At 35.6% G+C, this 57,671-nt stretch carries 49 protein-coding genes (1 of these 49 only partly in view); 29 read left to right on the top strand and 20 right to left on the bottom strand.

Annotation, left to right across the window (positions count from 1 at the left end; genetic code table 11):
* The first annotated feature begins 50 nt into the window (after positions 1-50).
* Both fadD and rnd read left to right on the top strand, forming a co-directional pair.
* Positions 51-1,739, top strand: coding sequence for a long-chain-fatty-acid--CoA ligase FadD (gene fadD / locus GWJ05_RS14345; protein ID WP_036936674.1), 1,689 nt, complete (start codon positions 51-53; stop codon positions 1,737-1,739).
* 98 nt (positions 1,740-1,837) lie between these two features.
* Positions 1,838-2,956, top strand: a complete 1,119-nt coding sequence (gene rnd, locus GWJ05_RS14340; protein ID WP_036936677.1) for a ribonuclease D — start codon at positions 1,838-1,840, stop codon at positions 2,954-2,956.
* Positions 2,957-3,344: 388 nt separating this feature from the next.
* Here the strand turns inward: rnd and minE are convergent, their stop codons facing one another.
* Genes minE through minC form a run of 3 tightly spaced genes read right to left on the bottom strand, consistent with a single transcriptional unit; the run spans position 3,345 to position 5,154 of the window.
* A complete protein-coding gene (gene minE, locus GWJ05_RS14335) occupies positions 3,345-3,614 on the bottom strand; it encodes a cell division topological specificity factor MinE (RefSeq protein ID WP_023582089.1) in 270 nt (89 codons plus the stop codon).
* A gap of 3 nt (positions 3,615-3,617) precedes the next feature.
* A complete protein-coding gene (minD, locus tag GWJ05_RS14330; protein WP_036936680.1) occupies positions 3,618-4,430 on the bottom strand; it encodes a septum site-determining protein MinD in 813 nt (270 codons plus the stop codon).
* A 22-nt stretch (positions 4,431-4,452) separates the two neighbouring features.
* Positions 4,453-5,154, bottom strand: coding sequence for a septum site-determining protein MinC (gene minC / locus GWJ05_RS14325; protein WP_036936683.1), 702 nt, complete (start codon positions 5,152-5,154; stop codon positions 4,453-4,455).
* A 133-nt stretch (positions 5,155-5,287) separates the two neighbouring features.
* Between minC and GWJ05_RS14320 the strand changes: the two genes are divergently transcribed.
* Genes GWJ05_RS14320 through GWJ05_RS14305 form a run of 4 tightly spaced genes read left to right on the top strand, consistent with a single transcriptional unit; the run spans position 5,288 to position 7,915 of the window.
* Positions 5,288-5,575 carry a YcgL domain-containing protein gene (locus GWJ05_RS14320; RefSeq protein WP_036938993.1) on the top strand — a complete coding sequence of 96 codons (288 nt, stop codon included), beginning with the start codon at positions 5,288-5,290 and terminating at the stop codon, positions 5,573-5,575.
* Between the two features lie 24 nt (positions 5,576-5,599).
* Positions 5,600-6,727, top strand: a complete 1,128-nt coding sequence (locus GWJ05_RS14315) for a lytic murein transglycosylase (protein ID WP_036936686.1) — start codon at positions 5,600-5,602, stop codon at positions 6,725-6,727.
* Positions 6,728-6,778: 51 nt separating this feature from the next.
* Positions 6,779-7,435, top strand: a complete 657-nt coding sequence (locus GWJ05_RS14310) for a fumarylacetoacetate hydrolase family protein (RefSeq protein ID WP_036936689.1) — start codon at positions 6,779-6,781, stop codon at positions 7,433-7,435.
* 36 nt (positions 7,436-7,471) lie between these two features.
* Entirely contained in the window at positions 7,472-7,915 is a 444-nt protein-coding gene (locus GWJ05_RS14305; protein WP_036936692.1) for a YcgN family cysteine cluster protein, read from the top strand.
* A 61-nt stretch (positions 7,916-7,976) separates the two neighbouring features.
* Here GWJ05_RS14305 and GWJ05_RS14300 read toward each other — a convergent pair whose 3' ends face one another.
* Complete coding sequence (locus tag GWJ05_RS14300; protein ID WP_103004709.1) at positions 7,977-8,864, bottom strand: PhzF family phenazine biosynthesis protein; 888 nt, start codon at positions 8,862-8,864, stop codon at positions 7,977-7,979.
* Positions 8,865-9,552: 688 nt separating this feature from the next.
* Here GWJ05_RS14300 and GWJ05_RS14295 point away from each other — a divergent pair.
* On the top strand, positions 9,553-10,377 hold the full coding sequence (locus tag GWJ05_RS14295) for a DNA/RNA non-specific endonuclease (RefSeq protein WP_181880541.1): 825 nt from the start codon (positions 9,553-9,555) through the stop codon (positions 10,375-10,377).
* A gap of 76 nt (positions 10,378-10,453) precedes the next feature.
* On the opposite strand, the gene fetB is transcribed toward GWJ05_RS14295, so the two are convergent.
* From fetB to GWJ05_RS18685, 4 genes are all read right to left on the bottom strand, one after another.
* Complete coding sequence (gene fetB, locus GWJ05_RS14290; RefSeq protein WP_036936698.1) at positions 10,454-11,227, bottom strand: iron efflux ABC transporter permease subunit FetB; 774 nt, start codon at positions 11,225-11,227, stop codon at positions 10,454-10,456.
* 51 nt (positions 11,228-11,278) lie between these two features.
* The gene (fetA, locus tag GWJ05_RS14285; protein WP_036936700.1) at positions 11,279-11,929 is read right to left on the bottom strand and encodes an iron efflux ABC transporter ATP-binding subunit FetA; all 651 of its coding nucleotides are present in this window, start codon (positions 11,927-11,929) and stop codon (positions 11,279-11,281) included.
* Between the two features lie 387 nt (positions 11,930-12,316).
* On the bottom strand, positions 12,317-12,556 hold the full coding sequence (locus tag GWJ05_RS18615) for an acyl-CoA thioester hydrolase/BAAT C-terminal domain-containing protein (RefSeq protein ID WP_103004710.1): 240 nt from the start codon (positions 12,554-12,556) through the stop codon (positions 12,317-12,319).
* 290 nt (positions 12,557-12,846) lie between these two features.
* On the bottom strand, positions 12,847-13,761 hold the full coding sequence (locus GWJ05_RS18685) for a helix-turn-helix domain-containing protein (protein WP_052038496.1): 915 nt from the start codon (positions 13,759-13,761) through the stop codon (positions 12,847-12,849).
* A gap of 90 nt (positions 13,762-13,851) precedes the next feature.
* Between GWJ05_RS18685 and GWJ05_RS14270 the strand changes: the two genes are divergently transcribed.
* From GWJ05_RS14270 to GWJ05_RS14260, 3 genes are all read left to right on the top strand, one after another.
* Positions 13,852-14,472 carry a TetR family transcriptional regulator gene (locus tag GWJ05_RS14270; protein ID WP_036936703.1) on the top strand — a complete coding sequence of 207 codons (621 nt, stop codon included), beginning with the start codon at positions 13,852-13,854 and terminating at the stop codon, positions 14,470-14,472.
* A 66-nt stretch (positions 14,473-14,538) separates the two neighbouring features.
* The gene (locus tag GWJ05_RS14265) at positions 14,539-15,015 is read left to right on the top strand and encodes an NUDIX hydrolase (protein WP_161681463.1); all 477 of its coding nucleotides are present in this window, start codon (positions 14,539-14,541) and stop codon (positions 15,013-15,015) included.
* A 517-nt stretch (positions 15,016-15,532) separates the two neighbouring features.
* Complete coding sequence (locus GWJ05_RS14260; RefSeq protein ID WP_161681462.1) at positions 15,533-17,131, top strand: methyl-accepting chemotaxis protein; 1,599 nt, start codon at positions 15,533-15,535, stop codon at positions 17,129-17,131.
* Positions 17,132-17,211: 80 nt separating this feature from the next.
* Here the strand turns inward: GWJ05_RS14260 and GWJ05_RS14255 are convergent, their stop codons facing one another.
* Complete coding sequence (locus tag GWJ05_RS14255) at positions 17,212-18,216, bottom strand: 2-hydroxyacid dehydrogenase (RefSeq protein WP_161681461.1); 1,005 nt, start codon at positions 18,214-18,216, stop codon at positions 17,212-17,214.
* Positions 18,217-18,364: 148 nt separating this feature from the next.
* Between GWJ05_RS14255 and GWJ05_RS14250 the strand changes: the two genes are divergently transcribed.
* Genes GWJ05_RS14250 through GWJ05_RS14240 form a run of 3 tightly spaced genes read left to right on the top strand, consistent with a single transcriptional unit; the run spans position 18,365 to position 21,547 of the window.
* The gene (locus GWJ05_RS14250) at positions 18,365-21,001 is read left to right on the top strand and encodes a YdbH family protein (RefSeq protein ID WP_123822147.1); all 2,637 of its coding nucleotides are present in this window, start codon (positions 18,365-18,367) and stop codon (positions 20,999-21,001) included.
* Positions 20,998-21,204, top strand: coding sequence for a YnbE family lipoprotein (locus tag GWJ05_RS14245; RefSeq protein ID WP_036936715.1), 207 nt, complete (start codon positions 20,998-21,000; stop codon positions 21,202-21,204). Before GWJ05_RS14250 ends, GWJ05_RS14245 begins: the two co-directional genes overlap by 4 nt.
* Positions 21,205-21,214: 10 nt before the next feature.
* A complete protein-coding gene (locus GWJ05_RS14240) occupies positions 21,215-21,547 on the top strand; it encodes a YdbL family protein (protein WP_036936717.1) in 333 nt (110 codons plus the stop codon).
* Between the two features lie 90 nt (positions 21,548-21,637).
* On the opposite strand, the gene GWJ05_RS14235 is transcribed toward GWJ05_RS14240, so the two are convergent.
* The 5 genes from GWJ05_RS14235 to GWJ05_RS14215 form a co-directional block, all read right to left on the bottom strand.
* The gene (locus GWJ05_RS14235) at positions 21,638-22,192 is read right to left on the bottom strand and encodes a fimbrial protein (protein WP_123822146.1); all 555 of its coding nucleotides are present in this window, start codon (positions 22,190-22,192) and stop codon (positions 21,638-21,640) included.
* A gap of 25 nt (positions 22,193-22,217) precedes the next feature.
* Positions 22,218-24,587 (bottom strand): fimbria/pilus outer membrane usher protein, encoded by a 2,370-nt coding sequence (locus GWJ05_RS14230; protein WP_036936724.1) that lies wholly within the window; start codon positions 24,585-24,587, stop codon positions 22,218-22,220.
* Positions 24,577-25,278: a fimbrial biogenesis chaperone gene (locus GWJ05_RS14225; RefSeq protein ID WP_087802365.1), complete on the bottom strand. Its 702-nt coding sequence runs from the start codon at positions 25,276-25,278 to the stop codon at positions 24,577-24,579. The genes GWJ05_RS14230 and GWJ05_RS14225 overlap by 11 nt, the downstream gene beginning before the upstream one ends.
* Positions 25,279-25,370: 92 nt before the next feature.
* A complete protein-coding gene (locus tag GWJ05_RS14220) occupies positions 25,371-25,931 on the bottom strand; it encodes a fimbrial protein (RefSeq protein WP_161681460.1) in 561 nt (186 codons plus the stop codon).
* A 357-nt stretch (positions 25,932-26,288) separates the two neighbouring features.
* The gene (locus GWJ05_RS14215) at positions 26,289-26,912 is read right to left on the bottom strand and encodes an FMN-dependent NADH-azoreductase (RefSeq protein ID WP_161681459.1); all 624 of its coding nucleotides are present in this window, start codon (positions 26,910-26,912) and stop codon (positions 26,289-26,291) included.
* A 251-nt stretch (positions 26,913-27,163) separates the two neighbouring features.
* On the opposite strand from GWJ05_RS14215, the gene hrpA reads away from it, so the two are divergent.
* Positions 27,164-31,042 carry an ATP-dependent RNA helicase HrpA gene (hrpA, locus tag GWJ05_RS14210; protein WP_087802603.1) on the top strand — a complete coding sequence of 1,293 codons (3,879 nt, stop codon included), beginning with the start codon at positions 27,164-27,166 and terminating at the stop codon, positions 31,040-31,042.
* A gap of 267 nt (positions 31,043-31,309) precedes the next feature.
* Here hrpA and GWJ05_RS14205 read toward each other — a convergent pair whose 3' ends face one another.
* Both GWJ05_RS14205 and ydgH read right to left on the bottom strand, forming a co-directional pair.
* Positions 31,310-32,704, bottom strand: coding sequence for a basic amino acid/polyamine antiporter (locus GWJ05_RS14205; RefSeq protein ID WP_036936731.1), 1,395 nt, complete (start codon positions 32,702-32,704; stop codon positions 31,310-31,312).
* A 263-nt stretch (positions 32,705-32,967) separates the two neighbouring features.
* Complete coding sequence (gene ydgH, locus GWJ05_RS14200; RefSeq protein ID WP_036936733.1) at positions 32,968-33,921, bottom strand: DUF1471 family protein YdgH; 954 nt, start codon at positions 33,919-33,921, stop codon at positions 32,968-32,970.
* A gap of 387 nt (positions 33,922-34,308) precedes the next feature.
* On the opposite strand from ydgH, the gene pntA reads away from it, so the two are divergent.
* A complete protein-coding gene (gene pntA / locus GWJ05_RS14195; protein ID WP_036936736.1) occupies positions 34,309-35,838 on the top strand; it encodes a Re/Si-specific NAD(P)(+) transhydrogenase subunit alpha in 1,530 nt (509 codons plus the stop codon).
* 11 nt (positions 35,839-35,849) lie between these two features.
* The gene (pntB, locus tag GWJ05_RS14190) at positions 35,850-37,238 is read left to right on the top strand and encodes a Re/Si-specific NAD(P)(+) transhydrogenase subunit beta (protein ID WP_161681458.1); all 1,389 of its coding nucleotides are present in this window, start codon (positions 35,850-35,852) and stop codon (positions 37,236-37,238) included.
* A 76-nt stretch (positions 37,239-37,314) separates the two neighbouring features.
* Here pntB and uspE read toward each other — a convergent pair whose 3' ends face one another.
* Positions 37,315-38,265: a universal stress protein UspE gene (gene uspE, locus GWJ05_RS14185; protein WP_036936740.1), complete on the bottom strand. Its 951-nt coding sequence runs from the start codon at positions 38,263-38,265 to the stop codon at positions 37,315-37,317.
* A 141-nt stretch (positions 38,266-38,406) separates the two neighbouring features.
* Positions 38,407-39,165: an FNR family transcription factor gene (locus GWJ05_RS14180; RefSeq protein ID WP_036936742.1), complete on the bottom strand. Its 759-nt coding sequence runs from the start codon at positions 39,163-39,165 to the stop codon at positions 38,407-38,409.
* Between the two features lie 572 nt (positions 39,166-39,737).
* Here GWJ05_RS14180 and GWJ05_RS14175 point away from each other — a divergent pair.
* The 12 genes from GWJ05_RS14175 (at position 39,738) to ahpF (ending at position 55,122) form a co-directional block, all read left to right on the top strand.
* A complete protein-coding gene (locus GWJ05_RS14175; RefSeq protein ID WP_087802369.1) occupies positions 39,738-42,128 on the top strand; it encodes a DMSO/selenate family reductase complex A subunit in 2,391 nt (796 codons plus the stop codon).
* A complete protein-coding gene (locus GWJ05_RS14170; protein WP_036936745.1) occupies positions 42,125-42,754 on the top strand; it encodes a DMSO/selenate family reductase complex B subunit in 630 nt (209 codons plus the stop codon). The genes GWJ05_RS14175 and GWJ05_RS14170 overlap by 4 nt, the downstream gene beginning before the upstream one ends.
* Positions 42,751-43,623, top strand: a complete 873-nt coding sequence (locus tag GWJ05_RS14165) for a dimethyl sulfoxide reductase anchor subunit family protein (protein ID WP_036936746.1) — start codon at positions 42,751-42,753, stop codon at positions 43,621-43,623. The genes GWJ05_RS14170 and GWJ05_RS14165 overlap by 4 nt, the downstream gene beginning before the upstream one ends.
* A gap of 14 nt (positions 43,624-43,637) precedes the next feature.
* Entirely contained in the window at positions 43,638-44,522 is an 885-nt protein-coding gene (locus tag GWJ05_RS14160) for a 4Fe-4S binding protein (protein WP_036936748.1), read from the top strand.
* Between the two features lie 135 nt (positions 44,523-44,657).
* Entirely contained in the window at positions 44,658-45,677 is a 1,020-nt protein-coding gene (locus GWJ05_RS14155) for an NAD(P)H-quinone oxidoreductase (protein WP_036936751.1), read from the top strand.
* A 517-nt stretch (positions 45,678-46,194) separates the two neighbouring features.
* Positions 46,195-48,030 (top strand): pyridoxal-dependent decarboxylase, encoded by a 1,836-nt coding sequence (locus GWJ05_RS14150; RefSeq protein WP_036936753.1) that lies wholly within the window; start codon positions 46,195-46,197, stop codon positions 48,028-48,030.
* A gap of 433 nt (positions 48,031-48,463) precedes the next feature.
* Positions 48,464-49,363, top strand: coding sequence for a PadR family transcriptional regulator (locus GWJ05_RS14145; protein ID WP_123822143.1), 900 nt, complete (start codon positions 48,464-48,466; stop codon positions 49,361-49,363).
* Positions 49,356-49,511 (top strand): hypothetical protein, encoded by a 156-nt coding sequence (locus GWJ05_RS18450; protein WP_173807727.1) that lies wholly within the window; start codon positions 49,356-49,358, stop codon positions 49,509-49,511. Before GWJ05_RS14145 ends, GWJ05_RS18450 begins: the two co-directional genes overlap by 8 nt.
* 629 nt (positions 49,512-50,140) lie before the next feature.
* Positions 50,141-51,658 carry a carbohydrate porin gene (locus GWJ05_RS14140; RefSeq protein ID WP_103004719.1) on the top strand — a complete coding sequence of 506 codons (1,518 nt, stop codon included), beginning with the start codon at positions 50,141-50,143 and terminating at the stop codon, positions 51,656-51,658.
* 329 nt (positions 51,659-51,987) lie between these two features.
* Positions 51,988-52,638 carry a hypothetical protein gene (locus GWJ05_RS14135; RefSeq protein ID WP_052038499.1) on the top strand — a complete coding sequence of 217 codons (651 nt, stop codon included), beginning with the start codon at positions 51,988-51,990 and terminating at the stop codon, positions 52,636-52,638.
* Positions 52,639-52,923: 285 nt separating this feature from the next.
* Entirely contained in the window at positions 52,924-53,487 is a 564-nt protein-coding gene (gene ahpC / locus GWJ05_RS14130) for an alkyl hydroperoxide reductase subunit C (RefSeq protein WP_006536680.1), read from the top strand.
* A gap of 69 nt (positions 53,488-53,556) precedes the next feature.
* Complete coding sequence (ahpF, locus tag GWJ05_RS14125; protein ID WP_036936760.1) at positions 53,557-55,122, top strand: alkyl hydroperoxide reductase subunit F; 1,566 nt, start codon at positions 53,557-53,559, stop codon at positions 55,120-55,122.
* Positions 55,123-55,520: 398 nt separating this feature from the next.
* Here the strand turns inward: ahpF and catA are convergent, their stop codons facing one another.
* Positions 55,521-56,162, bottom strand: a complete 642-nt coding sequence (gene catA, locus GWJ05_RS14120) for a type A chloramphenicol O-acetyltransferase (protein ID WP_036936762.1) — start codon at positions 56,160-56,162, stop codon at positions 55,521-55,523.
* 247 nt (positions 56,163-56,409) lie between these two features.
* Here catA and GWJ05_RS14115 point away from each other — a divergent pair, with 247 nt between their 5' ends.
* Positions 56,410-56,895: a hypothetical protein gene (locus GWJ05_RS14115; RefSeq protein ID WP_224215475.1), complete on the top strand. Its 486-nt coding sequence runs from the start codon at positions 56,410-56,412 to the stop codon at positions 56,893-56,895.
* 88 nt (positions 56,896-56,983) lie between these two features.
* On the opposite strand, the gene GWJ05_RS14110 is transcribed toward GWJ05_RS14115, so the two are convergent.
* Positions 56,984-57,671: the 3' end of a PEP/pyruvate-binding domain-containing protein gene (locus GWJ05_RS14110; RefSeq protein ID WP_036936767.1), read on the bottom strand. The gene runs 1,826 nt beyond the window's last position; 688 of the gene's 2,514 nt are visible here — the last part of the coding sequence; its start codon lies beyond the right edge, outside the window — the gene reads right to left on this strand; the stop codon is at positions 56,984-56,986.

Raw genomic sequence — 57,671 nt, 5'->3', positions numbered from 1 at the left:
AAATAAAACATAATATTAACCAAGAAGTGCGATTAATCAGGAGTACTACTTTGGAAAAAGTCTGGCTTAAACGTTATCCGGCAGATGTCCCGGCTGAAATTGACCCGGACCGTTTCGCATCCCTTGCTGAGATGCTTGAAAACGCTGTCGCAAATTACGCAGATCAACCCGCCTTTATCAATATGGGCGAGGTCATGACTTATCGCAAACTTGAAGAGCGTAGCCGTGCTTTTGCAGCATACCTGCAAAATGGCTTAGGATTGAAAAAAGGTGATCGTGTTGCCTTAATGATGCCTAATTTATTGCAATATCCTATCGCGCTTTTCGGTATTCTTCGTGCAGGCATGGTTGTTGTAAATGTAAACCCACTTTACACACCAAGAGAACTTGAACATCAGTTAAATGACAGTGGTGCTAGTGCCATTGTTATAGTCTCTAACTTTGCGCATACGTTAGAAAAAATCGTATTTAATACCAGTATTAAACACGTTATTTTAACGAGAATGGGCGATCAGCTATCACGCCCTAAAGCGACCCTTGTTGATTTTGTTGTTAAGTATATCAAACGATTAGTCCCTAAATATAATTTGCCTGATGCCATTTCATTTCGTAGAGCAATGCATTTTGGCTATCGAATGCAATATATCAAACCTGAAATTACAGGTGGCGATTTAGCTTTCTTACAATATACAGGTGGAACAACCGGTATTGCCAAAGGCGCCATGTTAACGCATCGCAATATGCTGGCAAATCTTGAACAAGCCAAAGCGGCTTATGTACCTGCATTACATGTAGGTAAAGAGCTGGTGGTAACGGCATTACCGCTGTATCACGTCTTTGCTTTAACCGTTAACTGTCTGCTATTTATTGAGGTTGGAGGGAAAAACTTACTGATCACCAATCCTCGAGACGTTAAAGGAACAATTAAAGAGTTAGGGCGTTACCCTGTCACGGCTATTACAGGGGTAAACACACTCTTCAATGCTTGGTTGCAAAATCCAGAGTTTCGACAACTCGATTTTTCTAAACTCAACCTCTCTGTTGGCGGAGGTATGCCAGTACAAAGCAGTGTCGCCAAAGAGTGGGAAGAATTAACAGGTAAACATTTATTAGAGGGATATGGCCTAACGGAATGTTCCCCTTTAGTAACGGGTAATCCTTATAACCTGAAAAAATACAGTGGTAGTATTGGATTGCCTGTACCTTCGACTGACGTTAAGTTTATGGATGATGAAGGAAACGAAGTTGATCGTACTGTAGGCGGCGAGATGTGGGTTCGTGGGCCTCAGGTCATGAAAGGATATTGGAACCGTCCTGATGCCACTGATGAAGTTTTACATGATGGTTGGGTTGCCACGGGTGATATCGCGACAATGGATGACCAAGGTTTTATTCGCATTATTGATCGCAAGAAAGATATGATCTTAGTTTCAGGGTTTAACGTTTATCCCAACGAAGTCGAAGAAGTGGTTAGTGCTCACCCTAAAGTATTGGAATCGGCAGCAATTGGTGTACCAAGTAAGAGCTCGGGTGAGACTGTGAAGATTTTTATCGTCAAAAAAGACCTTACATTGACGGAAGATGAGGTAAAAACACACTGTCGTCGCTACTTGACAGGTTATAAGGTGCCTAAAATTATTGAGTTTCGCGATGAGCTACCAAAATCAAATGTTGGTAAAATTTTACGCAGAGAGTTAAGAAATGAAGAAAAACAGTTGAAAACCTCAACGGAATCTTGATACAACACTTAATAACCTTTTTCAATTTCGCCGGTTTATACCGGCGTTTTTGTCATTACATAAAAAGTCATTAGACATAAAAATAAGAGAAACTTGTTTTGAATTATCAATTGATTACGACAGACACTGCATTAGAAACTGCCTGTAAAGCCGCATCACAGGCTTCACAAATTGCTTTAGATACAGAGTTTGTCCGGATACGCACCTACTACCCACATCTTGGTTTGATCCAGATGTATGATGGTAAACAGATCTCTCTTATTGATCCGCTAGCAATAACCAATTGGACTCCCTTCGTTGAATTATTAACCCACCCAAATATCATGAAATATCTTCATGCAGGCAGTGAAGATCTGGAAGTCTTTTCTCACCAGTTTGGTTGTGTCCCCACACCGATGATTGATACTCAAGTGGTTGCCGCATTTTTGGGCTATCCGATTTCTTGTGGCTTTGCAACATTAGTTGAGAAATATGAAAATATTGCTCTAGATAAAAGCGAATCGCGTACGGATTGGCTCGCGCGTCCTTTAACAGAAAAACAGTGTCAATATGCCAGTGGTGATGTCTTCTATTTACTCCCTCTTGCTAAAAAGCTCATTGTAGAAGCACAAGACGCTGGTTATATGGATGCGATTACTGATGAATGTGAAATGATAGCAGAGCGTCGTCAAGAAATGGTTGTACCTGAGCTTGCCTACCGTGATATTAGTAATGCATGGCAATTAAAAGGCCAACAGCTAGCCTGCTTACAAATGCTTGCTCAATGGCGCTTAAATCAAGCTAAAGCTCGCGATATGGCATTAAACTTCGTTGTGAGAGAAGAGCATTTATGGTCTGTTGCTCGTTATCTTCCTTCCTCATTAGCAGAATTAGATGCTTTGTCGCTATCTGGGCAAGAAATTCGTTGTCATGGTCGTCGATTATTAGATTTTGTCGCGAAAGCGAAAGAAATGAAAGATGAAGATTGCCCTGAACCTATAAGCAATATCATTGAACAACCCAATTATAAAAAAGCGTTTAAAGCCATTAAGACGGTTATTCAAGAAATTAGTGAGGGAGAGCGTTATAACCCGGAGTTATTGGCTTCAAGAAGACAAATTAACCAGTTATTGAGTATTCACTGGAAAATAAAAGAAGGACAACCTGAACTTATTTCACGCTGGCGAAAAGCTGTATTAGAAGATAAATTGTCTGAAATTCTAGCGCAATATCCTTAATTTACTAAACGTTTATTTCTCCTATTAGTTGAATTATGAGATAAAACAAATCTACATAGTTCAATAAATAGACGAAGTTGATAAAATAGAAAGTAATGCATAATGGGAGTCTCTTTGGAGGCTCTTATTTTTTTGTACGCAAAAACACCTATAAAATAGGTGGTATTAACAATACATTAAATAGACAGACAGTAAAAATAAACACTCTTGTGGAATAAAAGAACTCCTTTGATTTATCGCTAATGATTAAAATAGCAACGAGATATAGCGCTATTTATGCATTCAGGTACATTCAGATTGTATATAATTAAACACAGAGCCAATCAAATTGATTATAGTTCATGGTTGGCCCTGTGAATAATGACTTATATAAAGCGTAAAATATGATTTACTTTGTCGGTTCTTCGCTTTCAGGTAAGGTCACATTTAGCTCTAATACAGAGATATCATCACCTTTTTGTTCAAATTGAACAGAAAGCATCTCTGGATCTATTTGCACATATTTACAGATAACACCTAATAAATCTCTTTTCATATCAGGTAAATAAGCTGGCTCGCTATCACCACGGCGACGTTCAGCGACGATAATTTGCAAACGTTCCTTGGCAATATTAGCTGTCGACTTTTTACGCGACAGGAAAAAATCTAGTAAAGCCATCTTTTACCCCCCAAAAAGGCGTTTCAGGAAGCCTTTTTTCTCTTCTTCAATAAAACGGAATGGATGTTCTTCACCTAACAAACGATTTACTGTATCTGAATAGGCTTTACCCGCATCAGACTCGCTATCTAAAATAACAGGTTCACCTTGGTTAGATGAACGTAAAACAGATTGGTCTTCGGGAATAACACCCAAAAGTGGAATGCATAGAATTTCAAGAACATCTTCCATGCTTAACATATCACCACGGCTCACTCGGCCTGGATTATAACGTGTTAATAACAGATGTTCTTTAATTGGGTCTTCACCGCGCTCTGCACGACGTGATTTAGAGGCGAGAATACCTAAAATACGGTCGGAGTCACGTACAGATGAAACTTCAGGGTTTGTTGTGATAACCGCTTCATCTGCAAAATAAAGGGCCATTAATGCGCCACTTTCGATACCTGCGGGAGAATCACAAATAATAAAATCAAAACCCATTTCATCGAGTTCATCTAATACTTGTTCTACACCATCACGAGTGAGCGCGTCTTTATCTCTTGTCTGTGAAGCAGGGAGAATAAATAAGTTTTCTGTACGCTTATCTTTAATCAATGCTTGATTTAAAGAGGCATCACCCTGAATAACGTTAACAAAATCATAAACAACTCTACGTTCACAACCCATGATAAGGTCTAAATTACGTAACCCAATATCAAAGTCGATAACAACCGTCTTATGACCTTTTTGAGCGAGGCCGGTAGAAATGGCCGCGCTGGAAGTTGTTTTACCAACCCCACCTTTACCTGACGTAACAACAATAATGCGTGCCATGGAGTGATTCCTTGTCGATGCTCTAAATTAAGTTCTCGATTGTTAATTCATTCTCTTGCAAACTCAGTTGTACCGATTTACCAACAAAGTCTGTAGGAATTTGGTCGCTTAGCCAATATTGACCAGCAATGGAAACAAGCTCAGCAGACAGATGTGTACAAAAAATATGACTCTCTTGATCACCCGATGCTCCTGCTAAGACACGTCCACGCAAAACACCGTAAACATGAACATTACCATCAGCAATTAATTCAGCGCCTGCACTTACATTACTCATAACGACTAAATCGCTATTTTGAGCATAAATACGTTGCCCTGAACGTACAGGAGTATGGATGATTTTGGTTTTTTGACGCACAACTGCCGGTGCTTCATTCGTTTTATCGTTATTTGCCTGAGTTGTTGGCTTCGCTATTTTACCCTCATTTAAGATAGGTAACTGTGCGGCAATTATCGCTTCTTTCTGTTGAGCGTCCGAACTGCCGCTAATTCCCACGACGCGTAAGCCAGCATCTTCTACAATTCGCCTCAGTTTTTTAAAATCAATCTTTTCATCTGCTAAAGCAGAGACATTGATAACTACAGGTGCGTTTTTCAGAAATTGAGGCGCTTGTGCAATTTTTTCTGAAATCGCCTGACGAATAACTTTCGGTGTTCCATCGTTTAAATGGAGTACTGAAAGGGTAAAATTACTGCCTTTTAACTCAATGGGCGTGTTTGACATCTATCTGACTCAGTAAATTTTTTATAATCTGGCACAAAAAACCAGAGACGATATTACGAAAGTATATAAGCATGTTATATTTACTAAAATATTCAGGCAAGTCGCTTATTTTAATAATTAGAGTTTAATGAAAATGATTTGTGCAATTTACCGTAGTACCAAACGTGATCAAACTTATTTATACATCGAAAAAAAGGATGATTTCTCCCGAATTCCGGACGAATTATTACAAAGTTTTGGCGAACCTCAGTTTGCAATGTTGCTTAATCTCGCGGATAGACAGCGTTTAGCGCATGCTGACATTGAAAAAGTCAAAAAAGCGTTAATTGATCAGGGATTTTACTTACAAGTTCCGCCACCTGTCGAAAGTATGTTAAATGCTTATTTAGATGAATTAAAAAAATCAGAAAAAACTGAATAAATCATCGAGATAAAAGGAGCATAAATGTTCAAATATTCGTTCATCGCTGTGATTGTTTCCGGTTTAATGTTATCTGCGTGTACTAATGGCCAACAAAAATTGGCGGAAAGGCAAATTAAAGTACCAGATCCAACAACGTTTGAAACACAAAAAACGTCCCGATGGAAACAAGTGAATGTTGCATCATTAGAACAGGCCTTTCCTAAAGATGCGCGCACGGTTGCCCAATTTCCGGCTTATGTCGATGCATTAAAATTGAAGGCAGCTCAATTAGGTTATAAACAAGAAACAATAGATTTTGCTTTTTCAGAAGTACATTTTATTGAACGAGTGATTAAATCTGACCGAAATCAACCGGAAAAGAAAATTACACTCGATGTTTATCTACCTCGTATTGTTACTAATGGACGTATAAACCAAGGCGCTAATCTCTATCAAGCAAATCAAAACACCCTAGAACAAATAAGTAAGAAATATGGTGTGCCGTCAAATTATATTATTGCGTTATGGGGGCTTGAAAGTGGTTTTGGCAAAGTGCAAGGCAAAGAAGATGTTGTTTCAGCCCTTGCTACATTAGCGTTTGAGGGACGTCGAGAAGAGCTGTTTACACGCCAACTGATGGCCGCGCTTGAAATTATCGAGGAAGGACACTTACCTCAAGGCCAGCGCTTGAAAGGCTCTTGGGCGGGTGCAATGGGGCAAACTCAGTTTATGCCATCCTCTTTCCTCACTTATGCGGCAGATGGTAATGGTGATGGAAAAATTGATATCTGGAATACACGTGAAGATGCATTTGCTTCTGCTGCTAATTATTTAGCAACTGAAGGCTGGAAAAGTGGACTTCCTTGGGGGGAACAGGTTACTTTATCGGTAGATTTTAACCCACAACTTGAAGGCATTAAGGCCGAGCAACAAAAAACGGTTGCTCAATGGAAAGCATTAGGTGTTCAATTACCTGCTAATAGTCAATTAAGTGACGATATGCCGGTATGGTTAATAATTCCTGATGATAATTTGCATAGAAGTTATTTAGTGACACAAAACTTCCGCACAATTATGCATTGGAACAGTTCTTACTTCTTTGCCCTTAGCATTGTGACAATGGCTGATGGCGTTGCTAATAAAATAAACTCACTGCCTAACGCAGGTTAGTCATATCTGCAGTGAAATAAAACACAGCAATTTACCTAAAAGGAACACATTATGTATCAACATCGCGATTGGGAAGGTGCGTTACTTGATTTTCCTGTCAATAAAGTCATTTGTGTTGGCAGTAACTATGCAAATCACATTAAAGAGATGGGGTCAGTTCGTTCAGAAGAGCCAGTGATTTTTATTAAGCCAGAAACCGCTATGTGTGATCTTCGCCAACCTATTGCAATTCCTAAAGATATGGGTGCCGTTCATCACGAAATCGAATTAGCCGTACTTATCGGTCAACCACTGAAACAAGCTAATGAAGATAGAGTTGATCGTGCAATTGCTGGTTTTGGTATTGGTCTTGATCTTACGTTACGTGATTTACAAGGTAAATTGAAAAAAGCAGGGCAGCCATGGGAAAAAAGTAAGGCGTTTGATGGCTCCGCCCCATTATCAGGTTTTATTCCAGTCAATTCATTTGGTGACCCACAAAATGCCAATTTAATATTGCGTGTTAATGACGAGATTCGTCAGCAGGGTAACAGTCGTGATATGCTTACCCCTGTTTTACCCCTTATCAGCTATATGTCTCGCTTTTTCACCCTACGCCCTGGTGATGTAATTTTAACGGGAACTCCTGAAGGAGTTGGCCCTCTAGAATCGGGTGATATGTTGGTATTAAGTGTTAACGAGCATCAGCTGACAACGCGGGTTATTTAATTCGTATCAGATGAGCAATAAGGTAATAACGTAGAGATGACACAGGCTTTTTGGCAGACTAAAACATTAGATGAAATGAGTGATGATGAGTGGGAATCACTTTGTGACGGGTGTGGACAATGTTGTTTACACAAGTTAATGGATGACGATACCGACGAAATATATTTTACCAATGTTGCTTGTAATCAACTTAATATTAAAACCTGCCAATGCAGTAATTATGACGATCGTTTCCGTTATGAGCCAGATTGTATCAAGCTTACACGGTATAATTTACCGACATTTGAATGGTTGCCGATGACGTGTGCATATCGTCTGTTAGCTGAAGGCAAAACGTTACAAAATTGGCATCCCCTTATTGCGGGTAATAAAGCAAAAATGCACCAAAGCAATATTTCTGTAAGGTATATTGCCGTACCAGAAACGGAAGTTGAAGATTGGGAAGAACACATTCTTAATCGCCCGAAAGGGCGTGGTTAATTAAAACCAAACAACGTTTCTGGTTCCATGATTAAAAGCCCTTTTTGGGGCTTTTTTCCATTTAAAGACGGAGTGTTTTTTCTCCGAATATAGCAGCTTGCCCACCAACGCGAACACGATTAATTTTTTGAGCATGTGAATCAATCATCACCTCAAGCAACGATGAGCACCCCATCGCACGTCCTTGTTCTAATAGGAAATGGGTTTCATTAGGAAAAACGTAATTAACTAAATAGCAACCTAATGCTCCACTAGAACTACCTGTCGCGGATTCTTCATTTATGCCATACAAAGGTGCAAAATTACGACAATGAGCTGTAATCGTAGCATGGCGGCTTAATTCAAATACGTGAAAACCGATAGTGTTAAACTCACGGCTTAGGTTTGCAATCGTGTCAAAATTAGGTTGTAAAGCATCTAGCGAGCCTGATTGCACAGGAACAATGATATCGTATAAACCTGTCGAAATAATCGTAATAGGTAAGCCCGTTTTTCCTATAACATTACAGTGAACACCCAGCGCTAAGGCAACAGCATTAATATCAGGGCCTTGTCGCATAACAGGATGTGTTTGTTCCATAACAATACTCTGAGGGCTTACAGAGACACTTAAAATACCGGCTTTCGTTTTTTGCGTGTAATTACCAGAACCAATGATATTAAGTGAAGCCAGCGTAAAGAAAACAGCTAATGTCGCGTGTCCACAAAAATCAACTTCACCTTCAGGAGTGAAAAAATCGACCTTAAAATCCGTTTCTTTACCAGTGTAGACAAATGCTGTTTCAGAAAAACCAACTAGACGTGCGATTTCTATTTTTTGAATATCACTTAGATTAGGCGGATTAAGCACGACACCTGCCGGATTACCTCCTGAATTATTTCGGGTAAATGCGTTGACAAGGTGTACCTTTACTTCGTGCTCAATGGTGAGGGGAGGATTGTTTGGCATTTGTATTTCTCGTGTTATAACTCAACTCAATAAATCTTACGTATAACATTTATTGTGGTTATTGTTGGTAAGCGACGGTTTTATATATTAAAAATAACAGTGGGATTTTGTATCATCTTTTGAATGATAATACATACGAAAAAATAAAGCTCTAGGATCTTCTCATTAACTGGAATGGCCATAATTCAAGAAGAATAAGGAATTTGCGATATTAATAAATTTCTCTTTATTGATGAAAAGAAAGGTAATTTTTTTCTATATAAAAATATTTTTAGAAAAGATATTGACTAAATAAGAATTATATCCCATGATTATTCTCATGGTGGAAATTTAGTCTTTACCAAATCTAATAAGTTTTTAAACCTCGCTTAATGCGGGGTTTTTTGCTTTTTGGGACAGTGAAAATAAATATTCGCCACGAACGGTGTTTGTAATATCTGATATTTAGAATTTTTACTCACCGTTTTTTATTTCTTAGCAAGATTCTGAGCTGTAAATTGTGATTAAAAATAACCTCATCAATACGATGGGGCTTTTGTGTTGCAGTTTATAGCTGGAATATATCATTGAGAGAAAATAGGATTTTTCTCTTTTAGCAAAAAGCTCGCTTTGGCGAGTTTTTTTGTTTCTTCATTTTAAAAAGGAATTTTATATGAAACGTATTACACCTATTATTTTATCATTTCTTATGATCTCCACCAGTTATGCAAATGCCGATATAACTGTTGAACCTAATGCTAATATTGGATCTTCATTGTTAACTTCGGCGCGTGATATTTCCAAGCGTTCAATGAATGATGAAAATTGTGGAATTGGTTGCCCATTAGGAGGAAGTGAAACCACTATTCAGCGAGATGTTTATACACTAAATAATAATAGCGAAACCAAGTTTGCAGACTGGGTTGCTTATTTAGTAACTAAAGACAGCATCGGTAGTGGTAAAACACGTAATTGGAAAAAAGATCCGGCTTTAGGCAATGATGAAACCTTATCGCCAGCGGATTATAAAAATGCTAATGCCACATTAAAAGTTGACCGTGGTCATCAGGCACCTTTAGCGTCATTGGCTGCGTTACCTGGTTGGAATGCACTTAATTATCTTTCTAATATCACACCACAAAAAGCAGATTTAAACCAAGGTGCGTGGGTGCGATTAGAAGATCAAGAGCGTAATTTGGCAAAAGAAGGTCATAAAGTCTTTACAGTGACAGGCCCTATCTATGAAAGAAATATGGGTAAATTGCCTAGTACAGATAAAGATCACACTATCCCAAGTGCTTATTTTAAAGTGGTTTTTCTAAATGATACACCAGAAAACTCCTCTTATGCAGCGTTTATTATGGATCAACAAACACCGAAAAAAGCAGATTTTTGTGAATTCCAAGTAACAGCGGCAGAAGTGGAAGCTCGTACAGGTTTAACACTTTGGAGTCAGTTACCTGAAAAAGCTCAAGATGTGAAATCTCAATTTGGTGAGTTAGTTAAAAAAATGGGGTGTACAGTATTAAAGTAATAATTTAAACCTGAATACTAATAATAAAAGGTCACTTCATTTAGTGACCTTTTTCAATATAATCAAATAATTATAATTAACTATTTTCTAAATTAATTAGCTGATGACGTTGATTAAAGAATTTTTTATAGGTTAAGTAACATGCAATTATGGTTGAAATACTGGCTGTTGCCATCAACATAAACGTCACCATAATTTGATATTTTACGGCTTGTAATGGATCAACACCTGCAAAAATAAGTCCAGACATCATCCCAGGTAAACTTACAATTCCCACTGTTTTGGCTGCATCCACCGTGGGGATTAATGAAGATTTAATGCTGTCTCTAATAATACTCATAGAGGCTAATTTAGGTGTTGCACCCAAACTTAGCATCTCTTGTAATTGCTGTTGCTGATTTTGAAAACGTTGTCCTAAATTATTATAACAAAGGCCAGTTGCTATCATCGCATTACCTGCAATCATCCCGGTAATAGGAATAATTTGAATTGGAGTAAAAGCAATAGAACTGGTGAGTAATAAAATAGTTAAGGTTAATAATGCCCCTGTAGTAATAGCAGTAAAAGAGATAAGAAAAATATCTTTAACATATTTACTGCGTTTCTTGGCGTTATACGCCGCGTTATAACAGATAAAGAGCACCATTAAAAAGGTAAGGATAAAATGGTCTACATGGAATATATAGGTTAATACATAGCCAACAATTAACAGTTGGACAATTGCTCTTGCAGTACTCCAAATGATATCTTTTTCTAAAGCGAGTTTTTCTTTACTGCTAATAAAAATAGCCACAAGAACTAATAAAAGCGAGAAAATAAGAGACTCGTTGCTTATTGTATGTTCGTTCATAATATGATGTTCGCTCATAGCAAAGGGTGACTAATTAAGAGAAAAAAATGTTTAAGCATTATTGTGAGAGGGTAACTGGATGACATCATCAGCATGTTTTATTTCATTTTGATCATGTGTGACCCATAACACGGCTAGTTTTTGATCTTTTACATAGTGGTGGATAACATCATTCACTTTTATTTTATTATCTTCATCTAATGCACTGGTTATCTCATCAAGTAATAAAATTTTTGGCATAAATTGCAAATTTCTTATCAGTGAAATGCGCTGTTTTTCGCCACCTGAAAGTTCGTTGATCCTTTTTTCTATTATGGATGCGGGCAAACCAAAATAGTCTAAATTCTGCTTAAGTTTTCTATCATCTACTGAAACTTTTCGTAATAAATAAGGAAATTTTAGATTATCGTAAACAGTTTCACCAAATAACATGGGTGTTTGTGTACAGTAAGAAACCTGCTGACGATACTCTTCGGGGGGAAGGGTTACATAATCTTTATTTTCAAAGAAGATGTTACCGCTGGTGGGTGAGAGTAGAGAGGAAATAAGCTTAAGTAAAGTACTCTTACCGCAACCCGAAGGGCCTGTAATAAGTTTAAATTCAGAAGGTTGAAGTTGAAAATTTATGTTATCGAGGATAGTTTTGTTATCAATTCGATAGCCTATTTTATCAAGACGTAAAAGAGTCACTGTGCTTTCCATTCTTATCCTAAACTTAGAAGAGATAATAGTTATCATTATATAGATATAGTAATATAAAGATCCTGTTTTAAATCAGTTATTCAGTTATTTCGCAAATTATGCATACCATTGTTGTATATCGCTGATTATTTTACCGGTTAAACGTTCACCTTGTTCATTATAAAATCCATGATCTAACTTATCGTATTTAATAAATGTTATATTAGATTGTTTAATATCTTAGTTTAGTTTATGTAACGCTTCTACGTTGACATTTGTGTCATTGAGAGTTTAAATAATTAAAACAGGTGTGTGTTGATTACTTTTAATTATTTTAAGTAAATCGACAGCAAAAAATTGTTGCCACCAATATTTACTGTATTCGCTGATAAATCGTTCATCATCAATTTAATTGTTTTTTATTGTATCAGCAAATTGTTTAAAGCCATTTAAGGCATCTTCAACATATTCTTTAGGTCTAGTATGACGGATATTATAAAGAACATCGTCAAGAAAAAAACGACCTCCACCATTTAATGCAACGACAGCTTTAATATCGTTACGTCTAGCTACCACTAAAAGCACCATCGTAGTGCCTTTACTCCCACCGATTAAAATGATATTCGGATATTGCGAAGATAATTTCACTTCCATCTTGACGAGTTAATGTATGTGTTGATATTTATGCATAACTCACAAAAGAAGTCAGTAAAAAAGCAGAAAGTATGAGGTGAGGTGAGATACGCATAAGAACCTTTATTGTTTTATATAGGGATCTAAAGTAGAAAAGCTTTTTATGTTGATAAAATATAGCTAATTAGTTTAGTAAAATAATAACAAAGGCAATCAAAACAAATTTTATTGCGCCAATAGACTTTATAGAATTAATTTATTCTTAATAAAAACAGCCTGAAATATTCAAGCTGTTTTTATCGTAATTAGTGAATTGGAACAAAATAATCTATTTCTAAGGTTTTTGGGAGTTCCATTAAATCGACATCGGTTTCAATACTGACATATTTTTCAATATCAGCGCCTAAACGGCGACATAGCCCTAATGCAGGTAGTGTATAAAAATATATTTTCATCGCAAATTGTTTATATTCATCCAGTGTGCCTTTAAATTGAAACCTAACATAACGACCAGGTTCTATACGTTTTTTTCTAAATCCACTGGTTTTTGTAAAATGATCCAAACTATTCAAACCAATCTCATAGTCAATTTGGATTTTATTTTTACGTAGCGTATTAGGTTGATATGAAATCAGCACTGTACTTTCTGTGAAATTTTTATCTGTATACAATAAAAAATCGTTCCAAAATTGATGGCGAATATCTTCATGCAATTTACCGATATCTTCAATAGAACAAAAATATTGGTATTGCATACCATAAACATAACTTTCAGGCAGTTCCATAATGTTAGGAATAGGTAAATCAGTGACATCAAAATTAATGGGAGGTTGAAAATTATCACCACAAAGATTATCAAGTTTACGATATTCAGTAGGTGTAACGCCAAATGTAGCTTTAAAACGGCGTGTGAACGATTGCTGAGAATCAAACTGATAACGTAATGCCACCGTAAGAATAGGCAGTTTTGTTAACCGTAATTCAGTTGCAGCTTTTGTGAGGCGTCGCCCTCGAATATATGAAGCCAGCGTTAAGCCCGTTGCTTGCTTAAATACTCGTTGCAAATGCCATTTTGTATAGCCTGATTTAATCGCAACATCATCAAGTAGCAACGGTTTTTCCAGATTTACCTCAATCCAGAGAAGAAGCTCTTTGATAATTTCTATATTAAATGTGGATAAGGTATTCGCGGGAGCAAACCCATTGTGCGGAGATGACATGATAATTTCCTGAAAATATTTTGTTCAGTTTACACAAAACTGATACCCATATATTATTACATACTTATGGTATGTTTTTAGGGTTTTATCATGAATATAAAATCACGGCAACAAGAGAATTCAGAGCAAACACGCACCGCGTTACGTGAGGCGGCACAAGAACTATTTATAAATCAAAACTATTGTGATGTTTCCATAGATGAAATATCACGTCACGCAAGAGTGACAAAAGGGGCGTTTTATCATCATTTTAGTAATAAGAAAGCACTATTAAAAGAGTGTTATCTTTTTCAAGTTTATAAAGTCATGGAGCAACTTGTTAAAATTCCTAACTATGATGATAAATGGCAAGAACTTGAAGTTATTTTTAGTTTTTGTGTTGATCATATTTATCAACATAAAGATACACTTATTCCGCTACAAGAGATTATCTCCGTTTTAGGTTGGAAGGAATGGGATGAAATTGATGCACAAATTCTTATTCCTCGAATCAAATCCTGCGTAGAAATACTCTATTCTAAGCAAGAAATTTGTACTTACTCTCCTGATATTGTCGTTAATTTAATCTATGGTTTTCTCACGCATATCGCGATTAACTTAAAAAATGAAGAGACATTATCGGAAAATGCCTGTAGGGATTTCAAAAGGATCTTTGCTGATTTTCTGATGGGAATAAAACAAGCTTCAATAAACGTGAAAGCCGGTAAATAGCACAAAAAAACAGGATGATTTAATGTACATTGGAACAAGAACATAAGACATAAGGATAAGCATATCATGACACTAGAAGTGCCTAAAAGCCATTTCACTGCAACGGGTATCATATTTAATCAACAGGGACAATTTCTTTTCCATTTACATTCCAAAATAGGGTACTGGTTACCACCAGGTGGTCATATCGAAGATAATGAAGAACCACAAAATGCGGTATTAAGAGAAATAGAAGAAGAAACTGGATTATTGTGTGAATGTCTTTGTTATCAGCCTGAATTTAGCCTTGGTTTAAATGATAATGATGTTATTGAACTCGTTAAGCCCCTCGCCATTTTAAAAGAACCTATTCACGATAAAAAACAAGGATTTCATTATCACATTGATATGATTTATCTTTGTAAACCACTAGAAAATAGCCAATTGACAAATAAATCTTTCCAATGGCTTTCTTTAGATGAACTAAAAAAAAGAGAAACGCCATTGAATGTGATAAGACTTATTGAACTAACTGAAAAGTTATTAATAGAAAATATTATTTAAATTTCTCAATAAAACTAAATTAATCTTAATAAATAAACAATAAAGACAGTTTTTAGAAACTGTCTTATTTTTATTGGAAATAAAATATTTTTAATATTTGATATAACTTAATATTGAAGTTAAATAAATTAATGTTAATAAGTGTATATACTTAAAATGGAAGTAGGTGAAAATAAATAAAAAAAACACAAAAACTAAAAAATAATTAATAAATTATCTTTTTCTGAGTAAAATCAGCATCATTGCGAGATATTATAGAGTTAATTTATCTCTGGTTGGATAAAAAACTCGTTTATTTTGTAAATGAAAAATGCTTTTCACGACACTCTAAAGTTTTCTCTTACTATTACCGACATTATAAGTAAAGGCAGATCTTATGCGCCTTTATATTTTAATGAATACATTTTAGTCTTATTTTATTACACCAGGGAATATGCTCTTTATCAGAGAAAGAGTGCATTCTGATATCTTACAAATGTACAGATTAAAACTCTGTATATTTTGATGGAATATGACCATGTTTAAAAATATCAGTATAGAAAAGACCGTTAAGGTCATGCTGGCCATTTTATTTGCGTTGATTATGAGCATTATTTATTTTAGTTATGATGCTTCCACTCGATCTTATAATAATTTCGTTTCATCAAATAGCTTAAGCCAGCAAATGTTACTAATGGGCAAAGCTCGATATCAAATGGCCGTGATCAGGGCAAATATTAATGGTTTAGATGGACAATTAAGAGTCAATGAAAAACCCTCTGCAAAATATTTTCATCAAACTGCTGAGTATATTGAAATTACCCGTGAAGAAATCCACCGTTGGGCAGACGCTGAAAAGCTAACAATGGAAGGGCGTGAATTAGCAGATGATATGACAAAACGCTTTGATGAACTGCTTGATATTTTTACTGGCGCGTTAGAGCGATTGCGCAAAGGCCAGCTCACAATTCATTCGTCTAGTGCTAAGATGGATGAGCTCAATGACATCACAATGCAATATTATGCTGTTGCTAATGGCATAGAGAGTGGTTATATCGATATTGCTAAAACATCTCAAGAACGTTTGATGATGGTATCATTAACAACAGGCATTATTGTTATTCTTTTATTTATCATTATATTGCGTTGGTTCTCTCATACCTTCATTGGCAATATCAAAATATTAATCAATATTTTTAGCAAGATGAGCCAAGGTGATTTTAGTATGCGTATCGATAATCATGGCACTAATGAATTTGGTCAATTATTTAATGAAATGAATAAGATGAAAAATTCATTAAGCCATATGATTTCTTCAGTCAAAAATGCTGTTAATACCATTAGTGTGAGTGCGGGTGAAATTGCGACCGGAAATACGGATTTATCATCCCGTACAGAAGAGCAAGCAAGCGCATTACAAGAAACGGTTGCGAGTATGGAACAAATTAAAACTACCGTTGAGAAGAATGCTGATAATTCACGTGAAGCCAGTAAATTAGCATTAACAGCGACAAGCTCTGCTCAAAACGGGGAAAGTGTTATGGATAGCGTGGTAGAAACCATGTCTTCAATCTCTGAAAGTGCGAAGAAAATTGCAGATATTAATGACATCATCAATAGTATTGCAAACCAAACCAATATCTTATCATTGAATGCTGCTGTTGAAGCTGCTAGAGCGGGTGAGCAAGGTCGCGGATTTACAGTTGTTGCATCTGAGGTACGTAATTTAGCAAGCCGTAGTGCAGAAGCTGCAAAAGAGATCAATGAACTGATCACCCACTCTGTCAATAAAGTACATGTTGGTTCTCAACAGGTGGCCCAAGCAGGACGCTCAATGTCAGAGATCGTTACAACCATTAATCAAGTAAATGACTTTATGCAACAGATAGCCCTTGCTTCTAATGAGCAAAGCATGGGTATTAACCAAATTGCATTAGCGGTAAGTGAAATGGATACAGTTACCCAACAAAATGTAGCATTGGTTGAAGAATCTGCCGCCATTACAGCGAATATGGATGATGAAGCTCACCAATTAGCTAAATTAGTTTCACAATTTAAAGTGGATGAAGAGACAGAAACATCTTCACACTTTGAAGCAACTAAATCAGTTGAAGATAGCAATACTAAAGAAAAATAAGTGGTTGCACGGTTAATAAATAAAAAGCCCCTTGGCATAATTTATGCGAAAGGGCTTTTTGTTGCATTTATTCTGAACGTTTATAATGGCACTTTGATCTGATTAACACATTCATTACCCGTAGCTACATCTTTAATATTGTGTAGTGTTGTCTCACTAATACTGATTAAAGCTTCTTCTGTTAAAAATGCTTGATGCCCAGTAAATAACACGTTATGACAAGAAGAAAGGCGACGGAAAATATCATCTTGAATAACGTCATTGGATTTATCTTCAAAGAAAAGATCGCGTTCATTTTCATAAACGTCCATCCCCAAAGCACCGATTTTTCCTTGTTTTAGCGCATTAATCGCAGCGGCAGAATCAATTAATGCACCACGACTAGTGTTAATAATCATCACACCGTCTTTCATTTGTGCAAAAGCAGTTTCATTTAATAAATGATGATTATCTGCAGTCAGCGGACAATGTAACGAAATAATATGAGAATTTTCATAAATTGTTGCTAAATCAACATATTCAGCACCTAAATCAAGTACAGCTTGATTTGGGTAAGGATCATAGGCTAGTAATTTCATACCAAAGCCTTTTAGTATACGTAATGTCGCTAATCCAATTTTGCCAGTACCAATAATACCCGCCGTACGGTTATGCATATTAAAACCAGTTAGACCTTCTAATGAGAAGTTTGCATCACGAGTACGCTGATAAGCTCTGTGTATACGGCGGTTTAAAGAGAGCATCATGCCAACAGCATGTTCTGCAATGGCCTCGGGTGAATAAGCTGGCACACGTACAACGGTGATACCCAATTCCGTAGCTGCTTCTAAGTCAACGTTATTAAAACCCGCACAGCGTAAAGCAAGTATACGAATATTAAGGCTAGCTAGCTCTTGCAAAACCGCACGATTGGCATCGTCATTAACGAAAATACAAACCGCATCCGCACCAACGGCATTTTTTGCGGTTTGTTCTGTCAAATTAAAATCGAAATATTCAATATCATAATGATATCCATTATGCTGATTGACCCATTCCATGTGTTTACGATCATAATGTTTAGTACTATAGGAAACGATTTTCATCTAGTTTTCTCTACTCTCGATTAAAATTTTGTTCAGAGACTGGAAAAACAGAATTATCCAGCCCCAATATGAAAGAAATTAATACTATCATTATAAACAATTTAACAAGGTAAGTGGATGATTCAGGTTTGTTTAAAAGGAATATGATGTGTTGTTAAGAAAAACAATCAAATGGACAGGGACGATACTGGTAGGTGTAAGCCTAATCGGTACTGCGTTGTGGGTATCTATCCCTCGTTGGTTGCCTGTTGTTGCAAAAATTTATCTACCTGAAGGTGTCACTCTTTCATTATCTCAGCCACAATTACAACGGGCAGGCGTTTCTGTTGAGAATATTGCATTAAAGACAGCCAGTTGTACTTTAGCAAACATGGACAACTTTGCTTTTTCTTATCGAAAAGAACAAATTGATAAACTGCAATTTAATAGTCAGAAACTTACTATTGATGAGCACTGTTTTTCAACGATGCCACCGAATAAGCAGGAAGAGGCGGTATCAGTACCTGTTGAGATAAATTCCTTATTAACGTCGATACCCTATTTATCTGTCAATATAGAAAATCTACTCTTAAAAGAAAATGCCCGCTATCAAGGTTCGTTACAGCTAAAAACACAAAATGATGGACGATTAGTGACGTTCCAAGGAGAAAATGCTCAACTCGGTATTTTTATTAGAGATAATAAATGGCTAGATATAAAGCAATTCAAATTGAATTTACCTGATGACAATAATATTGAACTTGCAGCTGAAATAGCATTACCAATTGACATTGCGTCATTACCTGAAAAAGGTACGATTGATGCGACTTTATTAACTTCTCATTATGCTTATCCCTTAGTCCTCATTCTTGAATGGGAAGGACTATCAGGCACTATTTCACTTGCTGAGCAAGGTGGTGGCCATGCATTGGCTCTATTACCTTGGCATGTTACCCCCGAAAATATAAAGATTGAACAAGGTCGTTGGGAATGGTTTGGATTAGATCAACCTTTGCGTGGGGGGATTAATATTAATATTGCTCAATGGCAAAAAGGTCTGACAGATTTAAGATTAAGTGCACGATTAAATGTAATGACAGAGGGTCATGCAGGAAAAGGAAATTTAGTTATTTCAATTCCTGAGACGGCAGTAAATTGGTTAGATGCACATATTCCTATTCAAATTACCGGAGTGGTTAATAAAGAATTAATGCAAGCCAGTGCGCGATTACCTATTAACGTGACAGGAACATTCGTTGATCCTACTGTTGAATTTCAATCTGGCTCGTTACTTCGTTTTAAAGGTCCATTAACTGAAACGCTTACGATAAAAGATGCACGCTTACCCTTAGCAGGAACGACATTTTCATCAAAAGGTTTTAATGGCCGTTTAAATGCGATTGTTGTCGCACAAGACAAGATTTGGGGGGATTATCGTATTCATTTTCAAGGTAAGGCAACTGATTTTTTACCTGATAATGGGACTTGGCAATGGCGTTATTGGGGAGAAGGAAATTTATTACCTTTAAAAGCACGTTGGGATATTGCGGGAACAGGGTATTGGGTTGATAAAATCATCAGCTTTGAAAAAATTAATACAGGTTTTGACGTTTTAAAATATCAACATACAACGATGACGGCACCTCGATTATCGTTAGAAAGTCCGTTTCGTTGGATAAGAGATGAGAAAAAGCCCGCATTTGGTGGAAAATTAAAATTAACTAGTCAACGTATTGATTTTCCGTCAGGTGGTTTTCTAGATAAAGCCGATTTTATTGCCACGATCAGTGGTGAATCACCCTTCAATTTTAATGTAAAAGGTGAGTTAAGCGCTAGACCCAACATAGGACCTATTGCAATTAATACACGTTGGGATGGGGCAAGATTAAGAGGGCAAATGCGTTGGCCCTTACAGCCAATAAATGTTTTTCAATCTTTAATTCCAGATAAGTTAGGGATTACCCTTGATAAAGGTGAACTCTATACCCAAGCAGATTTTTCTATTGCACCAGAACAAGGCTTAATTGCTGGTGGACATCTTGTGGTTAAGCAGGGGGGAATGTGGCTTAAAGAGGGCATTTTAGAAGGCTTAGATTTTATTTTGCCTTGGCGTTTAAACGGTGATGAATGGCAACTGGGGGTTAAACAACCTGTTCAGTTACGGATAAAACGCGTTAATAATCTTTTTGAAATGACTGATATTACGGCTGACCTTCAAGGTTTTTACCCAGCAACAGAAAATAAACCGCTAGTTTTATCCAATGTGAATGTAGCAATGCTTGATGGCACTATTTCGTTGGCAAAACTCACTATTCCACAGCATGAAGCAGCGATTATTTCTCTTGATAATATTCAATTAAGTCATCTGTTTACTTTATTAAAAGTGACCCAGTTTGCTGCATCAGGTAAAGTTAGCGGGGAATTTCCATTCTTTATTAATAATAATCAATGGATTATTAAAGATGGTTGGCTTGCTAATTCATCATATTTGACGTTAAGACTTGATAAAGACTTTGTTGATTCAATTGATGATAATAATATGTCAGCGGGTATTGCTATGGCGTGGTTACGTTATTTAGAGATCAATCGCTCTTGGACTCGCGTCAACTTAAGTAATTTAGGTGAGTTAATATTAGAGGCTGAAATTCAGGGAACGAATCCTCTAGAAGATAAACGTCGACAAGTTAACTTCAATTATCGACACGAAGAAAATGTCTTTCAATTATGGCGGAGTTTACGATTTGGTTCACAATTGGAAGAGTGGTTAGAAAAAAGCTTATCAGATTTAGGGAGTGAGTCAGAGTGAAACCATTATTTTTAAGAAAATTATTTATATTAACAGCCTTAATAATGGGAATATCGGCGTTAACAGGATGTATTCGACTCGAAGTTGCTACACCTGATAAACCGATTAATATAAATATGAATGTTAAAATTGAACATGAGATTAATGTAAAAATAGATCGCCAAGTAGAAGATCTCTTAAAAAATAACAGCGCCATTTTTTAAAGGATAGATGATGAATTATAAAAAATATCTCTTAAGTTTTGCGCTAATGTTGACTTTAGTGAGTACTAATGCCACAGCATTAACACTTGATGAAGCAAGAGAGCAGGGATTAGTGGGAGAAACATTTAGTGGCTACATCGAGCTTGTTCAAATAAATAATAAACAGGCTCAACGACTTGTTGATGAAATAAATCAAGCGAGGAAGACAAAATATGCTGAAATCGCTAGAACTAATCAAGTAACGCCGGAATCTGTTGCTCGACTTGCGGGTGAAAAGCTAGTCGCAAGGGCTAATGAAGGTGAATTTGTCAAAGGTATCAATGGAAAATGGGTGAAGAAATAACTAAGCCTTAAAATAAATATTTAATAACTACTTAGTATATTTAAAGCACGAGCTAGGATAAATAGCAACCGTGCTTTTCTATCATTATAATTACTCACTATCATTAAACATAACAACATCGTCATTTATTTTTGTAATAAACTGAATGTTTGATTGTATATAACCAGGCTTAGGGGGGAAGTCATCTTTTTTTACATAATTAGCTAAAAAATAAAACTCTGCTTCTCCATCAATAAGTTCTTCAACAAACTCATTTTTTTCATTAAGGTTTATGGGGTTTTCCTCATCATTGTACAATAATTGAAATGCAATATTAGTGCTTGCATTATCGCCAGCAATCATATTTTTTAAATAACCAGTATTAGTATCAATGCTCGAATTTTCAATTTTCAAACGAACTTCACCATGAGTTTTAGAACAATCTTTTATAATAATAATGATAATATGATTGTCTATATTTGCTAATGTTCCTGCTTCATGTGATGAAAAATCATTTTCATTAATAGAAAGCCTATCACTAATATTTTCATAGATATAATCAATATCACAACTTAAAGGAATTTCATGATCACCACGGCTAGCTGTTGATGGTAATGAAAAAGATGTAAGTAGTAACATAATGATTAACTGAGTGATTTTTTTCATATTTTCTTAATAGAGATAATTTAGTTTAAATACAGTTGATTTCTTTTTTTATTAGTGTGGCGTTTTTTTCATTATCATCAATTTCATAATTAAATTGACACTGCTTATCTTCTTCCCATCTTACTTTTACTAAGCCACTCTCTGTAACACCAGAAAGAAAAATAATATTATTTTCCGACACTAACCCATGTGATGTAATATTACCCTCTGTGTCTAATACGGTAACTACTGATGCGAAAGGAAGTGGAGTTGTTGATTTAAAAATAATACGATATCCTATTTTTATAGGGAAAGTTATTTTAGATACTGCGCCTAATGTGGGAATAATATTTTTGCTATAAACTTCTGTTTCTGCTTTTTGGGGTAATGTCGTTGCATTTAATTTAATGTTATTTATTCGATAAGGTGTAATATTATTTAAAACTAGATTTCCAAAAAAATCAGTTTCCATTTTTGATGAAAGTGACGTTTTGATTCCAGATATTCCTTGTGTATTAATTAATGCAAATGTTCTACCTAAACGAGGAGTAAGAGTAATGCCATTAGAATGAAGGACAATTCCTCCATTAATAGAAATATTATAATTATAATTATCTTCCATTTTGTTTGCATTAAATGTGTAAGATTGATAGTTGTTTTGATAACGGGCATTAGTGGAAAATTGGTTAAATTTTCTTTTCTCATCATACGTGTGTTGATAATTTAATGAATATCCTAAATTATGATTAAGCAGACTGCCTCCGATGTTGGTAGTATTGATATAATGTTTTTTATTACCTTGATAATTTGTTTGATTATTAAACCAATGATTATGGTCACTATTATTTCCCAATGGTATATGGAGATTAAGTGAGAATGAATGATCAAAAATAGATTTATTTTTTTTAAAATCATATTTAAGGTTATAGTTTATTTTATTTATTGAAGATGAAAGAGAAGTACTTAACCCAAAATCTTTAGATATTTTTCTATATATTTTTTCTTGATACTGAAAAGAAAGATAACCCAAGTTACTAAAGTTTTTTGATAAAGAAAATGAATAATTTCTTTTAACTCCATCGTTTTTTTGAAAATTATCTAAATAATGATAAAAAGATATTTTAGAAGTAAAATAGATTTGCGTTTTTAGCATGCTTTTTTGATAAAGAAATTGATATTTTAATTTATTTTTACTATTTTCATAACTTAAGTCTGTTGCTAAACCACCCAATATACCTAAATCAAGAGATAGTCCAGATAGGTAATTCATATGGTTATCTCGTTTTTTTATTGCGCTATATGAGGTGATTTTTTGGCTAAGGCCATAGGAAAACTCACTTAAAAGGAAAGTAGAATTTTCTTTATGGTTATTATTGGGTAATGTACCAGCAATTAAATTATATTGATAGCTACCTTTATTTAGCTGATTAGGAAGTGATGTAAAATAATGGGTTGAGGTTTTGATTCTGCCATCCTCTTCTTTTATTTCTAACGTTAGTTTTCCACTTCTTAAAACAGGTAATGAATTTATAATAAATGGACCCGGAGGAACGGTGGTTTCATAAATAACCTTGTCACCTTGTCTGATCACTACTTGAGCTTCAGTATCAGCCATTCCTTCTATAATCGGTTTGTTAGCATAAAGAGTATTACTTGAAATTAAATTATTGGATATTAATTGAAAGCCAATTATTTTATCAGTTGGTAATATTCGTGTTGTAGGTGAAAAATTACCACCATAAAAAATAGAAGAAAAAGAATTAATTTGTCGATATGCATATATTGATGAAAGCTTAGATTGATAACGATCTTTCGTCCAATCAAATCTACTTTGACCACGTACACGCCAAGCTCCCATGTTAATTCCTGAATATAAATTAAGCTTTTGCTCAATAGATTTTTTTTGATGATACTTAATCCAATATGAGTATTGGGTGAATAATGCTGTAATTCCATCATCCCAGTTTTGTTCATTTGCAATATAATCAGTTGTCTTTATTAATGCTTTTTGTGGAATAATTAAATTTAACTTCTGATTAGAGAAATGATATTTAAAGTCGATTGAAAGATCACTTAAAAGTATTGAGCCTTTATTCTTTTTGTCAATTTTATAAAAATCTGAATCAATGCCAAGAGAAATAAAATCATCGATAGAAAAATAAGGTGTTAATTTATTATCTATATTTTTAAAATAAAGAAGTTTTGCTGTTTTTTTTCTATTATTTATATGAATGATAGAGTGATAAAAACCTTCAGGTTTTTTATTTTCAAGAAGCAGTTTAATCGTATCATCACTAATGTTAAAAAGTGAATAAGAATAAAGAGATAGAAAATTATTTTGTGCGACAGTATCTTTGTTGAAAATAATCATTAAAATAAAAAAAGTGATCTCTTTTTTTTTAAATTTAATCTTCATTAATTATGGCCTTCTCTGTCGCATTGATTTCTACGCCAAATTGATCAATCGTTTTCCATTTAATCAATCCACTTTCTTTAATTACATTTCTTGTATTATGTTTTGTAAAAGGCGGAATTGTTTTACTTTTATTATTCAATAAAACTTCATTTAAACTAATTTTAAGTAAGGTGATAAAATAAGGTGTTGGGTTATTTATAATCAACTCATTGTTTTTGTTTTTTAAAAACTCAATCTTTTCATAAGAAGTTTTGGCATTTTTCTCTATTGATATGGGTCTATATATTAAGTTATAAACAGAGTTCATTGATATGTGTAATAAATTTTCGTTTCCATCTGAATTAGATAGCAAAGGTATTCTTTTAATGTTTATTCTATACAATGTTTCTCTATCTTTTTTTTCTATTTCACCTAATCTAAATATTTTCAAAGAATAATTTTCGTCTTTTTCTATTTTAAAGAGTGGTGGAGTGATGATAAAAGGTAATTCATCATCATTATTTTCATTGTAATGTGAAATCCAGCTTTGTATAAAATAGTTATTATCTGTTTTGTTTTTTATTTCAATGACTTCTTGATTTTGACTTTCAATAAAAATAAATCTATTCTTATTTATTTCTATTGCTGAATAACCATAAATAGGAAAAATAGTAAATATGGATAAAATGGTGACTTTTATTTTTTTGATCATGCTTTATTGTTTTATGGTAAGTTATATTTTTTCACTATAAATTCACAGTATTAAAACAAAGCTGGAAAACCAGCTTTGTCTATTCTTAAATGTTAACCTTGATCGGCAACATCAGAATAAATAACATCGAAATTTAAGCTGGTTATTACTTTTCCAGGAGTTGCTTCTATATTATCTGGCTTTTTATAATTTGCGTAAAATTTATAACTTGCCATATGTGTTACTTGATCAATTTTTGCTTTAAATTGTGTGTTATTTTCCTGTGCTAAATCTATCTCGCTTCCAGTTGTATCTAAAATAGCAACGGACACATTACTACCATTATCTTTAGATATGACAGTGTTTTCTAATGTGCTCTTTCCTTGGTTTTGAACTCTTAATTTAATATTATTAAGTTCTTGAGTACAATTTTCAAAGATAATATTAATTTCTTTTGCTTCCACATTTGCTAAATTAGATAATGTAAAATTATTTTCTTGAACATTAGGTAACTGAATTTCAGCTATTGGTTGTAATATGCAACTAGGTGTTGCTGTTATTTGGCCTTTAATATTAACTATACCTACACTGTTTTTTTCATATTCAGTAGCATTTGATTGAGTTGATAAAAAAGCCGTAGATAGAATAAATATTGAGAGTATGCTTTTTTTCATCGTAAATTCCATTTATTGAATTAATAAAATTATTTGATTTTTTATATGTTTGTTGAAACACCTAAATGTTATTTATTTGTTTTTTATAAATCAAATTAACTTTTTATTGATAATTTCATTATTAATATGAATTAAAGAATAAGTAGTAATGAATGGCTGTTAAAATAAATTTTATTTAGTCGATGATTTAAAAATTTGATTAAGTTTGGATTTTTTATCTATCAAGGTTTTTAAATTATAAATCAACAATGTTCTTTTTATAAAAGAGGTGTTGATATAAAAATGATGCTGTTAAATATAACTATAAAAAAAGCACCTGAATTAGGTGCTTTTAAAGAATAATAGAAATACAAATTACTATTTTACAGTAATGCTTCTTGTATTAATAACAGCATCAATTTCTTTTTGTGCTTGCAGGTGAGCTTGCTGTGTGTATTCTTCACCAAAAGCTGTACCTTCAGCCATAATAAATTGTACGTCGTGAATGCCAATAAATGCTAAAAATTGTTTTAGAAAAGGAACGATAAGATCAGAAGGTTGATCTTTATGAACATCACCACGACTAGTTAATACAATAGCTTGTTTATTTTCAAGTAAGCCTACAGAGCCGGCTTCGGTATATTTAAATGTTTCACCCGCACGAGCGATATAATCAATGTAATGTTTTAACTGTGCTGGAATTGAGAAGTTATACATTGGTGCAGTAATAATAATCATATCATGCGATTTTAATTCACTAATTAATTCATCTGATAATGCTCTGGCTACTTTTTGTTCATCAGAGAGCATTTCTGTTTCTTGTCCAAAAGCAAATAGGGTAGCCTGGTCCAAAGTTGGTACGGTATTTTTAGCGAGGTCACGTACAGTAATAACATCATCTTTATAGTTGTTCTGCCAATTTTCAATCAAATAATCGGCCATTTTATTACTGTGTGAGTAGCTTTCTAAAATGCTGGATTTTAGTACAAGGATCTTTTTCATTATTTTCTCTTGATCTATCAAATATGCTATTAGTTTAAATTTGTTGGTTTACGGTATTTTACTCTATCTTTTAACAATCACATCTCAATCCTTTGAATATGCTATTCAAATATATTGATTATATAAAATCATAGGCTAAGAAATTTAACCAAGCCTTTATGTGCCAATAGTCTGTTGTGATATCATACTTGCATTAGTTTTGATTAGAATAACCTCAAAAAGGATAATAAAAGGTGACATTATCATCTGCCATGCTCTATCAAGAAATAGAGCAATTATCGTTGCGGGAGCAGCAACGATTAAGAAAACGTCTACGTGGCGTCGCTAAAATTAATAATGAAGAGTCTAAACAAGCGGTATTAAGTGCAATTAAAGACGATATCACAACAGCACAACAGATGATAATTCGCCGTCGTGCCACTTGTCCTGAAATTACTTACCCAGAAAACCTTCCTGTTAGTCAAAAGAAAGATGCTATTTATAATGCAATAAAAGATAACCAAGTTGTTATTATTGCAGGAGAAACTGGCTCAGGTAAAACAACACAGATCCCTAAAATCTGTCTTGAATTAGGGCGAGGGATCAAGGGTTTTATTGGGCATACTCAACCGCGCCGTTTAGCTGCGCGTTCAGTGGCTGAACGTATTGCTCATGAGTTAAAGAGTACGTTAGGAGAAGCGGTAGGTTATAAGGTCCGTTTTAGCGATCATGTTGGTGATAACTCGCTCGTTAAGTTAATGACAGATGGTATTTTATTAGCAGAATTACAGCAAGATAAGCTGTTATTACAATATGACACTATCATTATTGATGAAGCCCATGAACGTAGCTTAAATATCGATTTTATTCTTGGCTATTTAAAGCAACTATTACCTAAACGCCCTGATTTAAAAGTTATTATTACTTCTGCAACCATCGATCCTGAGCGTTTTTCTAAACACTTTAGCCAAGCTCCAATTATTGAGGTTTCAGGTAGAACTTATCCTGTTGAAGTGAGATATCGCCCAATTGGTGGTGATGAACTTGATAGCGATAAGGATATGACTGATGGGATTATCGATGCTATTGATGAATTAAGTCGAGAAAGTGCGGGTGATATTCTTATTTTTATGAGTGGTGAACGAGAAATTCGCGATACTGCTGATGCGCTGAATAAGTTACAGCTTCGCCATACTGAAGTATTACCTTTATTTGCCCGTTTATCGAATAGTGAACAGAATCGTATTTTTCACCCCCACAATGGCAGACGCATTATTTTAGCAACCAACGTTGCCGAAACTTCATTAACTGTACCGGGCATTAAATACGTTATTGATACCGGTTTTGCGCGTGTCAGTCGTTATAGTTATCGTACTAAAGTACAACGACTTCCAATAGAACCTATTTCTCAAGCTTCAGCAAATCAAAGAAAAGGGCGTTGTGGTCGTGTTTCTGATGGCATTTGTATTCGTCTTTATTCAGAAGATGATTTTATTTCTCGTGCTGAATTTACTGATCCTGAAATATTAAGAACTAATCTTGCATCTGTTATTTTGCAAATGACCTCAATAGGATTAGGTGATATTAGTGCGTTCCCATTTGTACAGCCACCTGATAAACGTAATATTCAAGATGGTGTTCGATTATTAGAAGAGCTAGGTGCATTACAAGAGGGAACAGATCATAATGGTGCTTATCGTTTAACCCCTATGGGAAAACAACTTGCACAACTTCCTATTGATCCTCGTTTAGCAAGAATGGTACTTGAAGCGCGTAAATATGGTGCTGTTAAAGAGTTGATGGTCATTACTTCCGCACTTTCAATTCAAGATCCTCGTGAAAGACCAATGGATAAACAGCAAGCTTCTGATGAGAAACATCGGCGCTTCCAAGATAAAGATTCTGATTTCTTGTCTTTTTTAAACATGTGGGATTATTTGAAAACTCAACAAAAAGAGTTGAGTCATTCCCAGTTTAGAAAATTGTGTCGCCAAGAATTCTTAAACTTTATGCGAGTTCGAGAGTGGCAAGATGTTTATACGCAATTGCGACAAGTTGTGAAAGAATTAGGTTTTCCAGTCAATAGTGAACCTGCCGATTTTAGAAGTATTCACGTAGCACTACTAAGTGGTTTATTGTCGCATATTGGGCAAAAAGATACGGATAAACAAGAGTTTACTGGCGCAAGGAATGCTCGTTTTTCTATTTATCCAGGCTCAGGTTTATTCAAAAAACCGCCTAAATGGACAATGGTAGCGGAGCTAGTCGAAACATCTCGTTTATGGGGGAGAATTGCAGCTCGGGTCGAACCAGAATGGATTGAACCTATTGCTGAACATTTGGTGAAACATCACTATAGTGAACCCCATTGGTCAAAAGCGCAAGGCGCTGTAATGGCTAATGAAAAAGTGACATTGTATGGTCTGCCTATCGTTGCTTCTCGGCCTATAAATTACAGCCAAATTGATCCGCTTTTATGTCGTGAGCTTTTTATTCGCCACGCGTTAGTGGAGGGAGATTGGCTAACTCGCCATGCATTTTTCCGTGACAATTTAAAATTACGGACAGAAGTTGAAGAGTTAGAGCATAAATCTCGTCGTCGAGACATTCTTGTCGATGATGAAACAATGTTTACCTTCTACGATCAGCGAATACCTCAGGACGTCGTTTCGTCTCGTCATTTTGATAAATGGTGGAAAGAGGCACAAAAGGCATCACCTGATCTGCTTAACTTTGAAAAAAGTATGCTTATCAAAGATGATGCTAAACGAGTTAGTGCATTAGATTATCCGAACTATTGGCAACAAGATAATTTAAAATTACGTCTCACTTACCAATTTGAGCCTGGTACTGCGGCTGATGGTGTCACCGTTCATATTCCATTACCTATTTTAAATCAGGTAAAAAATGAAGGGTTTGATTGGCAAATTCCGGGTATTCGTCATGAATTAATAGTGGCTTTAATTAAATCATTACCAAAACCTATCCGTCGTAATTTTGTACCAGCACCTAATTATGCTTCTGCATTTTTAGAGCGAGTACCTCAAGTTGAAGGTGATTTGCTTGATAGACTTGAAAAAGAGTTACGTCGAATGACTGGAGTGACGGTTGATAGAGAAAGTTGGCAACTTGATCAAGTTGCCGATCACTTAAAAATGACATTCCGTGTTGTAGGTGATAAAAATAAAACGTTAGCAGAAAGTAAAGATCTTAATAAGTTAAAAGAAAATTTAAAGGAAAAAGTGCAAGAAACGTTATCGGCGGTGGCTGATGATGGTATCGAGCAGCAAAACCTACATATTTGGAGTTTTGGTGATTTACCACAGCGATATGAGCAAAAACGCGGTGGTTATTCAGTGAAGGCTTATCCTGCTTTAGTTGATGAAAAAAACAGTGTAGGCATTAAGCTTTTTGAAACAGAAACTGAACAACAAGCATCAATGTGGGAAGGGGTACGACGGTTATTATTATTAAATATTCCTTCTCCGATTAAATACTTGCATGAAAAATTACCAAATAAAGCAAAGTTGGGTCTTTATTTTAATCCTTATGGCAAGGTGCTCGATTTAATTGATGATTGTATCTCCTGTGGTGTTGATAAGCTCATGGCGTCTTATGGTGGTTTAATTTGGCAAGAAGACGAATATCAAAAGCTACAAGAGTATGTCAGGGCAGAGCTAAATGATGCTGTGGTTGAAATAGCAAAACAAGTTGAATCAATTCTAACGCAAGTTTTTGCCATCAATAAACGTTTAAAAGGGCGGGTTGATATTAGTGTTGCTTTTGCATTATCTGATATTAAAGCCCAACTTGGTCTGTTAGTTTTTCCTGGTTTTGTTACCTCTCATGGTTGGAAGCGCCTTGCTGATATCCCTCGTTATTTAAGTGCAATTGAAAAACGAATGGAAAAATTGGCTATTGATCCTAATCGTGATCGTGCACAAATGAGTCGAGTTGAAAATGTTATACAGCAATGGCAACAGTGGTTAGGCAAACTGACTGAAAAACAAAAACAGCAAGACGATGTACAAAATATTCGCTGGATGATAGAGGAGTTAAGAGTGAGTCTATTTGCCCAGCAGATAGGAACACCTTATCCAATATCAGATAAACGGATATTGCAGGCAATAGAACAAATTAATTTTAACTAATAAAATAGTGACATGTTTGAGCCCACGAAAACTAATGCTTTTCGTGGGCTTTTTTATTCTCTTGTTAATTAATAGCTAGCTATATATTAGTTACAACATACTATTGTTTTCTTAACTTATAAGCACCTAACCATCTGTGTAAAAAACAACAGCTTAATAGGGGAAAATAACCGGTTTACAAAATAGGATTTTTAGTAGAGACAAACATGAGAGAAAAGCGCTAGAGAGAAAAGAGGTGCTATTTTTATAGCACCTCTAGGCGTGATTTTAGTAAAGAGCTAAGTAACCTAATGCGGGAATAGCACCAAATAACACAAGTATCAGCATGATCTTTTCGCCTAAAAGTAAGGGGGTATTGTTTTTATATTGTTTGCGTGTATATAAAAACATTAAGATACCAGGCGCATAAAGTACAACGGATAACAATAAGTTAATAACACCAGATGCATAAAGTAACCATAAACCATATAAACTTGCGGGTATGGCTATCAGTAATAGAGCACGGCTACTACGTGCAATGGCAACTTTAAATAGAAATGCGCCTACTAAGAAGTAAGGTACAAGGATCATCTCTGAGGCGATAGTCAGCAATGTGTTGTAGTTACTTCCTGTTAACCAGATTAAGACTAAAGAGAATTGAACCGCTAAGTTGGTAAACCATAAAGAAGATGAAGGTGCGTCATTTTTATTTTGCTTACCGAGCTGTTTAGGGAATGAATGATGCAATGCTGCGATATAGGGAACTTCTGCTGCCATAATTGTCCAGCTTAAATATGCGCCACAAACAGATAAAATAAGACCTGTAGCAATAATTATTTCACCCATACTACCAATAAGCTGTACAAGCAAAGGAGCCATTGACGGGTTTTTCATTGTGGCTAATTCAGCTTGGCTGACTAAACCTTGTGATAAAAGTGTCACAAGAATATAAATAATGAGAGCAATCACAACAGCTAGTACGGTGGCTAAACCAACATCTTGTCGATTTTTAGCTCTGGCAGAAACGACAACGGCACCTTCAATACCAATAAATACCCATAGCGTAATCAGCATTGTATTTTTAACTTGGTCCCAAACAGGAACGCCCATATTTATGCCTTGAAAATCAAGGGTAAATATATCCATATTGAAAGCTAATAAAGCGACAATAACGAATAATCCTAACGGAATAAGTTTTGCCATTGTTGCCATTAAATTAATACTGGCGGCTGTTTGTACACCACGTAAGATAAGAAAGTGAACAACCCAAAGTAATATGGATTCTCCTATTAAGGCCTGCCAAGTATTACCATCACCAAAAATGACATTTTCAGGGGAATCCGTAAAAAAACTGAAGGCAGCAAAAACAATAACAAGATAAGAAACGTTAGCGACAACCGCGCAGACCCAATAACCCCATGCAGAGCAAAAACCAATAAACTCACCAAATCCTTCTTTAGCGTAAGTAAAAATACCACCATCAAGATCAGGGCGAAGACGAGAGAGAAGTAATAAAGACGTGGCAAGAAAGAGGATCCCAATACCGGTTATAACCCAACCAATAATCAATGCGGCAGGGCTAGCAACTTCAGCCATATTTTGAGGCAAACTGAATACACCAGCACCAACCATTGAGCTTAACACTAACGCGGTGAGTGATATTAAGCCAAGTTTCTTATTCAAGGATAATTACCTACGTGATTAAAATTGTAAATAAATAGCGTATTTTCTTGTTTTTTGGTCAGTAAATAGAATAAATATGAATATCTCAAATTTAAATAAAGATAAAAACACTAAAAAACAGCGAGATTTTACGGAGAGTTAACGTGGTTGTCTATGCATTAAATCATAAAAATTATGCACTTTTACAAAATGTAGTTTGTTTGATTATATTTTGAGTAAAAAAAACCTCGCATTAGCAAGGTTTTTTAATTAGGACGTTTTTATTACTTGAAGAGGTCGGCTGTAATCGTGACGGTACCACCATCACTTTGCCATTCATTTGTAATATGGTAATACTTGGCGCCTTTTGCTGCAGCACGCTTTGCAACCTGATAAGAAATTTCTGGTGAGTTTACAAAGTATCCACTAAATGTAATGGTATCAAAAGGATCCATTAATGCAGCAGCTGCTTTGTTAACTTCTTGAATTTCAGTACCATCAGGTAATGTTACAGTGTAACGACCACTTGCACCCGAAGTTTGTGTATCAGTAAATGTACCTACACTTCTATCAAAATCAGTGTTTGATGCAAGACCTGGTTTCTCAACTTTATTGGCAGCGGCTCCGCCTTCTGCAATAAGTGCGCGACCGGCATCAGAATCGTAAGGAACAACGGCTTCTGGTGCTTGAATAGCACGTTTAGGTGCATCTTTTTTGTAGATATAAGCTGTGACTTCTTGGTTACCACCATCATTTGTCGATACGTTACGTACAATAAAGAATGATGCTGCACCTTTTTTAGCCGCTGCTTTTGCAATTGCATCGTTAATATCAGGGGTTGTAGGGAAGTAACCACGGATAGAAACAGTATCAAATGGTTGTAACAGAATTGCTTCAGGTTTTGGTAATTCAGTTACGCCATGAAAAACACGATAGCTTTCTTCTTCTGCTTTTGGTGCATCTTTATGGTATAGGTCAGCAGTAACAGTCATATTGCCACTATCACTGATATCATCAAGACCTTGAATATAGAAACTATCAGCACCGACTTTATCAGCACGACGTGATACCGCATCTGCGGCTTCATAAATCGCGTTAAAACGACCGATAACTGTAATTCTTTCAAATGGTTTTAGTGCTGCAGCTTGTTCTGGAGTCAGTTCCTGAGCAGCCTGCGCAACAGTGATATTAGTTAAAGACAACATCGCTGCTGCGATGACTGAGGTTTTCAGCTTCATACAAAATCCTTCCGCCTTGCGCAATTAATATTGGTCATGTGCTGAACGTAGTGGTTTATCACATAGGGATTAATTATTACATGTAATAATAGCATTTGTCGCATTATTTTATTTAGTGAATCACCACAGAGTCAAATGACCAGTATATGTTACCAGATATTTACCTGAATATAGTGAATAATTCATAAATATGCCTTTTCGACTAAAATGATCCAATTAAGTTCAATTTTAGCTTTACACAGATATAGATTATTGGTTTTATTTTCAGTAGGTTATTAGAGCTACGATTAATAGCATGCATTTGATTATTTTTAACATTTTTTTTGCATGATTATGAAATTAGCGGAGAAATTTTAACAGGTCTCATATGGATAAGAAGGGAAAATTATGCGAATTGGTATACCCAAAGAGCGACTTTCTAATGAAACAAGGGTTGCTGCAACACCTGCTACAGTAACTCAACTCATAAAATTAGGATTTACAGTCGCAATTGAAAATGGTGCTGGTATTGCTTCAAGTTTTGAGGATAAAGCTTATCAGGAAGCAGGGGCTGAGATCCTCGATCTCCAAAATGTCTGGCAATCAGACATTATTTTAAAAGTAAATGCACCACTTGATAATGAAATCGCGCAATTACAAGATGGCGCAACGTTAGTGAGCTTTATTTGGCCTGCACAGAATGCGACATTACTCGAAAAACTAGCGGAAAAAAACATTAACGTTATGGCAATGGATAGTGTGCCACGTATTTCTCGTGCACAATCCCTTGATGCGTTAAGTTCAATGGCAAATATTGCTGGTTATCGTGCCGTTGTTGAAGCAGCCCATGAATTCGGAAGATTCTTTACTGGGCAAATTACTGCGGCAGGTAAAGTACCACCAGCTAAAGTGATGGTTATTGGCGCTGGTGTTGCAGGCCTTGCTGCAATTGGTGCGGCAGGAAGCCTCGGTGCAATTGTTCGTGCATTTGATACGCGGCCTGAAGTGAAAGAACAAGTTCAAAGTATGGGGGCTGAGTTCCTTGAACTTGATTTTAAAGAAGAAGCAGGCAGTGGTGATGGTTACGCTAAGGTCATGTCAAAAGCTTTTATTGACGCTGAAATGGCATTGTTTGCAGAGCAAGCAAAAGATGTTGATATCATTATTACAACTGCATTAATCCCAGGAAAACCAGCACCTCGTTTAATTACGAAAGAAATGGTTGATTCAATGAAACCTGGGAGTGTCGTTGTCGATCTTGCAGCTCAAAATGGCGGGAACTGTGAATATACCGTGCCTAATGAAGTCTTTACGACAGACCATGGTGTAAAAATTATTGGTTATACAGATCTTGCTGCTCGGTTACCGGCACAATCATCTCAGCTCTACGGCACTAACTTAGTCAATTTGCTGAAATTACTCTGTAAAGAGAAAGACGGTAATATCAATATTGATTTTGATGATGTTGTTATTCGAGGTGTTACCGTTATTCGTGCTGGTGAAATTACTTGGCCTGCACCGCCAATTCAAGTTTCAGCACAACCTAAAGTGGCACCTGCTGCGAAACCACAAGAGAAACCCGTTGCTAAACCGGTTTCACCTTGGAAGAAATATGGTTTATTAGCTATTGCTTTCTTATTGTTTGCATGGCTTGCGAATGTGGCACCGAAAGAATTTTTATCTCACTTTACGGTATTTGCACTTTCTTGTGTGGTGGGATATTACGTTGTGTGGAATGTTAGCCATTCATTACATACACCATTGATGTCAGTGACAAATGCAATATCAGGCATTATCGTTGTCGGTGCTTTGCTACAAATTGGGAGTGGTGGCTGGGTTAGCCTGTTTTCGTTTGTCGCAATATTAATTGCGAGCATTAATATTTTTGGTGGATTCACTGTTACTCAACGTATGTTGAAAATGTTCCGTAAAGGCTAAGGGAGACAATTATGTCCAGCGGAGTTGTTACAGCGGCATATATTGTCGCCGCAATATTATTTATTTTCAGCCTTGCCGGTTTATCAAAGCATGAAACCTCTAAACAAGGTAACTATTTTGGTATAGCAGGGATGGCGATTGCATTATTTGCAACCATTTTTGGACCTTATGCAGGAAATGTAGGTTGGATTATTATTGCAATGGTAATTGGTGCCGTTATTGGTATTCGTTTAGCTAAAAAAGTCGAAATGACACAAATGCCAGAATTGGTTGCAATCTTGCATAGTTTTGTGGGTTTAGCCGCCGTTTTAGTCGGTTTTAACAGTTATCTCGACCACGATACCGCAATGGATCCTGTGATGGTGAATATTCATCTAACAGAAGTCTTTTTAGGGATCTTCATTGGTGCTGTTACATTTACAGGTTCAATTGTTGCTTATGGTAAATTAAGTGGAAAAATGTCATCAAAACCGATGATGTTGCCTAATCGCCATAAATTAAACCTTGCAGCTTTGGTTGTTTCTTTCTTATTGATGGTTTGGTTTGTTAAAACCGACAGTGTTGGTTTACAAGTTTTCTTAATCATCGTAATGACTGTAATTGCATTAGCATTTGGTTGGCATTTAGTTGCATCAATTGGTGGTGCTGATATGCCAGTAGTTGTATCGATGCTGAACTCTTATTCAGGGTGGGCAGCTGCAGCCGCTGGTTTTATGTTAAGCAATGACCTGTTAATTGTAACAGGTGCATTAGTGGGTTCTTCTGGTGCCATCCTTTCTTATATTATGTGCAAAGCGATGAATCGTTCTTTCCTAAGTGTCATCGCGGGTGGATTTGGTTCAGATGGTACAGCTTCAACGGAAGATGGTGAAATGGGAGAGTATCGTGAAACAACAGCTGAAGAAGTTGCTGATATGCTGAAAAACTCAACATCTGTCATTATCACCCCAGGTTATGGGTTAGCTGTTGCTCAAGCACAATACCCTGTACATGATATCACTGAGAAATTACGTCAACGTGGTATTAAAGTACGCTTTGGTATTCACCCTGTAGCAGGACGTTTACCAGGTCATATGAATGTTTTATTAGCAGAAGCTAAAGTGCCTTATGACGTTGTATTAGAAATGGATGAAATCAATGATGATTTCTCTGATACTGATACTGTTCTCGTTATTGGTGCTAATGATACTGTAAATCCCGCCGCACAAGATGATCCGAATAGCCCAATTGCAGGGATGCCAGTATTAGAAGTGTGGAAAGCGCAAAATGTTATTGTGTTTAAACGCTCAATGAATACAGGTTATGCAGGAGTTCAAAATCCTCTGTTCTTTAAAGAGAATACACAAATGCTATTTGGTGATGCGAAAGCCAGTGTAGATGCGATTTTAAAAGCGCTGTAATAGATATAAAAATAATGATTAAAATAAAACGCCAGTCGATGAATTTCAACTGGCGTTTTTTTATACAGGTGCGTATTTATTCGTGATCATTCTCAACTGTAATAGGACAGGTAAAACCATCGGGTTTGATGGCTAATAAATCACATTTGATATGATCAATAAGTTGTTCTGCGGTATTTCCTAAAAAGGCTGCTGAAAGACCCGTTCTTCCCAAAATGCCTAAAACTACAATACCCGCATTTAGCTCTTCACAAACTTGAGGAATAACTTGCTCTGGTAATCCTTCTTTAACATGGGTTTTCTCTTCAGGAATACTGAATTTCTGGCGAAGTTCTTTCATCGCAATAAGATGTTGCCCACGAAGTGCATTGTTATAAAGGTTAGGATCAAAATCAGGTAGTTCAATCGCAATATTAATCGGTGCGACAGGGTAAGCACTGAGTAGATGAACATCAGGATCTTTTTGTATGCGATGAGACAAATCAGTTGTTAATTCGATAAGTTTTAAATTAAGAGCATCATGGTAAGATTCTTCATTTGATAAATTTGCCGCCACGACAATAGTGCCGTATTCAGGCCACTCTTTATCTTTAACCATCCAAACAGGGCAAGGGCATTTTCTAAGTAATTGCCAATCTAGAGGAGTAAAAATAAGTGAGCCTAATTTATCATGTTGGTGAGCCATTTTTATGAGTAAGTCATGTTGATGTGCAACGACTTCTTCGATAATGGCTTCATAGGGGCGATTATGCCAAATGACTTTAATGTCAATTTCTATGCCGGCTTCAAGGTAATAGCGAGCCTGCTGTTTGATCCAAGCTGCTTTTTGACTAATAACACCTTTGCGCATTGCATTGCGTTCATCGGGAGATAAAAGGGTTGTCATGTCATAGGAGAGATCATAAACAGGTAGAAAAGCTTTTATCCGCCCACCATTACGCTGAACGATATAGACAGCACGGCGAAGTGCTGGTTGGTCATCTTGGTTAGGATCAATGACAACGAGAAGGTTTTGATATTTTTCCATTGTAATATCCTCTTTAGGGCTGGATTTATCCATCTACAATTTAAAGATAACCCAAGAAGATAAAATGCAATAGCACAAAATAGAAAACGGGGCACAAATTTGTGTGCCCCGTTATAAAATTAGTGTGTGAAATGTAACAGGTTAAACTTCTGCTGATGAAGGAAGTTTGCCTGCTAGTTCACTTAATAATGTACTATCTTCGATAGTAATGTATTTACCTTTAACGCTTAACATACCACTTTTTTGGAAGCGGCCTAATAAACGGCTAATCGTTTCAACGGTTAAACCCAAGTAATTACCGATATCACCACGAGTCATGGTTAAACGGAATTCACGAGGGGAAAAACCACGTTGTGCGAAACGACGAGAGAGGTTATAGATAAAAGCAGCCAAACGTTCTTCTGCATTCTTTTTCGATAGCAGTAAAATCATTTCTTGGTCACCTTTGATCTCACCACTCATCAGGCGCATCATTTGCTGACGTAAGTTAGGCATTTTGCCTGACAGATCATCTAAAGTTTCAAATGGAATTTCGCAAACCATTGATGTTTCTAAGGCTTGTGCAAAACTAGGGTGTTCAGTATTAATAATGGCGTCAAATCCAACCAAATCACCGGCAAGATGAAATCCTGTTATTTGCTCGTCGCCTTCTTCCGTAATGGTATAACTTTTAATTGTACCGGAACGTATGGCATAAAGTGATTTCAGCTCATCACCTGCTTTAAACAAGGTTTGACCTTTTTGGATGGGCTTTTTACGCTCGATAATATTATCGAGTTGATCAAGCTCATGCTCGTTTAAAGTAAACGGGATGCAGAGCTGGCTAATACTGCAATCCTGACAATGGATTGCACAACCGCCAGATTGGATTCGGCGAACGACGCGTTTTTCTGGGATCATAAGCTTGCTCATTACAAATAAAAATATTGATATGCGTCAATTTTAACACATATTGCAGTAATTGGTAAGGGGAATAACGATACGTATAGAAATAATTCTGAATGTAACAAAACATGTATCTTGATAAAAACAATGTTTTGCTTAAAGGCTTATTTAGAACAATTTGCGCTAACCCTATACTCAATTGGTATATTATTCGATTTTCTAGCGAAGTTATAGTGCTATTACTAAATTATCCTGGTCAAAATCCAAAAATGAAGGTGTGCTTCAAGATTTTCTATCTTTATATTGACATTTTATTTACGGGCTTACCTTGAATTTGATTTTTTTTATACATAACTCTTTATTTTATTAACAAAAAATAGGTAAAGTTAACTAAGTGTATTTTTGATGCAACTTAATGCTACCTTGAATTAGCTTCCCCTTATAAAAAATGGGGAATTTGCAAAGAAATGAGAAATATTGAAACATTCCATTACCTCTTTAGTGGTATTGATGTACATCAATGAGGGTTTACCACTATATCCTATCATTTTCACTGATGAGAGTTGTTATGTGAGAATGATAAATCAATGAAAAAAACAGAAAAAAATCAAGAAAACAATGGGATGACATCTCTAAGTCGTCGCCATTTTGTTCAAACAAGTGCAGCATTGGTTTCTGTGCCTTTTTTCGCACGAAATGCACACGCTAATTCAGATAAAAGTTTATCTATTGCGCAAAATGATGAAGAACCCGCTACGGTTGTTGCTACATGTAGCACTTTTGACTGTGGTGGTAAGTGTGATATTCGTGCACATATAAAAGAAGGGATTGTTACTCGTATTACCACTAGACCTGATAATGAATTAGATGAAGCTATGCCAATTATGAGGGCATGTGTGCGTGGACGAGGTTACCGTAAATTTTCTTATCATGCTGATAGATTGAAATACCCTATGAAAAGGGTCGGTAAACGTGGTGAAGGTAAATTTGAACGTATTTCATGGGATGAAGCGACAACGCTTATTGCAGAAAATATTACACGTTTAACTGAAAAACATGGAGCCGCAAGTCGCTTTTTAACCGTTAATACCGCTGTAACAGGGGGGATCTTCTCTGGTGATACTATGATGAAGAAACTCTTTAATTTAACAGGTGGATACTTACCTTATTATCATTCTGTCAGTTTAGGGAATACAGTCAAAGTAACACCTTATACTTACGGTATATCAAAAACGGGAAGCTCACTCGATACCCTTGAAAACACACCTTTAGTCATTTTATGGGGTCATAACCCCAATGAAACTATTTTTGGTCATACAAACCATTATTTTCAAAAAATGAAAGATAAGGGGACTAAGTTTATTGTTGTCGATCCTCGTTATTCGGATACTGCTCAATCTCTTGCTGATCAATGGATCCCACTCTTACCAACAACAGATAATGCCTTAATGGATGCAATGATGTATGTCATTGTTACCGAAAATCTTCATGATAAACCTTTTATTGATAAGTATGTTGTTGGTTTTGATGAAGAGCATATGCCAGAAGGTGTTCCCGCTAATGAGTCATTGGTTGCTTATTTAACCGGTAAAAAAGAGGGGATAGAAAAAACACCTGAATGGGCGGAGAAAATCACAAAAGTACCCGCAAATACCATTCGTCAACTTGCACGCGAATATGCCATGACGAAACCCGCCGCCTTAATTCAGGGGTGGGGGCCTCAACGTCATATTTGTGGCGAGCGTAGTGCTCGAGGCTCGACGTTATTGGCTGCAATTACAGGAAATGTAGGTAAGAAAGGTGCGTGGGCAGCGGGTTACGGCGGTATTGGTAATCGCCAATCTATACGTGGACCTAATATCGGTGAAAATCCAATTAAAGCACAAATCTCCATCATGAATTGGATGCAAGCGGTTGATGATGCAAGCAAAGTACGTACTGAGGATGGTCTTTTAGGTGTTGATAAACTTGATACCAATATCAAGATGATTTTTTCTTTAGCAGGTAACTATTTAGTCAACCAAAACCCTGATGTTAATGCAGCTGCTAAATTATTAGCAGATGAATCAAAAGTCGAATTTATTGTTGCTAGCGACTTATATCTCTCTCCCTCTGCAAAATATGCGGATCTTGTTTTACCTGAAACCAGTTTTTTAGAACGTTGGAACATTGGTAATACATGGGGCACAGGAAATTATTTCCTTCTATCTGAAAAAGTTGTTGAACCCGCTTTCGAACGTCGTTCTGATTATGAATGGATAACAGACGTAGCAGAAAAAATGGGAGTAAAAGACGCTTTTACTGAAGGTAGAAGTGAAAAAGAGTGGATTGCCTACCTTGTTGATACAAATAAAGAGCGCTTCCAAGATAGATCCGATTTCCCTAATTTTGAGGAATTAGTGAAAACGCGTCGTTATCTTTTCAAAGATGAACCATTCATTGCCTTCGAAAAAAATATCAGTGACTTTAAAAATAATCCATTTCCAACGCCATCAGGGAAAATTGAGATATTCTCTAAACGCCTTTACGACATGAACAATCGGGATATTCCGGCTTTATCTCACTATGTACCCGCAATTGAAGGCCCTGAAGATAAATTAACAGCAATATATCCATTACAAATGCTAACTTGGAAAGGGAAAAATCGTGCAAACTCAACACAATATGCCAACCCTTGGTTACAAGAAGCGCAACGTCAAGAAGTATGGATAAATCCAATTGATGCTGAAAATAGAGGTATCAAGAATGGTGATATGGTACGTGTTTATAACGATAGAGGGATAACTCAAATCCCTGCCTTAGTCACACAACGCATTATTCCTGGTGTTGTTGGTTTGCAAGCAGGTGCATGGTGGACACCTGATGAGGACGGAATTGATCATGGGGGATGCCCAAATGTTTTAACATCAACACGGATGACGCCATTAGCACATGGTAACTCGCATTTAACGGTTTTAGTTGAGGTAGCCAAAGCATGAGTGATTTTAAAGAATATGCACCAGTGAGTGATGAACAGCTCGGTTTCTTTATTGATTCCTCTCGTTGCTCTGGTTGTAAAGCTTGCCAAGTGGCATGTAAAGATAAAAATAATTTAGAAGTCGGACGTCGTTTTCGTCGTATTTATGAAGTAAAAGGAGGCGGTTTCGCACCAACAGGACAAGGTGGTCTGGTTAATAATGTGTTTGCTTATACATTAACCATTTCTTGTAACCACTGTGATTCACCTGTCTGTGTAAGAAACTGCCCAACAACGGCAATGCATAAACGAGAAGGTGATGGTATTGTTCGCGTTGATACCTCTAAATGTGTAGGTTGTGGGTATTGTGCGTGGTCATGCCCTTACGGTGCACCACAAATGAATGAAGAAACAGGACAAATGTCAAAATGTGATTTTTGTGTCGATTTACTGTCAGAAGGCAAAAATCCAATTTGTGTTGATACCTGTCCGCTAAATGCGATTAAATTTGGCAAGATAAAAGAGTTAAGAGCGAAATATGGGCATTTAAGCCAAGTTCAAGGGCTACCTGACTTTACGATGACAAATCCAAATTTAGTTATCAAACCTCATACAGGGGCGATGAAAAAAGGAGGAGTTCAAGCATGAATGAATGGCCATTAGTTACCTTTACTTTATTCGTCCAAAGTTCTGTGGGTGTGACTATTTTTACCGCACTTTATTTTTGTTGGCTAGAAAAAGATATTGGTAATCAACGAGCAACGGTTGCTATGCGACCCGCTTTATTAACTGCCGCTATTTTAGGATGTTTAGGATTATTAGCATCAACGTTACATATGGGATATCCATGGAATGCCTTTCATGCATTACGCCATATTTCTTCATCATGGTTGAGTCGTGAAATCATATTTGCTGCTGTTTATCTTGGTGCATTATGTCTTTATACCTTGGTCGTTTTGATTAAAGGACATATGAATAAAAGTCTATTAGCGGTTATTGGTTTGCTTGGCATTATTGATATATTTTGTATGGCATCACTGTATTACAATACCTCGATACTGACATGGATGCATATAAATACCTATTTTATGTTTATAGGTGCATTATTTGCTGCCGGTGCCGTTATTGCACTATCAATAACGGCATTTCGTATTAAAGCATTTATAAATAATGAATTAGCAAAAAAAATTGTGATAAGCGCATTAGGAATTATTTTCCTTTCAGTAACATTGCGCATGGCTGTACAACCATCCTATTTAGAATGGTTGTCATTAGTTATCTCAACAAATGATGCGATAACATTCCCTCATACGCCTATCATTGCGTATAATGAAATATTCGGATTAAGAGTATCTGCATGTATAATGTCAATAATCGGCATTTTAGTGATGGGATACAGTGTATGGAAATATCGTAATGCTGTATTTACTTCAGGATTGTCTATGGTGTTAGCGAGTAGCGCAATAATACTGATTGCAGAAATTCTTAATCGCTTTGCATTCTTTATTGTTAAGTAGTGGAGTTGTGATGTATGAGGCGTTTTATTACGATGGAGCTTCCTCCTGAACCAATTATTAATGATAAATGTGTTAGAAAACGCCTCAAACAAAGCCTATGTGATAGTTGCTCTAAAGTTTGTCCTGTGGGTGCTATCACTTTTGGTCACTTAGATGTAAAGATAGATAATGAACGCTGTTTCCAATGTGGTAATTGCCTGTTTACTTGCCCTGTAGATGCAATAGAAAATATTGCACCCCATGAAAGAACGTATCAGGATAATTATTTAGTTGTTAATCATGATGAGCCTTTAGCAAGTACAGAAGAACTATTAGTGTGGCATCGCCAATATCACATTAGAGGAATGAAAATAGCACAACCTTTAGTGGATAAATGGCTTCCTGTTTTAGCGAATTTAAATCTTCAACTAAAAACATTACAAGAGCCTATCTGGCAATTAATGATCACTGAACCTACTGATATTGATAGTGGGCGTCGTTTTATGCTTTTTCGTCAAAAACTAGATGAAAAACCATTAAATAAAAGTCAAGTAAGAACAGGTTTAAATGCAAGAAAACAACTGTATCCCGAAGATAGTTGGTTCCAGATTCAGTTAGATAAAGAAAGTTGTATTCTTTGCTCTGCATGCGCCAAAGTTTGTGATGAAGGTGCGATTGAACTCGAAAATAATATATTCACTCTTGATGAAAAGCGTTGTACCGGCTGTATGAATTGTGAAGTTGTTTGTTTTCCTAAATCCATTCATGTTAAAGAACGTGTCGCTAAAAATAACGAACCCATCCTTTACCATTATTATGATGCACACTGTGAAAAATGTCGGTTAGCTTTTTTATCATGGAAGCCAGATGCAACATTGTGCCCGATTTGCATACAACATAAGAAGCAAGGTTGGTTATAATCTTCGTTTATCTACACTTGATTTATTGTTTACTAGATGAACTCTTTTCTTAAAACTTTAAAATAAGAAAGATAAGTGATCGAAACAGCTCAACTAGCATAACATTCTGAGAGTGGCTAAATTAAATGGGAGAATATGATGAAAACTGTTTTACCTGCAAATATGTTGGAGATCGCAATTACAGAGCCCGGTGATATAGACAAGTTACAACCTAAAATATCCCCAATTCCTTCACTTCCTCCTCATTATCTTTTAATTAAAGTTGCCGCCTCAGGTGTTAATCGGCCAGATATATTTCAAAGACAAGGTCGTTATCCTCCCCCCGCAGATGCGTCACCGATCCCCGGTCTTGAGGTTGCTGGAGAAGTTGTGGCAGTAGGTGACGGTTGCACCAAATGGCAATTAGGGGATAGGGTTTGTGCTTTAGTTGCTGGTGGGGGGTATGCTCAATATTGCATTGCACATGAAGATATCGCATTACCCTCAATGAGTTTAACGGATCTTGAAGCTGCCGCCTTGCCTGAAAATATTTTTACAGTGTGGGCTAATTTATTCCAGTTAGGTAAACTAAAACAAGGTGAATCTGTACTTATTCATGGCGGAACATCGGGGATTGGCTCTATGGCGATTATGCTTGCTCATGCTATAGGAGCGACCGTTTATACAACGGTTGGTTCTGAAGAAAAAGCCTCTGTAGCTTACAAGATTGGTGCTGATTATGTCATTAATTACAAACAAACCGATTTCGCTAAACAGATTCCCATTTTAACTCAAGGTAAGGGGATTGATGTTGTGCTTGATATTATTGGTGGCGATTATGTAGAGAAAAACTATCAAGTTGCGAGTAAGTTTGGACGTATTATACAAGTGGGTATGATGAAAGGAATGCCTAAAAATTTAAATATGATGCCAATGATGATTAAACGTCTAATTCACACGGGGTCAACCATGCGTTCTCGTTCAGTAGAAGAAAAAGCACATATTGCACAAGAACTAAAACAATATGTATGGCCATTGATTGCCGAAGGTAAGATTAAACCAATAATAAATGCCATTTTTCCACTCACAGAAGTAGGTAAAGCTCATCAATTAATGGAGTCTGGTGATCTAATTGGTAAAGTGATGCTAGAAAACACAACTTATAACTTATACTGATGGTAAATAAGAGTATTAAATATTATTTGTTATAAGTAGTGATGTTTTTTTTGTTAAAAAAAGCGAATATTCTGAAAAACACATGATCAAATTATCGTGTGTTTTTTTTATATATTGAAGTAAAAATGAATAACAATTAAATAAATATATTTTTAATGGCATACAATATTTAATATCTATCTCTTTTAATGGATATTAGGCGATAGAAATATTTATTTATTCTGATTAAGATAGATTTAAGTATTGACCTTAGTAAAAATAATATCATATTTTCAGGAATACAACTTAAATCAAAATTGATAATAAAATAAAGAAACTAACAAATAAAACTAAATCATTTATCATTAAACATGAAAAACTTTAGATGGAGTTGAAAAAATCTTAACTGATATCAATAAAATAAAGAAGATTCTTACTCATCATGTGGTATATCATTTGAATAGAGATTAATTATTTACGATTAATAAACACAATTCTTATTAAAACATATAACAAAAATTTATATATAGGTGCGATGATGGCAAATCATAAACAAACCTGTCTGAGTGCTACAGAGCGTGTATACCATACCCGAACCGTTGATACCCTAGTATGTTATCATCGAGAGATGGCAAAAATATTAATGAATAGTGAGTATTGTTTTCCTAAGGAAAATAAAGTCAAAAAAAATGATAGTGATAATTTAGAGACTAAAATAAAAAATCATACGATTGAAAAAAAAGCAGTAGATAATGCTTATGACTCTATTTTAGATACGCTGAAACAGCAAAATAATTATGCTCAATCAGATATTGAGCCTTATTTTTCCCATCATCATTCTCAAGTGATGCAATTGGCTAAATTTGGCTATCTTTCTGCGTTAGCTTACAATTCAGATAATGTTTTTAATCACCACTCACCCTTACAGATACAACAAGAAAAGAAAATTATAGATGATCTCTGTAAATTAATTGGTTTTTCATCAAAAGATGCATTTGGCCATATCACTACAAGCCATACATTAGCTTGTTATGAAATATTATGGGCGCTTAGAAATTTAAAAACATTACCAATGGCGATTGCTCGTCATCCAAAGTCACGAGATTTAGTTGCAGATAAAAAAGCATTTGAGTTATTCAATATGTCTATCTCAGATATTCTAGTAATGAGTGAGCAACTCAATAAACGTGAAATTTTTGATGATGTTAGCTATTTGACATGCCGGGGAACAGGAATGACAAAAACAATGCATTTAGGGAAATTGCTTGTTCCTGTTTCACGTTTTGAATTCTGGAAAAAAGCAATGGACATACTAGGGTTGGGATATGACAACCTTATTGCATTACCTATCGATGGTTCATTTAAAACAGATACGGAAAAAATGCGCAGTATTGTTTTACGTCTTATTGAACAGGGGGAACCCATTCTTGGTATTATCGGCATGCTAGGATCGCCATCTTATGGCAGTATCGATAAGCTAAAACCCCTTTTTGAATTAAGAAAAGAGTGCGAAGAAAAATACAATAATTCTTTTTATATTCATATTGATGCTTCGCAATTTGGGTATATGAAAAGCCTTTTTCTTGATGATAATCATGAGATTATACCTTATGAAATATTGTGCGAAAGATTAAAAAAAGACACACCTTTACTTGAATTAACGCCTGAAATATATGAAAGCGTTACACAACTTTCTCTTGCTGATTCTGTCTCTTTTGAACCTTTTCAAGCTGGTTTTTCTCCTTATCCCACAGGTGTAGTGTGTATTAAAGATGCACGTATGAGTCGTTTTCTCACTAATCCACCGAGATTATGTCCAGAACAAGCTGATGGTGTTCCCGAAATTGACGGTATTCAATCAGCACCCGCAGTGGCTTCGATGTGGAGTGTACATCAACTCTATCCTTTCACTTTGTCGGGATATGGGAAATATGCACAAATTCAATGGGAAACCCGAGTCAAACTTGAACAATTCTTTAATCAGGCTCAAACATTTGAAAAAGAAGGTGAGCACTATTTTATTCGCGTTCTATCCGTATCTGATTTTAATAAATTGAATTTTGCGATTGTGAAAAAAGGGAATACGTGTTTAGAAACACAAAATAATCTTAATAAAGCAATATATGAAAACTTAGTTGTAAAAAGTCATTATCGGCAAGATTTGAGCTTACTGACACTCTGTGCTCGAAATAGTGATGATGCTCCAATGCAGTTTTGTCGTGAGTGTGATTTAGGTAAAAATGAATGGGAAACAATCAAACATTTAAGTTTGTTGCAAATCACTATAAAAAGCACACAACTAGTTGATAAAAAACAAATTGAGGCAGGATACCAATATATTAAAAAGATCGTTTTATCTGCGTTAGATCAATAGCAATAACAAATTTTTTGTTATTAAGAGTAATCCAACCTAAAAAACGAAGTAGTGAGTAATATCTCATTATCTTCGCTTTTTTGGTGGTTTACTATATCCATATTCAAGTTTTTCTCAATAGAAAAGGTGACGCTGTCACTTATTGTTTTCACTCAATTGGTTTTTGTCATCTCTTAGCAATCATTTTTTATCTCTATTTTGATTTTTTCTTCTTTTGTTTTTATTGATAGCACATAAAAACAAACTAGAGAATGAGAATCATTCATAATAAAAACAGTCTGTGCCTATAAGGATAATCATAAATAAATCATCTTGTTAAAGATAAAGTCGATTTAGACATATATTTAGATATATCTAAAACTTGATCATTTAGATATATCGGATTATATTGACTACATAAATTCGATATATCTAAAACAATGAGGGAATATTTATGATGATTCGAGCATTACAGTCACTTTATCAACAACGTGCCGATAATGGTGAACATGGTAGTCATGGTCATGGAAAAGGATGTTGTGGGGGTAAAGGTAAACAGGCACGGCACCATGAAAGCCGAAGCGAACATTGTTGTCATGGTGAACATGAGCATGGACATAAAGAACATGGAGAGTGTCGTCATGGTGAACATAGTCACGGACAAAAAGGACAGGGAGAATGCTGTCATGGTAAACATAGTCATGGACAAAAAGGACAGGATGAATGCTGTCATGGTAAGCATGATCACGGACACGAAGGACATGGCGAATGCTATCATGGTGAACATAGTTCAGAAGGACAAGGTAAACGACGCGGTCGAGGATGCGGTGGACGAGGTAAAGGTCGTCAATTAAAACGTATGTTTGATCATGGTGATTTGCGAGTTCTGTTACTTAGCATGATCGCGAAAAAACCGAGTCATGGTTATGAAATTATTCGTGAAATAGATGAAGCCTCTTCAGGATTATATGTACCTAGCCCTGGTGTTATTTATCCAACATTAACACTACTTGAAGAACAAGATCTGCTAGTTGCCAGTATCGCTGAAAAAGGTCGTAAAAATTACAGCATCACACCTGAAGGTACTGCATTTTTAGCAGAACATCAGGAAATAGATACCAATATTCAAAGAAAACTGGCTTATGCGAGAGACTTGTCTCAAAACGCGGGAGGAGTTTCTGAAGAGATTGAATCTGCTGTCGGAAAATTAAAGGCGGTATTACGCCATAAACTAGTGTTAAAAGAGCTCTCAGTGGAAAGAGCGGGACGTATTGCTTCAATTCTTAATGAAGCAGTTGAGAAAATTGAAGCTATCAATGAGGCGTTGATCTCAGAGGAAAGGGAAGATGAATAAAACAAATACTCAACCACAAAATACAAGAAGACATAATGAAATAGAAAAAGAGGATTTAGAAAGTAATCCTGCAGTAAAAGAACAAATTTGCCCTAAAATGCCAGTTTCTTACTTCCGTAGAGCATTACGTAAACCTGGCAGAATATGATAATGATAGACGGAGGTTATCATGATATGACCTCTGTCGGTTTTTCTTCTATTAAGTTTCTCCTATCTACCGCCTTGCAAAATGGTTTTTAAATAATAGAAACCAATAATCCCCTTATAAAAACGCTTTTTCTTTCCTAATTGTTATTACCATCATTGCTGCCTTTATTATTTGGAAATCATCATTTTTTGATGACAATTTGCATCATTTTCTCTAGTTATCGTACTAATATCAAAGAAATCATAAATGTTTGTGGAAACGTTCCACATTAGCGATTATTTTATTTAGGTTAGTAAGTCATTATAAAAATAGAAAGCATAAACCAGAGATATGCTTGTAATAACAATAAAAATAAATACCGAATTAAAATAATAAACGTTTGTAAGTGCTTAAATGAGAATTTAAAACAAATACCTTACTGAATAATGCGAGCGTTTAATTCGAGAAAACAAGGGAAAAACAACACAGATACTGGTTTATTTCTTATTAAGAAGAGAAATAACGATGCGAATAACGATTTGATACTTATAAAAATACGCTCATCAAATAGAACAATCAATCAACTAAGTTGATAGTTATGTATTTGCCGTACCTGTTGAATCAACATTTGTTAACTGAGGAATATTCGAATGAAAGTGAAGACATTATCTGCAGTAATAACTTTAATCCTCTCCACACCGTTATGCGCTAATGCACAAATCGACATAAGTGCTATTGAAGCGAGATTAAATGCGTTAGAACAACGTGCAAATGCGGCTGAAGCAAGAGCTGCAGCCGCAGAACAAAAAGCAGCTCGTCTCGAACAACTCATTAATTCAAATAATGGGTCTAAAGGGAAGTCTACAAATAACGTTACTTCAATGAATATGGAGCAACGCATTGCTGTATTAGAAAAGCAATCAGATGAAGCTCAAGCCAAAGCAAATATCGCTCAGACTCAGCTAAATAAACTTCAACAAACACAGTCAATTCAGTTTGCTAAGACAAAAAATAAAGAAGGTGCAGGTTTTTTCTCTACGAATACAAATTGGGGCGATCTCAAATTGTATGGTGATGTTGAATATAATATTGATGCAGCAAGTAAAAAAGGGCAATTAACATCAATGAGAATGATGCCCGGAAAGCAAAAAGACTTTGAAGATAATGAAAAGTGGTCACTTAATGGGCGTATTTTAATTGGTATTGATGGTGAGAGAGAATTAAAAAACGGCAATTACGCTGGTTTTCGTGTTCAACCTATGGCTGACATGACGGGTAAAATGAATCTAGATGATGCTACCTTTTATTTTGGTCAACGTAATAAATGGGAATATAAAATTGGTCGTTATGAAGCGTATGATATGTTCCCTTTAAATCAAGATACTTTCGTCGAATATTCAGGTAATACCGCAAATGATTTATATGGTGATGGTTTTGGCTATATTTATATGATGAAAGAGGGGCGTGGTCGTAGTAGTGATGGTGGTAGCATGATGGTTAACACTCATTACAATGACTGGTATTTTGAATTAAATGCGTTAGTTGAAGACGGAACTTCTGTTTTCAAAGATGGTGAGTATCACGGGCGTAAACTTGATAACCGTAAAAATGTTATTTATATGCGGCCTGTTATTGCATGGCAGAAAGATAACTTAACAATTGCAGGTGCGATAGACGCAAACGTAATAAGCAAAGCTTATGGTTACGAGGATGAAAATGGAAAATTCCAAGATCAATCACGTCGTACTGGTTATGGTCTAACGTTAAAGTGGGATACTTTAGCTGATGATCCTGTCAATGGCATTGTTGCAAATTTAAGTGTTGCTTATCTTGATGCTAAAGACGAAAACGATTTTTCAATGGGTAGTAATGTGTTGTGGCGTAAATTCCAATTAGGTTATATCTATGCACATAATGATATTAAAGCTTACTATCAAACAAGCGGAAATAATGAGCAAAATGAAACCTATTTAACGCTTAATCCTGGTAAATACAATATCAATACAGTATTTGCTTCTTATGAACTGCCTAATATCTTGGATATGGATAATTTCAAAACCTATTTAGGTGCTTATTATTCGCGGATAGATGGCAAAGACGAGATAAATGTACATAGTAGTGATAAAGATCGTTACGGTGCCCGTATCCGCTTTAAATATCTATTTTAACCTTGCTTTTATACTCAAAGTTAGCGATTAGCTTCATATATAAAGACTTCAAAATACAATGTACTGTTGGTTAGTTGGAGTCTTTTTTCTTATATAATGTATAAGTCATTAAATCTATTAACTAGATTGATTTTTCGAACTTACCACTCTTTACTTTCTGAACCTTGGTTATTTCTAGTTGTGAGATCTCTCGAATTTTTGAATTTTTATTAATTAGGTAACTGATTTTACGGGTACTTTTGTTTTATTTCCTGCCATAATCGGTTTAACGTTTACAGATATAAAATAACGTATTTAAATACGATTAATATTAAGTAGGAAACAATTCAATGCCTTTCTATACACAAAACAGTTATTCAAATAATAATAAGATCTATAAGCAAAATAGAATAAAAACACTATTAATAGGTTTGGCCTTAATTCCTTCCTTCGTATTTGCAGATGACCTGTCACAATTACCACAAAAAGAGCGAATAGCTTATTTTACTCAAGCTCAGCAAGCAGGGATCACTGGTGTTGCTATTAAAACCAAACCTGTGTTGGCAAGGCCGGCTAAGGAAGGTGAAATCATCACAACCATTATTAAAGGTGAAGGTGTTGAAACTGTCTCTGAACCTGCAAAAGAGGGGGATTGGGTCGTGCAAAATATCTGTCCAGAGACAGGTAATGAAGAAATATTGGTAAAAAAAGCTAAATTTGCTCAACGTTACAATACTACAGAGAAAAATGAAATTAATTTAGTGTCTTATCCTAATGATTATCAACCTTTTATCCCAAAAGGGATCGAAATGAATTATTTTATTGTGCCGGGATCTACAACTGCTTTTGCAATGAAAGCCCCATGGGGAGAATTGCAACGCTTTCAACCGGGTGATGCGGTTGTTCAATCCACAACGGATAACCAAGATATTTATCGTATTCAAAAGGCAGCATTTGAGTGTACTTATACTATCCTTAAACCTGCCAAACTAGCACAATAGTATTAAACTAATCTGTGATAGGTTGAATTATTATTTTTATAATTCATAATGTTATAAGCATATCACCATTTAAGGCAAAGATATTAAATAGAGAAAGTTGTTAATAGTAAGTAAGGCATACTGTCATTGTTGTTTAATTGCTTTAACAGCTACATTTCGTTAACCTATCTCTATCAATTTCTTCAACTCATTAGGTAAAACCTATTGAACTGATAGTAGGAATGTATTAGCTATTCTCAAGTGGAATAGGTACATTAGTTCCCATACCAAACAGGAGGAAATACAATGTCTTTAATTAATACCCCAATCAAACCATTCAAAAACATGGCATTTAAAGACGGTCAATTCGTAGAAGTGACTGAAAAGGACGTCGAAGGCAAATGGAGCGTTTTCTTCTTTTACCCTGCAGACTTCACTTTTGTGTGCCCAACCGAATTAGGTGACTTAGCGGATCATTATGCTGAGTTCCAAAAAATGGGCGTAGAAATCTATTCAGTTTCTACCGATACACATTTTACCCATAAAGCATGGCACAGCAGCTCAGAAACTATCGGTAAAATCAAATATGGTATGATTGGCGACCCAACTGGCGCATTAACTCGTAACTTCGAAAATATGCGTGAGAACGAAGGTCTTGCAGACCGTGGTACTTTCGTTGTTGACCCACAAGGTATCATCCAAGCAATCGAAATCACAGCTGAAGGTATTGGCCGTGATGCATCAGACCTGCTACGCAAAGTTAAAGCTGCTCAGTATGTAGCTAGTCACCCTGGCGAAGTTTGCCCAGCAAAATGGAAAGAAGGTGATGCAACTTTAGCTCCATCACTGGATTTAGTTGGCAAAATCTAAATAAGAATTAAGCCACTAAAAAAGTTATTTATCGGGTGTTTCGGCACCCGATTTTATTGAGGGTGCAAAATGTTAGATAATAATTTAAAAGCTCAATTGAAAGCTTATTTAGAACGATTAACTCAGCCAGTTGAGTTAGTAGCAACATTAGACGACAGTAAACATTCAGCTGATATTCAAGCGCTATTAAAAGAAATCGAACCATTATCCGATAAAGTCACTTATCGTGAAGATAATAATGCTGATGTGCGTAAACCATCTTTTCTTATTACTAACCCAGGAAAAGAAACTGGTGTTCGTTTTGCAGGTTCGCCATTAGGCCATGAATTTACTTCATTAGTTTTAGCCTTACTACAAACTGGTGGTCACCCATCAAAAGAAGCACAAGAATTACTTGAACAAATTCGTCAGTTAGACGGTGAGTTTCATTTCGAAACCTATTATTCGCTCTCTTGTCATAACTGCCCAGATGTTGTTCAGGCATTAAACTTAATGGCGATTTTAAATCCGAAGGTCACACATACAGCGATCGACGGAGGCATGTTCCAAAATGAAATTCAGGAACGTAATATTATGGGCGTTCCTGCTGTATTCTTAAATGGTAACGAGTTTGGTCAAGGTCGTATGACTTTAGCTGAAATCGTTAACAAAGTAGACAGCAATGCAGAAAAACGTACTGCGGAATTATTAAACCAAAAAGATGCATTTGATGTATTGATTGTGGGCAGTGGTCCTGCGGGGGCATCAGCGGCTGTTTATTCAGCACGTAAAGGTTTAAACACTGGTCTTATTGGTGAGCGCTTTGGTGGCCAAGTTCTTGATACTGTTGATATTGAAAACTATATCTCTGTACCAAAAACAGAAGGTGCAAAACTTGCGGGTGCATTAAAAGCTCACGTTGATGATTATCAAGTGGATGTGATTGATAGCCAAACAGTCAGTCGTTTAATTCCAGGCGCATCAGAAGGGGAATTACACCAAATTGAAACAGCATCAGGTGCAATTTTAAAAACCCGTAGCTTAATTATTGCAACAGGTGCTCGCTGGAGAAATATGAATGTTCCCGGTGAAAATGAATACCGTACTCGTGGTGTAACTTATTGTCCGCACTGCGATGGCCCACTGTTTAAAGGCAAAAGAGTCGCTGTAATTGGTGGTGGTAACTCAGGAGTTGAAGCCGCAATTGACTTAGCTGGCTTAGTTGAACACGTAACAGTATTAGAATTTGCCCCAGAAATGAGAGCAGATGCTGTATTACAGAAAAAACTACGTAGTTTAAGTAATGTAGACATTATTTTAAATGCTCAAACTACAGAAGTGTATGGCGATGGCACTAAATTAACAGGTCTAAAATATAAAGATCGTACCAATGATTCTATGCACGATATTGCGCTAGCAGGTATTTTTGTTCAAATCGGCTTATTACCTAATACACAGTGGTTAGAAGGGACTGTTGAGCGTAATAAAATGGGGGAAATTATTGTTGATGCACGTGGCGAAACCAATATTAAAGGTGTTTTTGCCGCCGGTGACTGCACAACAGTCCCTTATAAACAAATTATTATCGCAGCGGGTGAAGGCGCTAAAGCCTCATTAAGCGCCTTTGATTACTTGATTCGCACGACTGCAAAATAAGTAAACTAGACTTAAAAATTAACTATTTTACATTGTCAAAAGCATCTCAATTGAGATGCTTTTTTTCTACCTTAAGTTTTTAATTTATCGAAAAATCTCTATTCATAAATCTAAAACAACCTATGCTATTATCTCACGACTATAAATAACCTATAGGGAAGTTGATTGATATGAATATAAAAATTATGAGTTTTAAATAAATTATTCCTGTAATTCTTGTTTCTTTAGTAAGTATTAGCTCTTTTTCTGTTAATGCAGGTATCGAAATTCGTGATGAAACTTTATTTGAAGCACATCAGCGTTTTAAAACCGAAATTATAAATGACAGTTTTGATAATATTGATCCACCTTGTTTAATTGATAAAAGAGCGGTGTTTTTTATTTAAAAATTAAGATAATTAACTTGAAAATCTATCACATAACTCTTGGAGTTTATTGACCATTCTTGCAACATGAAAACCATCGCAGGTTGCATGGTGTACTTGAACGGATAGGGGTAACAAAACTTTATTATTCTGTTGAGTGTATTTTCCCATTGTAAAAATAGGGGGAAAATAATCTCTTACATTAGCAATATTTAAATTAAATCCATCAAAACTTATCCAAGGGATCATCGAAATGCAGAAATGATTTTCGGGAAAATTAGGTTTTGCGGATAGGTTTAGATTATCTTTATATTGTTGATAATCTTGATTATATCCTTCTAGAAAAGAACAAAAATCTTCAAAGTATTCACTCCATAACTCTGAAAAAGTTTCTGTTTCTGGATGAAAAATCGTATATGCAGGATTGATATAATCCCAAATAACCAATTCATCATTCTTTATTGCCATTCTAGATCCAGGATAATAATTAACCGTTTTTGCAATCAAATAGATCAAGACAGGATAAAGCTTAAGATTATGCTTAGTTAAGACTGTTTTTAAGACAGTAATATCTATTTTAGTTGTTAAGCTAAAACCACATTGCAAGTTATGACGATAATGTAAAAAGTGTTCTTTTCTATTCCATTGTTCTAAATCGATTTTTTTATAATTCATTTTTAAGCCCTTCTTGTTAAGTAATAATTTTTTTAGCGAAGAAGGGCAAAACGGGTTGTATTAATAGACTGCATAATAACTCCTTACGTATTTAATTATTATAAAAGATAATATAACGTATTATTACACTAATTATTAAATATTAAAGGTATTTTTGTGCTGACACTAAACTACAATAACATTTTTTTGGAGAAAGATATTAAGTGTATTATGATAAAAAGACTACTATTTAAAAATGAAGGGATTTATGATGCAAGCTAAACTTGCTTATCAATGGAAACAACAAAGGCGAGGAAGGCTCTCTTTTTTAGGTTTAGAAATTGCTTGGTCAATTTTATTTGCTATTGTCGAAAACTTAGTATATCGCTGGTATATATTACTTTATCCTGAAAGCGCAGATTCAATAATTGAAAGTGCCTTTTATTATCAATTTTCTTTTACGCCATATGGTTTAATCGAAATTGTACTTTTAATAATACAAATTTACATATTCACACTGATTTTATCGCAACGAGTGAGAGATATTGGTATAAGTTATCCAGTTATTATTTCACTTATTTTTACTATCGCTCCTATATTATTAATGCCATATTTTCTCTTTAATGCGCCAACCATGTTGATGGTGCTTTTTGTTGTTTTATTAATAGGTGGGTTGGTTGCCTTACTTGCACCTTCTGCTTATAAAGTTGATATTAACATTAATAAAGCTCCAGAAGAAAAAGAAAATAATTAGTTAAAAAATGCGTTGTGTTAAACGAGAAAAAGCATCTAAAAAGATGCTTTTTCTGATCAAGGCATATGGCTCATGGTTTTTCAAAGAATTAAGATAAAATCTCAATGACTCCTTTTTGCCCATCAACTTTTACTCTTTGCCCATTCTTTAAAATATTCAATACATTACGAACTCCCATAATAGCAGGCAATCCCAATTCTCTAGCAGTAACAGCACCATGTGATAATGGCCCACCACTTTCTGTAATTATGCCGGAAGCTCGATAAAAAAGCGCAGTCCAAGCTGGATTGGTTGTTCTTGCAACTAAAATAGCATTTTGTGGAAATTCGGCAAAATTTTCAGGGCCATGAACAAGATAAACTTCACCTTCAATAATGCCTGCACTTCCAGCCAATCCTTTTAATTGGTGCTCATTTGTATTAAGTTCATCACTGCTATCTTCGCCATAAATCCATTGTGGGGTAACTGATTTTGCTTTTAAATACCCAGCCTTATTTTGGTATATATGATGGCGTAGCTTATTCCAGGTCGTTGGATTATCTGCAAGGATTGCTTCAGCTAAAGGTTGTTCATTAGCAAAATAAATATCCATAGGGCAGTCTAAGACACTACGAATAACCAGCCTTTCCCCTAATGCTTTTAACCCACGACGCATAGGTAAGGCTAGTCGTGTTGTTTGATAATGTTCTAAGTCATCAAGTGCAGTATAAACTCGAGCTAATCGAATAATCTCTTGTAAGAAAAAACGTAACTCTTCAGGAGCATCAGAAACAATT

Origin of the sequence: Proteus sp. G2626 (assembly GCF_009915985.1) — a bacterium.
GTDB classification, from domain to species: Bacteria; Pseudomonadota; Gammaproteobacteria; order Enterobacterales; family Enterobacteriaceae; genus Proteus; species Proteus vulgaris.
The sequence above is the reverse complement of the archived record's forward strand: the minus strand, read 5'-3'. Positions and strand labels throughout refer to the sequence as shown.

Coding starts and splice junctions, on each gene's coding strand:
- minE (WP_023582089.1), bottom strand. CDS start 3,614: ATGGCTTTACTAGATTTTTTCCTGTCGCGTAAAAAGTCGACAGCTAAT.
- minD (WP_036936680.1), bottom strand. CDS start 4,430: ATGGCACGCATTATTGTTGTTACGTCAGGTAAAGGTGGGGTTGGTAAA.
- minC (WP_036936683.1), bottom strand. CDS start 5,154: ATGTCAAACACGCCCATTGAGTTAAAAGGCAGTAATTTTACCCTTTCA.
- GWJ05_RS14320 (WP_036938993.1), top strand. CDS start 5,288: ATGATTTGTGCAATTTACCGTAGTACCAAACGTGATCAAACTTATTTA.
- GWJ05_RS14315 (WP_036936686.1), top strand. CDS start 5,600: ATGTTCAAATATTCGTTCATCGCTGTGATTGTTTCCGGTTTAATGTTA.
- GWJ05_RS14310 (WP_036936689.1), top strand. CDS start 6,779: ATGTATCAACATCGCGATTGGGAAGGTGCGTTACTTGATTTTCCTGTC.
- GWJ05_RS14305 (WP_036936692.1), top strand. CDS start 7,472: ATGACACAGGCTTTTTGGCAGACTAAAACATTAGATGAAATGAGTGAT.
- GWJ05_RS14300 (WP_103004709.1), bottom strand. CDS start 8,864: ATGCCAAACAATCCTCCCCTCACCATTGAGCACGAAGTAAAGGTACAC.
- GWJ05_RS14295 (WP_181880541.1), top strand. CDS start 9,553: ATGATCTCCACCAGTTATGCAAATGCCGATATAACTGTTGAACCTAAT.
- fetB (WP_036936698.1), bottom strand. CDS start 11,227: ATGAACGAACATACAATAAGCAACGAGTCTCTTATTTTCTCGCTTTTA.
- fetA (WP_036936700.1), bottom strand. CDS start 11,929: ATGGAAAGCACAGTGACTCTTTTACGTCTTGATAAAATAGGCTATCGA.
- GWJ05_RS18685 (WP_052038496.1), bottom strand. CDS start 13,761: ATGTCATCTCCGCACAATGGGTTTGCTCCCGCGAATACCTTATCCACA.
- GWJ05_RS14270 (WP_036936703.1), top strand. CDS start 13,852: ATGAATATAAAATCACGGCAACAAGAGAATTCAGAGCAAACACGCACC.
- GWJ05_RS14265 (WP_161681463.1), top strand. CDS start 14,539: ATGACACTAGAAGTGCCTAAAAGCCATTTCACTGCAACGGGTATCATA.
- GWJ05_RS14260 (WP_161681462.1), top strand. CDS start 15,533: ATGTTTAAAAATATCAGTATAGAAAAGACCGTTAAGGTCATGCTGGCC.
- GWJ05_RS14255 (WP_161681461.1), bottom strand. CDS start 18,216: ATGAAAATCGTTTCCTATAGTACTAAACATTATGATCGTAAACACATG.
- GWJ05_RS14240 (WP_036936717.1), top strand. CDS start 21,215: ATGAATTATAAAAAATATCTCTTAAGTTTTGCGCTAATGTTGACTTTA.
- GWJ05_RS14235 (WP_123822146.1), bottom strand. CDS start 22,192: ATGAAAAAAATCACTCAGTTAATCATTATGTTACTACTTACATCTTTT.
- GWJ05_RS14230 (WP_036936724.1), bottom strand. CDS start 24,587: ATGAAGATTAAATTTAAAAAAAAAGAGATCACTTTTTTTATTTTAATG.
- GWJ05_RS14225 (WP_087802365.1), bottom strand. CDS start 25,278: ATGATCAAAAAAATAAAAGTCACCATTTTATCCATATTTACTATTTTT.
- GWJ05_RS14220 (WP_161681460.1), bottom strand. CDS start 25,931: ATGAAAAAAAGCATACTCTCAATATTTATTCTATCTACGGCTTTTTTA.
- GWJ05_RS14215 (WP_161681459.1), bottom strand. CDS start 26,912: ATGAAAAAGATCCTTGTACTAAAATCCAGCATTTTAGAAAGCTACTCA.
- hrpA (WP_087802603.1), top strand. CDS start 27,164: ATGCTCTATCAAGAAATAGAGCAATTATCGTTGCGGGAGCAGCAACGA.
- ydgH (WP_036936733.1), bottom strand. CDS start 33,921: ATGAAGCTGAAAACCTCAGTCATCGCAGCAGCGATGTTGTCTTTAACT.
- pntA (WP_036936736.1), top strand. CDS start 34,309: ATGCGAATTGGTATACCCAAAGAGCGACTTTCTAATGAAACAAGGGTT.
- pntB (WP_161681458.1), top strand. CDS start 35,850: ATGTCCAGCGGAGTTGTTACAGCGGCATATATTGTCGCCGCAATATTA.
- uspE (WP_036936740.1), bottom strand. CDS start 38,265: ATGGAAAAATATCAAAACCTTCTCGTTGTCATTGATCCTAACCAAGAT.
- GWJ05_RS14180 (WP_036936742.1), bottom strand. CDS start 39,165: ATGATCCCAGAAAAACGCGTCGTTCGCCGAATCCAATCTGGCGGTTGT.
- GWJ05_RS14175 (WP_087802369.1), top strand. CDS start 39,738: ATGAAAAAAACAGAAAAAAATCAAGAAAACAATGGGATGACATCTCTA.
- GWJ05_RS14170 (WP_036936745.1), top strand. CDS start 42,125: ATGAGTGATTTTAAAGAATATGCACCAGTGAGTGATGAACAGCTCGGT.
- GWJ05_RS14165 (WP_036936746.1), top strand. CDS start 42,751: ATGAATGAATGGCCATTAGTTACCTTTACTTTATTCGTCCAAAGTTCT.
- GWJ05_RS14160 (WP_036936748.1), top strand. CDS start 43,638: ATGAGGCGTTTTATTACGATGGAGCTTCCTCCTGAACCAATTATTAAT.
- GWJ05_RS14155 (WP_036936751.1), top strand. CDS start 44,658: ATGATGAAAACTGTTTTACCTGCAAATATGTTGGAGATCGCAATTACA.
- GWJ05_RS14150 (WP_036936753.1), top strand. CDS start 46,195: ATGGCAAATCATAAACAAACCTGTCTGAGTGCTACAGAGCGTGTATAC.
- GWJ05_RS14145 (WP_123822143.1), top strand. CDS start 48,464: ATGATGATTCGAGCATTACAGTCACTTTATCAACAACGTGCCGATAAT.
- GWJ05_RS18450 (WP_173807727.1), top strand. CDS start 49,356: ATGAATAAAACAAATACTCAACCACAAAATACAAGAAGACATAATGAA.
- GWJ05_RS14140 (WP_103004719.1), top strand. CDS start 50,141: ATGAAAGTGAAGACATTATCTGCAGTAATAACTTTAATCCTCTCCACA.
- GWJ05_RS14135 (WP_052038499.1), top strand. CDS start 51,988: ATGCCTTTCTATACACAAAACAGTTATTCAAATAATAATAAGATCTAT.
- ahpC (WP_006536680.1), top strand. CDS start 52,924: ATGTCTTTAATTAATACCCCAATCAAACCATTCAAAAACATGGCATTT.
- ahpF (WP_036936760.1), top strand. CDS start 53,557: ATGTTAGATAATAATTTAAAAGCTCAATTGAAAGCTTATTTAGAACGA.
- catA (WP_036936762.1), bottom strand. CDS start 56,162: ATGAATTATAAAAAAATCGATTTAGAACAATGGAATAGAAAAGAACAC.
- GWJ05_RS14115 (WP_224215475.1), top strand. CDS start 56,410: ATGATGCAAGCTAAACTTGCTTATCAATGGAAACAACAAAGGCGAGGA.